This window comes from Zoogloea sp. 1C4, from assembly GCF_009469605.1.
Taxonomy (GTDB): Bacteria; Pseudomonadota; Gammaproteobacteria; order Burkholderiales; family Rhodocyclaceae; genus Zoogloea; species Zoogloea oryzae.
In genome coordinates, this window is record NZ_SSXU01000024.1 from 1 (window position 1) to 54256 (window position 54256).

Sequence of the window (54256 nt, forward strand, 5' to 3'; positions counted from 1 at the left end):
GCAACACCACGCCAGCCCGCTTGGCGATCAGCACCAGCTTGCGCCGGGCCACATCGAGCAGCCGGCTGTCGGTGGGAAAGGCGATGGCCTTCTCCTGCACCGTGGAATCGACGATGACCCGCTCCAGGTCCTTCGGGGCGATGGCCTTCATCGACACCGCCGCCTCGATGGTCTTGGCCAGAAGCTCTTCCACCCCCGCATCCCCCAGCGCACGACGGAAGCGCGTCAATCCGCTCGGGTCGCAGGGCAGCCGGGTCTCGAAATACTCACCGCCGCAAAAGAACTGCCAGTACGGGTTCTCGGCCCATCTCTGAACGACGGTTTCATCGCTCTCGCCGAACGCGTGCTTCAAATACAGCAGCCCGACCATCAAGCGGATCGGCAGGCGCGGGCGACCTGCCGCGCTGGTGCCTGCGCCCGCCACCTGCAAGGTCGGGCCGAACAGGTCCAGGCCTTCGATCGGACGCCCTTGGCGATCCTTGCGGGCAAAGCACGGCGCCAGCGCCGATTCGATCTCGGCCCACGGCATGCGGGTTGCCAATACCGCGAGCGGGTGACGCAGGTCGATCATCGCGTCCAGCCGGGCGCGGAAAAAATCCGGGGTGGTCATCGCAAACCTGCGCTCCAAATCTTCCAGAAAGTGAATGCGATTGCACTGGAAACTGGAGGATTCGGCAAGCGCTCAACCACGCGCAGGCCGCGTGAGGAAAGGCTCCGAGGAGTTCTTCAGGACCGACTATCGAGCTGGACGGCGCCAACATTCACCTTGAAGAAGACGCCGACGGCAAAGGCAACTGGCTGCTCGGCAAGGATTCCGGCGGCAGCGCACCGGCGCTACGCCTGGGCACGATCCGCATCCGCGACAGCGTGCTCTCCGCCCGCCTGCCCTCGCGCCGCACCGACGTGCAGTTGCGCGTTGCCAGCGACGACACCGGCGGCGCGCTGCGCTTCACCGCCACCGGGCGCTGGCAGGGTGAGCCCCTCGACATCCGGGGCAAGGCAGGGAGCGTCGAGGGCTATCTCGATGGCGCCCAGCCCTATCCGGTGGATGCCCGTGGCAGCATCGGCGCCACCCGTTTCAGCGTGGCCGGCAGCGCCGCGAACCTGCCGGATCTCAACGGGCTGGACATCCGTTTCAACCTCGCCGGCCCGAGCCTCGCGCCGCTCTACGCCCTGACCGGCGTGCCGCTACCCGCCACCCCGCCCTATCGGCTCGCCGGGCATCTCGTGCACAGCGGCCAGCGCTGGCAGTTCGACGATCTGGACGGCCTGGTCGGGTCGAGCGACCTGCGCGGCACCTTCCAGGTCGATCGCAGCACCCAACCCCAGCGGCTGGAAGGACGCCTGCGCTCGCGCCGCCTGGATCTGTCGGACCTGTCGGGCTTCATCGGCGCCCGCGCCACGTCGGGGCAGGAGATCGCGCCACGGCCGGGCAAGGTGCTGCCATCCCGCGCCCTCGGCTTCGAGAAGATCGCCGCTGCCGACGTGGACATTGATTTCGCCATCGACGACATCCGCAACACCGGCCTGCCCCTGGAGGCGGCGGAAGGCCATCTGCGCATCGACGACCGTCGCGTCACCCTGGCGCCCCTGCGGCTGGGGCTGGCCAAGGGCAAGGTGGATGGGCGGCTGGAGCTCGACGCCCGCAGTCAGCCTGCCAAGGCCATGCTGGATGTGCGCGCCACCCGGCTGCAACTGCGCGAACTGATGCCCGGCACCGAATCGCGCAACTTCACGTCGGGGCTCCTGGGCGGCCAAGCGAAACTCGCCATGCGGGGCCAGTCGGTGGCCGAGCTGCTGGGCAGCGCCGACGGCGAGGTGGCGGTGGCGATGACCGGCGGCAGCACCAACCGCCTGCTGGTGCGGCTGGCCAACCTGGACGTGGCCAATGCCTTGCTCACCTGGCTGTCGGGAGGCCAGAAGGAGGACATCCGCTGCCTGGTGGGCGACATGACGGCCAGCGGCGGCGTGCTCAAGCCGCGCACCCTCGTGCTCGACACGACCCGCAGCCGGGTGATCGGCCAGGGCACGATCAGCCTGCGCGACGAGCAGTTCGACCTGCACCTGCGGACGGAACCGAAGGACGGCAGCCTGCTCGCCCTGCGCGGGCCGCTGTATCTCGGCGGCAGCTTTGCCGCGCCGGTGGTCCGGCCGGAACCGATCCCCCTGGGGTCGCGGATCGCGGGGGCGGTGGCGCTGGGGCTGATCTCCCCGCCGCTGGCCCTGCTTGCCCTCATCGAGACCGGCGGCGCGGAAGACACGCCGTGCGCCGCCCTCCTCGCCCAACGCCGGGAGACGCCGGCCAAGCCCTGAGCTTTGCCCTGGCGGCCCGCGCGAAAGCCCGCCGTGCACGCAAAAAGTCGGGGGCAGACCTTTCGATCTGCCCCCGACTGTCCTTGGCTGGCGGCGGGCTTATCCCTTACCGCGTACACCGTTGAAGATGAAACTCACGATGGCGAGGATCAGGAAGATGAAGAAGAGGGTCTTCGCGATTCCCACCGCACCCGCGGCGATCCCGCCAAAACCGAAAACGGCGGCGATCAGCGCGATCACGAAGAAGACGACGGCGTAGTGCAGCATGGCGGTTCTCCTGGGTTCAGGTTGAGGTCAGGGCGCGACGATCAGGCGTCGAACTTCTTTTCCCATTCCTTGACGTGCTTTTCGGCCTCGTCCTTGGTGATGCCGTAGCGTTCCTGGATCTTGCCGGCGAGCGCTTCGCGCTTGCCTTCGATCACGTCGATGTCGTCGTCGGTGAGCTTGCCCCACTGTTCCTTGAGCTTGCCCTTGAGTTGCTTCCAGTTGCCTTCGATGATGTCGCGGTTCATGGTGCTTCTCCTTTTCGGGTTGATCTACGATCCGGGCTGAGGCCCTGTTTCGCGGTGATGCAGTGGTTTCTGCATGGTTCTACTTTAGCGGTGCGCGTTTTCCCGGGCAGTCGGCCCCATCCGAATGGAATGTGAGAATGCGCTTACGGCCGTGTGGGAATCCTGAAAGAGGAAATGGCCTGCCCGATGCAGCACATCGGGCAGGCCATCAGAGGGATCGCCGGGTGGGTCGGCTTCGTTTGCGCCGCGACGGGTCAGACCACCGCCACCGCCGGCGCCGAGGTATCGACGTCGTTCCGCCGCCTGAATTCTTCCGGCGTCAGCAGACGCCAGCCGCCTCCGCCCGTGAGTTCGAGCACATGGGTGTGGTAGGTGAGCAGGGATTCCCGGTGGGCGATGCTGACGATGGTGGTGTTGCGCTCGCGCAGGCGGCGGTAGAGCACGGCTTCGTTGGCGCTGTCGAGGGCGCTGGTGGCCTCGTCGAGAATGGCCACCCGGGGGTTGATGAGGAGGAGCCGGGCAAAGGCCAGCCTCTGCTGCTCGCCGATGGAGAGCACCCGCGACCAGTCGAGTTCCTGGTCGAGTCCGCCACAGCGTTCGATCAGCCCGCCAAGTTGCACGGCGTCCAGTGCATCGGCGAGGTGGGCGTCGTCCACATCGCGGTTTGGGCGTGGGTAGAGCAGCTGGCTGCGCAGGCTGCCGATCTGCATGTAGGGCCGCTGGGGCAGGAACAGGGTGTCGATGTCGGGCGGGCGCTGGATCTCGCCTTCGCCGCTGTTCCACAGGCCCGAGATCGCCCTCAGCAGCGAACTCTTGCCGCAGCCGCTGGGGCCGACGATGAGCAGCCCGCCGCCAGTGGGCAGCTCGAAGTTGAGGTCGGTGACCAGGGTCTGCTCGCCCTGGGGCGTCTCGACGGTGACGTGGCGGGCAGCGAGGGTGCTGCCGTCGCTGCTGCGGATGCGGCGCTCGGACGGGCCGGCGCCCGGCTCCGATTCGAGCGCCCGGGCGAGGGTGTCGAGCCGGTCGATGCCGGCGGTAAACCGGCTGAGGCTCTCGAAGTTTTCGACGATCAACGACACCGCACTGAGCACCACGGCAAACGCGCCGGCCGCCTGGATCGCGCGCCCGACCTCGACCTCGCCCGACAACACGGCGTCGGCAATGATGATGCTCGGCAGGACGAGGGTGAGCTGGCTGTAGGCCTGCTGGAAGAAGTTGAGACCGAACTGCTTGCGGATCAGCCGGCGGTAGTTGGCATACGCCGCGGCGAACGTCCCCTTGATCTGCTGGAGCTCGGGCGCCTCGCCACCATAGAACGCGATGGATTCGGCGTTCTCGCGTACCCGCACGAGGCCGTAGCGCAGGTTGGCTTCGCGCCGCAGCTGCAGGAAATTGAGCCGCATCAGCGGCATGCCGAACACACCCACCGCGAGGGCGGTGCCGACGGTGGCGTAGGCCGCGAGGAAATACACCAGCTTCGGCGATATCGACCACAGCACATTGCTGAAGGCCACCAGCTGCATCAACGAGCCGATGAAGATCAGCAGGAAGTAGAGCGAGCGCTGGGTAAAGACATTCACATCCTCGGCGATGCGCTGGTCGGGGTTGTCGATCTCGTCGCTGATGCCCAGCCGGTAATACCGACGCCGCGCGAAATAACGCCCAAGGAGGCTGTAGGTGAGCCAGCGCCGCCAGTGGATGCCCATGTAGTCGCGGGCGTAGTAGTACAAGGCGTGCACCGGCACGAAGACCGCCAGCACCAGCAGGCAGGTGCGGATCGCCGTCCAGAAGCGATCCCGGTCGCCACCCGCGAGGGCCGAGGTGAACTCGCCGGTCTGGGCGTTGAGCATCACCGCGAGGCGGGTTTCGGCCAGCATCAGCAGCACCAGCACGAGGAGCAGGCCCCACGCCCGCAGGCGCTGCTCGCCCCGCCAGTAGGGTGAGGCGATGGCCCAGAAGCGGCGCCACAGATGCTGGGAAAACAGGGAGACGGGTTTCATCACTTCCTCACGATCGGGCGCCGCCGGGCAATCAGGGCTTGAGTGGGAGCATCATTCCCGTGGCACGGGGGGCCAGTCGCGCCAGGCCAGACCGTTCGCGCTGCGCACCACCTCATCCACAAAGGCCAGCTTGTCGAGAACGGGGTCAGGCAGGACGAAGGGGTAGACGTCGCCATGACCCAGACTGCGGCTCATGCTGTTGAGAAAGCGCGAGAGCGGCAGCCACGCAAACGTCAGGCGCTCCCGGAAAGGCTTGCCGAAGGACTCGCCCGGGTCGGCGGCGGCCGGGCCCTCGGCTGAGCCGTCCAGGTGAAGCCCCCAGTGGTCGGCGGTATCCAGGGCGTCGACCACGTGCAGGTAATGGGCCCAGGTTTCGGCCCAGTCTTCCCAGGGGTGCGACGCGGCATAGGCGCTGATGAAATGCGCCGGCCAGTCGGGGCGGGAGCCGTCCCTGTAGTGCGTCTCGAGCGCCTGGGCGTAGTCGGCGCGCTCATCGCCGAAGAGGGCGCGGTACGGCTCGAGCCAACCGCCCTGAGCCACCAGCGCATCCCAGTAGTAGTGGCCGATCTCGTGGCGGAAGTGCCCCAGCAGACTGCGGTAGGGCTCGCCCATCGCCGTCCGGCGTGCCTCGCGTTCGGCGTCGTCGGCCTCGGCAATGTTTACGGTGATGCAGCCGCTGTCGTGGCCGGTGAGCACCGGGTCGCCGCCTTCGACGGCCTCGAGAAACTGGAAGCGCAGGCCGCGCTCCGGGTCCTCGGCGAGGCCCGGCCGATCCAGGCCCAGGGTATCGAGGGCGTAGTAGAGGCGCCGTTTGGCCGCCTCCAGGCGCGCCCAGTAAAGGCGGTTGTCGGGCTTCTCCAGGGTGGGGATCACCTCGGTCTGCCGGCAGCAGGAACACAGGTCCGCCGGGTCGTCGGCAGGCACCATCCAGTTGCAGACCTGCGGGCCGGTGTAGTTGGCGCAGGGCTTCCACTTGCCTGTGACGCGTTTCCCAAGCGCCTTCCAGGGGCCTTCCGGCGCGGCTTCGAAGGCGGCCATGGCCGCCTCGGAGGGCAGGTAGCCCAGCGCCACCCCGCAGGCGGCGCAGGCGGTGTTCTCGAAATAGACCGGCTGGTCACATTGGCTGCATCGGAATGTCTTCATGGGGAGTGAGCATCTCGGTGATCAGATGAGGGGACGCGCCCGCAACGGCAAGGCGTAATAGTCTGCGAGCCGCTGCAGTGCTTCGACCTTGAGGATGCGCAGACGATTGGCAGAAAGTTCGTGCAGCCCGTAGGCGCGCAGACGCCGCAGCGACTTGTTGGTATGCACCAGGGACAGGCCCAGGGCATCCGCGATGTGTTGCTGGTTCAGGGGAAAATTGACGCCGGATTCATCCCCCTCACCCACGCTGCGGGCGCGCTTGTAGAGATGGACCAGCAGCATGGCGATGCGCTCCATGGCGCTGCGCTGGCCAACGCCGAGCAGGTTCTCGTCGACGATCAGCTCCTCATGGGCGCTGAGCCAGGTGAGGTCGTAGGCGAGCCCCGGAAAGCCGCGGTAGAGATCCCACAGCTCGTCACGGGGGAAGACACACAGGCGCACGGGGGTGAGCGCTTCGACACCGTGGGGCACCTGGCCGGAGAGCTCCGCCTGGAGCCCGATGAAGTCACCGGGGAGCAGGAAATTGAGGATCTGCCGCCGGCCGTCGGGCAGGCTGCGGAACCGGAACGCCCAGCCCGACCTCAGGGTGAACAGCAGATTGGAGGACTCGCCCTCCCGCAGGATCGCCTCGCCCGGCCCCAGGGTGGATTCCCGCCGGCGGAATTTCTCGATGAAGGCCAGCTCCGCATCGCTGACCCGCGTGAAGCCCCCCTGCGCCCGCAGCGGGCACGCCGCACAAGACGTATCGCTCATGACTCCCCCCCTGCCAATCACACCCTCGTCCATTTCCTGGACAAGGTTCTGTACAGATCAGAAACACCGCTCAACCACAATGTCTTATGACGTACCCAGGATTCGCCAGACGCGCTAGATTTCCTCCGGACTCACTGCGCCGACCGGAAATTCCATGGAAAACCTCTACCAGTACGCCTATCTCAGCTGCATCCGCCCTGAGGTCAGCCTCACCCGGGTTTACGAAATCGTTCAGGTTTCACGCAAGAACAACCGGAACGCGAACATCACCGGCATCCTGGTCTTCGACGGCTGGCGCTTTTTCCAGTACATCGAAGGGGCCGACGACACCGTGCTCGATCTGGTACGGAAACTTCGCCAGGATGAGCGCCATCATCAGTTCACCGAGCTGCTCTCCACGCCGTTTGCCGGCCCCCGGCTGTTCCGCAACTGGTCGATGGGTTACTCGGTCACGGCGGATGAGGCGCTGCTCACTGCATTCACGCGGCTCACGCCGGGTGAGGTGGTTTTGCGGATTCCCGATCTCGTCGACAGCGTCGACCTCGAACCCTGACCAGTTTCCTCCTTGGGCGCCGCCGTGTCCTGCCCTCTTTACGAGTCTGCCTGTCGTCATTTCAACCGGAGCGCGCGCCCGAGGCTGTCGGACTGACGCGAGAACACGCGTAGGACGGCGCCCACAGCCAGCGCGCCGCGCCAGACGAGTCCTACGTGGATGTCGGCGAGGCCCGATGGCGTGGCCGGCCAATCCGCCCATAATGGCTGCGTGATGCCAACGCCTCCGCGTTGACCACTTCAGCAGGGTCGAGCGCCATGCCCCCTACCCGCCCGCCAACCGCCTCAGAGACTGCGCCCGCGCGGCAGGCGTCGCGCCTCGCCACGCTACCCGCCGCCCTGTGGCCCGCCGCCAAGGTGTTCGTCGAGCGCGATGCGCCCCGGCACGGCGCGGCGCTGGCCTTCTATACGGTGTTCTCCCTCGCCCCGCTGCTGGTCGTCATCACCGCGGGGATTGCGGTACTGCTGGGCACCGCCACCGCCCAGAACGCCATCGGGGAGTACATCCAGCGCATGCTCGGCCCGGAGGAGGCCCTGGTGATCGCCGCGATGACCCGCAATGCGCTCGAACGGCTCCAGGCCAGCGGCGCCGCCGCGTGGCTGGCGATGGGCAGCACCTTGCTGGGGGCGAGCGTCACCTTCCTCGAACTCAAGGCGGCGCTGGCGTCGATCTGGGACGTGCGGCCCGTCGCCCGCTCCGCCACGTCGACCTTGATCGTCGGGCGCCTGAGCGGGCTCGCGCTGGCCCTCGGCGTGGGCTTCCTGCTGGGCGTGACACTGCTCGCCGAGGCCGCGATGCACGCGGCGGTGGCGTGGCTGGGGAAAGACATGCCGGGGCTCGACATCGCCGCCGGGCTGGTGGACCTGACCCTCATGAATGCCTTCAGCGCCGCGTTGTTCGCGCTGCTCCTGGCGCGCCTCACACCGGGGCGGACGCGCTGGCTAGACGCGCTGCCGGCGGCGCTGGTGGTCACGGTGCTGTTTGCCATCGGGCGCTACCTGATCGCCGCCTATCTCACCCACGCGGGTGTCGCCTCGGCCTATGGCGCCGCGGGCTCGCTGGCGGCCGTGCTGGTGTGGTGCTACGCGTCGGCGCAGATCTTCCTCTACGGCGCGTGCGTGTTGTACGTGCAGACCCGGCGGGACACCCCCGCCGCCCCACAGGAGCCCTCTCCATGAATTCTCTCAAGGTGGATGTCGCGATCATCGGCGCCGGTTCGGCCGGCATGAGCGCATACAAGGCAGCCCGCAAGCACACCGACCGGGTGGTGGTGATCGAGCAAGGCCCGTACGGCACGACCTGCGCCCGCGTCGGCTGCATGCCCAGCAAGCTGCTGATCGCGGCCGCCGATCACGCCCACGCCGTGGCTACCGGCGAGCCCTTCGGCGTCACCGTCGCCGGCCTGAAGATCGACGGCGCGGCAGTGATGGCGCGGGTGCGCCGCGAGCGGGATCGCTTTGTCGGCTTCGTGCTCGACACGGTGGATGGCTGGCCCGACGCCCACAAGCTATCCGGGGCAGCCCGCTTCGAGGCGCCCGGCCGGCTGAGGGTGGCCGACACGTGCGTCGAAGCGGCGCGCGTCATCATCGCCACGGGTGCCACGCCCGCGGTGCCGGCCGGCTGGCGGGAGCGCCTGGGCGACCGGCTGGTGGTGAACGACGATGTGTTCGAGTGGGACGCCCTGCCCGAGTCGGTGGCTGTGGTCGGCACCGGCGTGGTCGGGCTGGAGCTGGCCCAGGCGCTGCACAGGCTCGGGGTGCGGGTGCGGCTGTTCGGGCGCAGCCAACGGGTCGGCCCGCTGACCGACCCGGCCCTGCAGGCTGCGGTTGCGGCGTGGATCAACGCGACCCTGCCCTACAGCGGCAATGTCGGCGAACCCGAGGTGGACCGCGACGGGGATGGCGTGGTCGTCACCTGGAAGGATGAGCGGGGCCACGAGCGCCGCGAACGCTTTGCCTTCGTGCTCGCCGCCGCCGGCCGGCGGCCTGCGCTGGCCGGGCTCGATCTCGACAAGGCGGGCATACCGCTCGACGCGCGGGGCAGGCCGGTTTTTGATCCGGCCACCGGGCGGATCGGCGACACGCCGGTGTTCATCGCCGGCGACGCGGACGACGATCGTCCAGTCCTCCACGAGGCGGCCGACGAAGGGCGCATCGCCGGCGACAACGCGGGCCGCTATCCCGACGTGCGCCCGGCGGAACGCCGCACGCCCCTGACGATCGTGTTCACCGATCCCCAGATGGCCATCGCGGGCGCCAGCCACGCCGACCTCACCCGCCGCGGCGTGGCCTTCGCCCAGGGCGCGGCGTCCTTCGCCGACCAGGGTCGGGCCCGGACGATGGGCCGCAACCTGGGGGAGATGCGGGTGTATGCCGGCAAGGCGGACGGCCGTCTGCTGGGGGCGGAACTGTTCGGGCCCGACGCCGAGCACCTCGCCCATCTGCTCGCCTGGGCCATCCAGCGCGGCGATACCGTGACGGACGCCCTCGCCGCGCCCTTCTACCATCCGGTGGTCGAAGAGGGGCTGCGCACCGCGCTGCAGAACCTCGCCAGGGCGCTGCGCGACGCGAGCTGATTCAATCCATCGCCAGCACCGCCGCGCCCTGCAGCGCGCCACGGCGGAGCGTCTCGAGCGCGAGGTTGGCATCAGCCAGCGCAAAGCGGGTCACCGCGGTGTGCACCGGCACGCGGGGGGCGAGGTCGAGGAAGTCGATGCCGTCCTGGCGGGTGAGGTTGGCCACCGAGCGGATCATCCGTTCGCCCCACAGGTCGGCGTAGGGAAAGGCCGGGATGTCGCTCATGTGGATGCCGGCGCACACCACCACGCCACCCTTTTCCAGGTGCGCGAGCGCGGCCGGCACCAGCGAGCCGGCGGGGGCGAAGATCAGCGCCGAATCAAGGCGCTCCGGCGGCCGCTGGCTGGCGTCGCCCACCCACGCGGCGCCCAGCTGACGCGCGAAATCCTGGCTTTCCCCATCGCCCGGGCGGGTGAAGGCGTAGAAGGGCCGCTGCTGGTGGCGCAGCACCTGGGCCACGATGTGGGCCGCCGCGCCAAAGCCGTAGATGCCGACCCGCTGCGCGTCCCCCACGAGGCGCAGCGCCCGGTAGCCGATCAGCCCGGCGCACAGCAGCGGGGCAAGCTCCAGCGCCGAGGGCAGCGCCGCGCTCTCCATCAGCGGAAAGCAGTAGCGGGCGTCGGCCACCGTGAATTCGGCGTAGCCGCCGTCGATCTGGTAGCCGGTGAAGCGCGCGTGGTCGCACAGGTTCTCGCGGCCACTGGCGCAGAAGTGGCAGGTGCCGCAGGTCCAGCCCAGCCAGGGCACGCCGATGCGCTGGCCGGGGGCGAAGCCGCTCACCCCGTCGCCCAGCCCGGCCACCCGGCCGACGATCTCGTGGCCGGGGATGATGGGCAGCACCGGGTCGGGCAGCTCGCCATCCACCAGATGCAGGTCGGTGCGGCACACGCCGCAGGCTTCCACCTTCAGCAGCACCTGACCGGGGCCAGGCCGCGGGACGGGGCGGGTCTCCGGCACCAGCGGTTCGCCCGGGCGGTGGAGGACCATCGCGCGCATGGTGGCGGGGAGGGTTTCAAAGGTGTCGGCGGTCATGGCAGCGCTCCGGATTCGTTTCGGGCCCGCCAGCGGCGAGCCGCGCCAGCCCCCGCGCCGAACCGCGCACGCTGGCGAGGACTTGGGGAATGGCGAGCGGGTGGATCTTCATCGGACCGATCGCGAACGGGCCACTACCTACTTTACGGCCGGAAGCACCCCGCCAACCGGATCTGGATCAAGTTTGTGGCGGGCGATCGGCGATAATCCGCCCATGCCCACCCACGACATCCTCCCCGTTCCCGGCGGCGCGCCGATCCGGCTGTGGACCCACGGCGTCCCCGTCGAGGACGACGCCCGCACGCAGCTGATGAACACCGCCCGGATGCCCTTCATCTTCCGGCATCTGGCGGTGATGCCGGACGTGCACCTGGGCAAGGGCTCGACCATCGGCAGCGTCATCCCCACCGTCGGGGCGATCATCCCGGCGGCGGTGGGCGTGGACATCGGCTGCGGCATGATGGCGGCGCGCACCTCGCTCACCGCGGCGGATCTGCCCGACAGCCTCCACGCCCTGCGCAGCGCCATCGAGGCCGCCGTGCCCCACGGCAAGACCTTCGGCCGCCGCGACACCGGCGCCTGGGACGACGCCCCGCAGGCCGTCGACGCCGAATGGCGCCAGCTTGCCGGGCGTTTCGCGCAGATCACCGGCAAATACCCGAAGCTCGAACGCACCAACAACCGCCTGCACCTGGGCACCCTCGGCACCGGCAACCACTTCATCGAGGTGTGCCTCGACGAGGCCGACCGGGTGTGGTTCATGCTGCATTCGGGCTCCCGCGGGGTGGGCAACGCCATCGGCAACCTGTTCATCGAGCTGGCCCAGGACGACATGCGCCAGCACATCGCCAACCTGCCCGACCGCGATCTGGCCTACTTCAACGAAGGCAGCCGGCATTTCGACGACTACGTCGAGGCCGTCGGCTGGGCCCAGGATTTCGCCCGCCACAACCGCGAGCTGATGATGCGCGCGGTTGTATCCGCCGCCCGGCGGATCATCCCCAAGCCCTTCGCCGCCGACGTGGAGGCGGTGAACTGCCACCACAACTATGTGCAACGCGAGACCCACTTCGGGCATGAGGTGCTCGTCACCCGCAAGGGCGCCGTCGCCGCCCACCGGGGCCAGCTGGGCATCATCCCCGGCTCGATGGGCGCGAAGAGCTTCATCGTCCGCGGCCTCGGCAACGAAGAGGCGTTCTGCTCCTGCAGTCACGGCGCCGGGCGCACCATGAGCCGCACCCAGGCCAAGAAGCGCTTCAGCGTGGCCGATCAGGTGCGCGCCACCGAAGGCGTCGAGTGCCGCAAGGACGCCGGCGTGATCGACGAGATCCCGATGGCCTACAAGGACATCGACGCGGTGATGGCCGCCCAGGCCGATCTGGTGGAGATCGTCCACACCCTGCGGCAGGTGGTCTGCGTGAAGGGCTGAGACCTTCGTCCCACGCCCGCGTCGTAAGACGATTCCCACATCGCATTCGGCCCGCGCCGACGGCCCCCCATAGCACGCCAGCCTAAAGTGGAAGCATGCAGCGAGGGCCATGCATCCCGGCCAGACTGCCCCACCGGATCAGCACAGGAGCAGGCCATGAAGCGCGTCAACATCGAGTTCCCTACCCGTCCCGTCCGTGCCGCCCGCCGCGGTGAAGCCCGCAGCGGCTGGAATGAATGGATCGAGGACGAGATCGACATGCGCAAACTGCGTTCCGGCCGCAAGCTCGACAAGGTTCGCCGGTCGATCGCCAACCAGGCGAACGAAGCCCCGCGCTGATCCGCCAACACCCCGGGAGACCGTCATGCTCCACTACGCCGTCGTGTTCTTCGTGATCGCCCTGATCGCCGCCGTGTTCGGTTTTGGCGGGATCGCCGCGGGTGCGGTCGAGATCGCCAGGATCCTGTTCTTTATCTTCATCGTGCTGGCCATCGCCAGCTTCATCATCAACGCCTTGCGCGGCCGAAGCTGACGCGCCGCCGCCCCGGACCCGGCTGGCGCGGGCGGCCCTGCCCCGCCAACCATGCCAGCGTCTGGCAAGTCTGGCAGACTCCCGCCTAGCCTTCGATGCCGCCCCCGCCCATGCCGCCGTCCGACCGTCTTCCCCTCCGCCAGCAGATCACCCGGCTGCTACCGCACAAGCTGTGGTCCTACCTCCTCGTCACCACCGGCTGTCTGGCGGTGATCAGCCTGCTCGCCTTCGGCCGGCTCCATTCGGAGTTTGGCATCGAGGCCATGCGCAGCACCCAGGATTACAAGGCCCGGCTCGACCGAATCGACGCCCTGCTCGTTGCGGTGCTCAATGCCGAAACGGGGGTGCGAGGCTATCTGGTGTCCGGGCGCAACCCGGTTTACCTCGATTCCTATGAGTTGAGCGAGAAGGAGGTCGGCCCGCTGCTGGAGAAGATGAGCCAGGATTTCCCTGAAGGCGGCCCCGATCGCGCCGAGTTCGAGATGCTCCGCGGCCTGGTGGCGCTCAAGCGCTCGCTGCTCAACGAGTCCATCCGGTTAGGCCAGCCTCCGCCGCTGATCTCCCAGGGCACGGGCGGACCGGGCAAGGCTTACATGGACCAGATCCGGACCTCGATCGACGCCCTCCGCGCACGCCTGGAAGAGCGCAACCACCAGGTCGTCGAAGAATCGGTGCGGCGCCTCAGCAGCATCCAGCGCACGGTCACCGCGCTGGCGGCGGGGGCGCTGGGCCTCATCATCGCGCTGTTTGCCGTGCAGCAGCGGCAGGCCGCGCTGCGGGCGAGGATCGCCGAACTGCTCAAACACGAGAACGACGTCCTCGAATCCACCGTCGTTCAGCGCACGCGAGAGCTGTCTGATCTGGCCAGCTACCTCACCGACAGCCGCGAAGCCGAGAAAGCCCGGCTGGCCCGGGAGATGCACGACGAGCTGGGCGCCCTGCTCACCGCCGCCAAGATGGACGCGAGCTGGCTGCTGCGCAGCCTGGGCGCCAACAGCAGCCCGGACATCCAGGCGCGCTTCCGCCGCCTGATCGACACCATCGGCTCCGGCATCACCATCAAGCGCCGCATCATCGACGACCTGCGCCCGCCGCTGCTGCAGGGGCTGGGTCTGGTGGAGGCGCTGCGCGCCGTGTCGGACGATCTGCGCCACGAGTATGAACTCAAGCTCAACCTGCCCGACAAGGACATCCACTGCCCGGAGCAGCAGGCCCTCGCCCTCTTCCGCATCGTTCAGGAAGCCATCACCAACATCCGCAAGTATGCCAACGCCCACCACCTGGAGCTGGGGCTGGAGGTGAAGGGCCGCGACATCCACCTGTGGATCGCCGACGATGGCGACGGTTTCGACGTCGCCAGCCCCACCCTCAACCGGCACGGGCTGGCCGGGATGAAGCACCGGGTACAGATGTTCGAAGGCAACTTCTCGCTGATCTCTTCCCCCGGCAAGGGCACCCGCATCGACGCCCGGATGCCCCTGCTGGATGGCCCTCCGCCACCCGAATCAGTCCACCATCAGCCCGTGGCGTAGGGCGTAGGCAGCCAGCTCGGCGTTACTGTTCACGTCGATCTTCTCGAGCAGCCGCGAACGATAGGTGCTCACGGTCTTCACGCTGAGGTTGAGCAATTCGGCGATGCTCGACACGGATTCGCCCTTGGCAAGCCGCAGGAATACCTGCAGTTCGCGCTCGGACAGGCTCTCGTGGGGCAGGGAATTACCCGCACCGGCCAGATCGTCGGCCATCAGCTCGGCGGTCCGTGCCGACACGTAGCGGCGGCCCTGGGCCACGGTGCGGATCGCCTTGATGAGCTCATCCCGCTCACAATCCTTGCACAGATAGCCGTTGGCGCCGTTGCGGATCATCGGCAGCGCGTAGCGCTCCTCGGGAAAACCGCTGAGCACCAGCACCTTGAGGGATTCATAGCGCTGGCGCACCGCGCGCAGCACGTCCACCCCGCTCTGGCCGGGCAGCGAGAGGTCGAGCAGCAGGACGTCGCAAGGGGTCTCGCGCAGCTTCTGCATCGCCTCCTCGCCACTGGCGGCCTCGAATTCGACGCGAATCCCGAGCTCGTCAGAGAGCATCTCCCGGAAACCCGCCCGCACGATTTTGTGATCGTCCACGATGGCCAGACGCAGCATGAGAGTTCTCCACGATTCAATGATCAAATTGTATCGGACACCCTCTGGGCCGGCCGTCTTCGCTGTCTGACATTGATGCAGGACTCGTCCTACATCCAACGCCAGAAACGTAGGACAACACCTACATCGCTATCGGCATTGAACGACTGGCTAGCGGGTGGAAACGGGCAGATCATGGAAGCATCGTAGTCCTTCCGCCGACTACGCATGTACTCGGGAGTCATCATGAACACGATCCGCCGCCTTCAGCGTCTCAGCCACAGCCCCGCCCTGCTGGGCCTGTTTGCCGGCGTGCTGGTTGCCGCCTTCGCCGCAGGCGCGATCACGGCCCAGACCTTGTCCTCGGCCAAGCGCCCGTCGATCGAACTCGTCTCGGCCACCACGGGCGACAAGGCGGCATCGGCCATCGACAGCCACGCCATCGGGCGCGACGTCTACTCCATCCGCGGCACGCCCCTCGGACGCCTGACCGCCATCATCCGCGGCACCGACACCGGGAGCAGCTTTGCGCTGATCTCCACCTACGATAGGGACGCCAGCCTTGCCGGCGAAATTGCGATTCCCGTAGCCCAGCTCGACCTGCAGGGCGATCGCATCGTGCTCGGCAGCGGTGGCGGGCGCGACGATCCGGCTCCGCAACGCTGGCTTCTCTGAGCGTTTCAGCCATGCGCGCGGCGCCCAGGCCCCGCGATCGGCCGTCGCTGCTCAAGCAGCGGCGATGGCGCAAGATGGCGTGCTCGGCGCACGCCTACGTGCGTGGCAACACCGCGCGTTTTTATGACTGGCTGGAGGAAAACAGCCAGGACGCGATCCCGGCCGGGCCGCCCGTCTGGATCTGCGGCGACTGCCACGTGGGCAACCTCGGCCCGGTGGTGGGTGCCGACGGACGGATCCAGGTCATGATCCGTGATCTCGATCAGGCGGTGATCGGCAACCCGGCCCATGACCTCATCCGCCTCGGCCTGTCCCTCGCCAGCGCCTGCCGCAGCGCCAACCTGCCGGGCGCCGTCAGCGTCAAGGTGGTCGATGCGCTGCTGGACGGCTATGCCCGCGCCTTCACGCGCCGCCCCCACCACAAGGACGCACCCGGGACCATCAAGGCACTCCTCCGTGAGGCCATCGGGCGCAGCTGGAAGCAGCTGGTCCGCGAACACCTCACCCACACGCAGTCGCACATTCCCCTCGGCAAGCGCTTCTGGCCCCTCTCGAAGGCCGAGCGCCGTGCGATCGCCGCGCTGCTGTCCCCCGATGCCCTCGGCCCGCTCGCCGTGGGCCTGGGCATCGCCCGCCCCGACGACGCGGTACGGATGGCCGACGCTGCCTACTGGGTGAAGGGTTGCAGCAGTCTGGGGCGGCCCCGCTACGCGGTGTTGCTTGAAATCGACGAGGCGGGTGGCCAGAACCGCCTGGCCATGCTCGACATCAAGGATGCACCGCCGGCCGCCGCGCCACGCACCACCTCCTCCGCCATGCCCCGGGATAACGCCGAGCGTGTCGTGGCGGCGGCGATGGCGCTCTCGCCCGCCCTCGGCGAGCGCATGGTCGCAGTGCGCCTGCTCGACCGCCCGATGGTGCTGCGCGAACTCGCGCCTCATGAGCTCAAGATCGAGCCCGACCACATGCCGCCGGCCGTCATCGACGAGATGGGGGCCTACTTTGGCCGCATCGTCGGCGATGCCCACGCCCGGCAGATGTCGGCTGCGCAGCGCAAGGCCTGGCACGGCATCCTGCGCGCCTCCCGCAGCACGCAGGTGGATGCGCCGTCGTGGCTGTGGCAGGCCATCGTCGATGCCCTCGCCAGCCACGAGCGGGGCTATCTGCAGCACTGCCGCAGGCACATCGCCCTCATCGGGTGATGACCGTCAGCACCCGATCGGAGAGATCGCGGGTGGCCGCCACCCGGAAGGCCTGCCGTTCGCTGTCGTAATCCCGCTGTTCCAGCACGCGCCGGACCTCCCCGGCAAAGTGGTCGACCCGGATCACATTGACCGAATTCGGATGCCCGCCCCGGATGCGGTGCGACGTGGCGGTGCCCGCCACCGCCGTCCAGCAGGCGCCGGCCTCCGGGCCGTAGCGCACGGCCAGTGGTCGGCACAGGGGCACATGCACATGGCCCGACAACACCAGATCAGCCCCTGCGCGCGCCCACGCTCGCACGGCCTCGGATGCGCCGTGGACGATGTCACCCAGATCACCGGCGTCATGCACGTCGAGCGGATGGTGCACCACCACGATCCGCATGGGCGTCGGCCCCGCGCGGCGCAGCCGCTCCGCCACAGCCTCGATCTGCTCGGGCGACAGGCTGCCGTGCTTGTGGCGCCAGGCCCGCACGCTGTTCACCCCGGTCATGAACACATCGGGCAGGCGGCGCGAATCCTCCAGCGCCGAACCAAGACACTGCCGATAGCCCTGAAAGGGGTCGACCACCCGTTGAAGCACATTGAACAGCGGAATGTCGTGGTTACCCGGCACGACCAGCCGGGGCCCGGGTGGCAGCCGCGCCACGAATGCTGCGGCGGCAGCGAACTCGGCCGGACGGGCGCGCTGGGTGACATCGCCCGACAGCACGATCAGATCGGGCTGGAGCTGCCACGCCAGGGCCAGCAGCGCCTCGACCACCGGCGGCTGCTCGGTGCCGAAATGGGTGTCGGATATCTGGAGGATGACGCTCATCCGCTCGCCTCGTCCTGCGGCGGATCGGGCGCCACCAGCCACAGGGGCTGCGATGCCACCTCGAACACCAGCGGAGTCCGCATCAGGCATTGCTCGCCGTCCATCGCAACCTTGACCTGACGCCCGCGCCACCACCCGCCCTGGGCCACCCGCAAGCGGCGAAAGACCAGCCGCTCGATCTCCTCGGCGTCGGCGAGGCGGCCGAGCGCCCCTTGCAGTGCCAGGCGGACCAGCCCAAGGCGGCCAACCGGACGCAGCACCAGACCGACCAACTGCCCCTCATCCACCTCGCCGGCTTCCGGCAGGCCGATGTCGCTCAGCTGGAGACGATTGTTGCCGACGAAGAGCGTCGAGGCGAGCAAGTGCTCATCCACGTCGCCGGACTGGAGATGGAGGTGATGCAGACGATGCCTGCCCAGCAAGGTCAGCAGCGCGGCGCCCCAAGCGGCCGGGCGGCTACGGCCCCATTGCTGCTTGAAGGCCTCGCGGTCCTCCAGCAGCTGGGGATACAGCCCGAGACTGGCATTGACCAGGAAGATCCGCTCATTCACCCGCCCCACCTGGATCGGCCTCAGGCGGCCGCCCAGCACGGCGTGGATGGCCGCCTCGGGTTCGGTCGGAAAGCCGTTGCTGCGGCCAAAGTAATTGAATGTCCCGCCGGGGATGACCGAGTAGGCGGCCCCCACCTCGAGGGCCACCGCGGCCACCGTGTTGAGCGTACCGTCGCCCCCCACCGCCACCAGCAGGCCATTGCGGTCCCGGGCCTGCCCGGCCGCTTGGCGTGCAGTCTGCTCGAGTTCTTCGGCGTGGGTCACGAGCCGCACACTCACCTGATGCCCGCGGGCGCTCACCGTGTCGCGGATTAACGCGGCGATCGCGTCGCCCTCCTGCCGGCCGGAGGCGGCGTTCACCACCACCAGCCACGGCGCGTCGGCATCAAGACGGGGCGCGTCGGCCAGCCCCATGACTCAAGCTCGCCCCGTAGCTGGGCGCCCGGCTGCGGATGGGGTGGGCTGGCAGGGCAAGGCACGCATCGGTCGGTTCCTGGTTGAGCCCCCGCGGAAACCGCAGGGGACACCCAAAGCTTAGCCTCGGCTGCCTTGGCAGGAATGTGGGCAGACCGCCCGAGGCGCTGTAGGACGTAGCCGACAGACACACGGAGCGTGTGGCGCTAACCTGTGCTCCGTAGTTGTCACTGTTTCTGACCGACTTTGTACCGAGTTATCCCCATGTCGTCTGCCCCTACATCGCTGAACACCGTGATTGTCGAAGACAACCCGGCGCTCCTCGAGCTGCTGTCCGGCATGCTGGGCGGCATCGAGCGGGTCGAGGTCGTCGGCACCGCCGCCAGTGAAGCGGAAGCGATCTCGATGATCCGCAGCACCCGCCCCAAGCTCGCCATCGTCGACCTTGAACTGCGCGCGGGAACCGGGCTCAAGGTGCTCGGCGCCATCCAGAGCAACGCCGCCGATTTCGGTGCGCCGCGGACGGTCGTATTTTCCAACCACGCCCACCCGATCGTGAAGTCGCGCTGTCTGGCCCTTGGCGCAGAGGCGTTCTTCGACAAGTCCTTCCAGATGGACGAGCTGCTCGAGTTCGTCCAGGCACTCGCGGAACGCACCAACTGAACGAGTAGCACCGCCGGGCCAGCCCATCTTGCAGTTGGCCCGACACCAAAAGAAAAGAGGGGCGGTCTTCCGCCCCTCTTCCTTGTTGCCCCTCGGCTGGCCGGTTACGGCTTGACCACGATGTCGTTCTTGATATTCACGACGCCCGGGGTGCCGCGCGCCAGATCTTCGGCCTTGCTCCGTTCCGCGCTGCTCTTGGCAAAACCGGAGAGCTGGACGACGCCCTTCAGGGTTTCGACGCTGATGGCCATCGCGCTCACGGTGGAGTCTTCGGCAAACTTGGCCTTGACGCGGGTGGTGATGGTGGCGTCGTCCACATACTGACCGACGGTGGATTGTTCGCGGGTGACGGCGCAGCCGGCAGCGGTGAAGGCGAGCAGGCCGGCAAGGGCCAGGGAGGCGGCGGTGGTTTTCATTTTGAAACTCCTTTCGGTCTTTATTCTGGCCGGGAAAGCGTGCTTCCCGATTCGTGCTGCTGATTCCAGAATAATTCCGGGCCTTGCGCCGGGCTGTCCGACAGGGCGGATTGGCCTGTAGGACAAATCTGGCCGGGCCGACCTCAGCGCCCGTCGTTGTTCAGCACCAGCCGCACCAGTTCGGCCACCGTGCCGATGCCGAGCTTCTCGCGGATGTGGCAGCGGTGCACCTCCACCGTCTTCTTGCTGATGCCCAGCTCCACCCCGATCTCGCGGCTCGAAAGCCCGTCGATCAGCAGATCGAGCACCTCCCGCTCCCGCGGCGACAGCAGGGCCAGCAGCTGGTTGATGGAGCGCGTATGGCGCTGCTGGCGGTGGAGTTCGGCAGCGCGATTGACCGCGTCCTGCACCCGGTCGAGGAGCGCCTGATCCGAGAAGGGCTTTTCGATGAAGTCGAAGGCGCCGTTGCGCATCGCCCGCACCGACATGGGGATCGAGCCGTGGCCGGTGAGGAACAGGATGGGCAGCGCCGGGTTGTCGATGCGCAGCACCTCCTGCAGCTCGAAGCCGCCCATCAGCGGCATGCGCACGTCGAGCAGCAGACAGCCCGGCTGGTCGGCGTCGTAGCCGTCGAGGAACTCCCGCCCGTTGCGGAACACCCGCACCGGGTGGCCCACCGATTCGAGCAGCCAGCGCAGGGATTCGCGCACCCCGTCGTCGTCGTCCACGACGAACACGGTGGGGATGGCGGCGGGCTTAGCGGTCGGGGTCGACATGAGTGGATTCTCCAGTAGCCAGCGGCAGGCTGAAGTGAAATTTGGCACCACCGCCGGTAACGCGGGTAGCCCACAGGTGGCCGCCGTGGGAATCGACGATCGACCGGCACAGGGACAGGCCGATGCCCAGGCCCTCCTTCTTGGTGGTGTAGAAGGCGTCGAACAGGCGGTCGGGGTTGGCCTTGGGCAGCCCGTGGCCGCGGTCTTCGATGGTCACGTTCACCGTGCCGGCGGCGGTGAGGGTGGTGGCGATGACGAGCTGGCGGCGCTCCTGGGGCGTGTCGACCATTGCCTCGATGCCGTTCCGGGCGAGGTTGGAGATCACCTGCTCGATCAGCACCCAGTCGCAATCCACCAGCGCGGGCTCGCGCAGCAGCCGGTAGCGCACGGGGATGCGCCGGGTGCGCGCCTCGATCTCGATGAAGGGCGCGATCTCCTCGACGATGGTGCGGATGTCCACCGTCTCGCGGTGGTAGCCACTCTTGCGGGTGAAGTTGCGCACCGTGCGGATGATGCGCCCGGCCCGCTCGGCCTGGACGCGGGTGTTCTCCAGCACTTCCTTCAGGGTGGCGTCGTCTAGCCGGCCGGCATCGGCGCGGCGGATCGCCCCGCCGACGAAGTTCATGATCGCGAAGAAGGGCTGGTTGAGCTCGTGGGCCAGCGCCGAGGCCATCTCGCCGGTGGTCGATAGCCGCGCCATGTGGGAGAGCTCCATGTCCCGCTGGCGCACCCGGGCTTCGGCTTCGATGCGGCTGGTCACGTCACGGAAGGTGACGAGCAGGCCATTGACGCAGTGGTCCTCCAGCAGATTGACGCAGCTGCCTTCGTGCTGGCGCCAGCTGCCGTCCCGGTGCTGGATGCGGTAGGCCAGCGGAAACACTCCGCCTTCGTCCCGCGCCGCCTTCTCGAGCAGCGCCGCCAGCCGGTTGGCGTCGTCGTGCTCCATCCGGCGGAACACGCTGAAGCCGCGCACTTCCCGCTCGCGAAAGCCCAGCACCTGGCGGATCGACGGCCCCACCCAGCGCACGTGGCCGAGGCGGTCGAGGATGGCGATGCCGTCGCTGATGCTGCCGATCAGCCGCCGGTAGTAGGCCTCGCGGGCCACCAGCCGGGCCTCGGCCTCCTTGCGCTCGCGGATGTCGCGCACCAGCGCGATCACCCGCGGGTGGCCGTCGGAGATGATGCGCTTGAGGTTCACCTCGGCCGCCAGGTCGCTGCCGTCGGGCCGGCGCAGCCACCACTCGAAGATCTGCGGGCCATCGCGGATCACCCGGTGGATCAGCGCCCGCGCGGCCCGGCTGTCGCAGCCGCGGCGGGCCGAGCTGATGTCGCCCACGTCCATGCAGCGCAGCAGATCCACCGGATAACCGGTGAGGCTGGCCGCCATCCGGTTGGCGTCGAGGATCGCGCCGCTGTCCTCGTCGTGGATGAAGATCGCGTCGTTGGCGTGATCGAACACGTCCTGATAGTTGGTCGCCACCTGCATGGCATTTCTCCGCCGGCCGCCGTGATTCAGGCCGATAAGCACTTGTACCTAGTCGCTTAGATGCGACGCCCGATTTACGCCCCGAAACCCCGCCGATAGCCTTGTCAGCACCTGCCGTCGATGACGGAACGACGCTCGTAAATGTGAAATTACAGTGTAAATCGAATTGAAAAATTAGCCATCGGCTTCCGGCCTGCGGGATCTCGCCCACCCCGCGTACCGGTGCCAAGCGTAACCCCAGCCCCCAACGCAAGGAGTGAATTCCATGAGCCAGAAGCCAACCAGCGCACAGCGCGAAGTGGTCGTCTCCACCTACACCCGCGGTATCGTCGGGCCGGGCAACCCGATGCTCGGCCCGGTGGCCGACGGCGGCACCATCCGCGTCGGCACGCCGCCGGGCTGCTGGGGCCCGATGATCACCCCCAAGTTCCAGGGCGGCCATGAAGTCTCCCAGCCGGTGGCCGTCGAAGGCGCCCAGGTGGGCGACGCCGTGGCGATCCACATCCAGCGCATGGAGGTCACCTCGCTGGCGACGTCGTCTGGCGTGATGGCCTTCGTGGATGGCCGCTACCTGGGCGACCCCTTCGTGGCCAAGCTGTGCCCGAGCTGCGGCACGGTCAGCCCGCCCAGCCACATCGAGGGCATCGGCGACGAGGCCGTGCATTGCGACGTGTGCGGCGCTGAAGTGAATGCCTTCCGCTTCACCAACGGCTACGTGATCGTCCTCGACAAGGACAACAACGTCTCCCTCACCGTCGACAAGGCCGCCGCCGAGCGCCTCGCCGCCCACGCCAAGGACAACGCCCGCCTGCCCGAGCACTCCGAGCAGCACTCGATTTTGTCGCTGGCCCGCGCCGACATCGTCGGCCTCGCGGCCCACATGCAGCCCTTCCTCGGCAACATCGGCACCACCCCGTCGAAGGATCTGCCGGATTCCCACAACGCCGGCGACTTCGGCAGCTTCCTGGTGGACGCACCCCACGCCTACGCCATGACCCAGGAAGAGCTGGAGCAGCACAAGACCGACGGCCACATGGACACCAACTCGGTGCGCGCCGGGGCGATCCTGATCTGCCCGGTCAAGGTGACCGGCGCCGGCATCTACATGGGCGACATGCACGCCCAGCAGGGCAACGGCGAAGTGGCCGGCCACGCGACGGACGTCTCGGGCATCACCGAGGTGAAGGTGGAGGTCATCAAGGGCCTCGCCATCGACGGCCCGATCCTGCTCCAGCGCCCCGACGACCTGCCGCCCATGGCCCGCCCCATGAACCGCGAGCAGCGCGCCGCCGTGAAGGCCCTGGCCGAGCGCTTCGGCCAGGCAACGATCGAGGAAAACGGCCCGATCACCTTCATCGGCACCGGTCGCACCCTCAACGACGCCACCCACAACGGCGTCGACCGCGCCGCCAAGGTCACCGGCCTGTCGCCGGAAGAGATCCTCAACCGCGCCACCATCGCCGGCTCCATCGAGATCAGCCGCCTGCCCGGCGTGGTGCGCGTCACCTTCCAGTGCCCGATGAGCATCCTCGACCGCATTGGCGTCGGCCAGCTTGTGCGCAAGCAATACGGCCTCGACGCCGCCTGAACCCACATCCACACCCACCCGAACCAAGGAGCACACCCATGAATGCCCCCAACGACCTGAAATGGGCCGCGAAATACCCCGACCTCGGCACCGGCCCGATCCCGGTCGAACCCTGCATCTCGCCGGAGTTCTTCGAGCAGGAACGCCAGAAGGTCTTCCTCAAGAGCTGGCTGAAGGTCGGCCGCGTCGAGGAGATCGCCAAGACCGGTGACTACAAGGTCAAGAAGCTCGCCTTCGCCAAGACCTCGGTGATCCTCATGCGCGGCAAGGACGGTCAGATCCGCGGCTTCCACAACACCTGTTCGCACCGCGGCAACAAGGTCGTCGTCGAGACCGGCGAGGAGACCTTCGGCCGCAACAAGGCCGCGGTGGTCACCTGCCGCTTCCACGGCTGGGTGTATGACGCGGGCGGCAAGATCGTCCAGGTACCCGAAGCCAACAAGTTCTCCGCCGATTTCGACAAGGACAAGAACGGCCTCACCCCGGTGCACACCGACGTGTGGGAAGGCTTCATCTTCGTCAATCTCGACCCCTCCGAGAACGTCACCCCGCTGGCCGAGTTCCTGGGCGGCATCGGCACCCACCTGTCCGGCTTCCCGTATGGCGAGCTGTCCCAGTGCTTCAGCTACCACACCTACCTGGACTGCAACTGGAAGGTCGCCCACGACGCCTTCGCCGAGGCCTACCACGTGGCCACCATCCACGCCGGCTCCTTCCCCAACGTGTTCTCGTCGGGCCTGCAGAACGTCGAGCTGTTCGGGCCCCACCGCACCACCGCGATCTGCCTGTCCCTCAACGCCGAGCCAACCCCGGTCGCCAAGATCGCCAACGCGCTGGCCACCGGCTCGCTGGTCGCCCAGCGTGGCGCCTCGATGCTGCCGCCGACGGTGAACCCGGATCGCCGCGACGACTTCTCCTTCGAGCTGTCGGTGCTCTTCCCCAACCTGCTGCTGCACGTGTCGGAAGGCATCTGGTTCACCCACCAGTTCTGGCCCATCGCCCACAACAAGACCCTGTGGGAAGGCAAGTACTACGTCCGCCCGGCCAAGACCAACAGCCAGCGCTGGGCCCTGGAGCACGCCCAGTGCCTGCAGCGCAACGCCTGGCTGGAAGACACTGCGACGATGGAAGACACCCAGACCGCCCTCGAATCCGGCGCCAAGCAGGTGATGTACCTGCAGGACGACGAAATCCTGATCCGCCACGGCTACCACGCCCTCGAAGCCTACATGCACGCCAAGTAAGGAACACCGCGATGACCGACCTTTCCCTGCCCAAGTCCTTCGAAGTCCTCGAGCCGCTGGTCGCCACCTGGGCGCTGGCCACCCAGGACGAACGCCAGCAGCGCCGCATCCACAGCAGCCGCGGCGAGCTGCGCGCCTTCTACGAGGCCATGCTGCCGCGCCTGCCGGACATCCTCACCCACGTGGATACCTTCCCCCTCGGCGAGCTGCCGCCGGCTTCGTCGCGCCTGTTCCACCTGGCCCTGTCGCTGGCCGAGGTGGCGCCGCACATCGAGCTCTACGGCGGCGACCCGAAGGTGCCCTACAGCTTCGACGAAGCCCGCTTCGTCGCCGACCACGGCCGCGTCGCCGCGTAAGCGCTCTCGACCATGAAGCCAGCTCCCGATCTCGCCGACCGCCTCACCCGCCTCGAAGACATCGAGGCGATCCGTGCCCTGGTGGCCCGCTATGCCCTCGGCGCCGACCGCAACAACGACCCGGCCATCCTCGGGCCGCTGTTCGCCAAGGACGCCGAATGGGTGTGCGAAGGCTTCGGCCACTACCGGGGCCGCGACGAGATCGCCGCGGAGCTGGCGCGGATCGGCCGCGAGGCCATCCGCTGGTCGCTGCACTACATGGTCTCGCCCCTCGTCGAGCCGTCCCCCGACGGCCGCCGCGCCCGCTGCCACTGGTACCTGTGGGAGCTGGCGCGGGTCGGCGAGGAGGCCGAGGCCCACTGGATCGGCGGCTGGTACGAAAGCCGCCTCAAGAAAGGCAGAAAAGGCTGGCGTTTCACCCACGTCCGCCTGCACCTGAAGCTCCTGAGCCCGCACGCCGACGGCTGGAAGACCCTGCCGGCGGCCGACTGAACCCACACAGATTCCGAGGACCCAATCATGCGCAAGATCTCCATCATCGGTGGCGGCCAGGCCGGCCTGCTGCTCGGTTTCGCCCTCCTCGACAAGGGCTATTCCGTCTCCCTCTACACCGACCGCAGCCCCGAGCAGGTGCTCAACAGCCGCATCCCCAGCACCGCCTTCCTGTTCGAATCCACCCTCGCCACCGAGCGCGAGCTGGGCCTCAACTTCTGGGAAGACCTGGTGCCCTACGGCGAAGGCATGCACGTGGATTTCCGCGGGCCGGACGGCAGCATCGGCCTCACCGTGCAGGGCCGCCTGGGCGACCTGCAGGGCCAGGCCCTCGACCAGCGCACCAAGTTCTCCCGCTGGCTGCAGGAATTCCCCCGCCGCGGCGGCAAGCTGGTCATCCAGGCCGTGTCGGTGGCCGATCTCGAGAAGATCGCCGCCGAATCCGACCTCACGATGGTCGCCGCCGGCAAGGGCCAGATCAACGCCTTCTTCGCCCGCGACGACGAGCGCAGCGTGCACAGCGCCCCGCCGCGCAACCTCGCCGCGATGCTCCTCACCGGCCCCAAGCTCACCGGCGACCATCCGTGGAAGCGCGTGCCCTTCCGCCCGCTGCGCTTCAACTTCATCGCCGGCGTCGGCGAATACTTCTCGCTGCCCTTCTACACCCACACCCGCGGCGAGTGCCGCAGCTTCCTGTTCGAAGCCATCCCCGGCGGCCCGATGGACCGCTTCCAGGACGCCAAGGACGGCCACGAGCTGCTGGAGATCGCCCGCCAGGTGATCGCCGAGTTCGCCCCGGACGACCTGCACCACATGGAAGGCGCCGAGCTCACCGATGAGGACGCCTGGCTGAAGGGCGCCTTCGTGCCCACCGTGCGTAAACCCATCGGCCAGCTGCCCTCCGGCGCCTGTGTGATGGCCATCGGAGACACCGCGGTGCTCAACGACCCGATCGCCGGCCAGGGCTCCAACAACGCCGCGCGGATGGTGCGCCACCTGGTCGCCCGCATCGTCGCCAACGGCAACGCCGCCTTCGACGCCGCCTGGATGAAGGACACCTTCGAGACCTTCTGGGACGAATCCGCCAGCTACACCACCGCCTTCACCAACGCCCTGCTCAACCCGCCGGGCGAGCCGGTGATGACCGTGCTTGGCGCCGCCTCCCAGCACCCGCCGGTGGCCGACGCCTTCATGCGCTGCTTCGACAACCCGCGCAACTACTGGCCGTGGATCGCCGATCTCGACGAAGCCCGCCGTTTTGTGGCCGAACGCACGGAGGAACGCTGTGCAGCCTGACACCCACGCCGCCCGCTGGGCGGGGGATGGCCCGAGCGGCGATCCCCAGGCCCTGCGCAAGGCCCTCGGCAGCTTCGCCACCGGCGTGACGGTCGTCACCACCGTCGCGCCGGACGGCAGCCCCGTCGGCCTCACCGCCAGCTCCTTCAACTCGGTGTCGATGGACCCGCCGCTGATCCTGTGGAGCCTCTCCAACCGCTCGCCCAGCCTGGCCGCCTTCACCGAAGGCAGCCACTTTGCGGTGAATGTGCTGACCGACGAGCAGATCGACCTGTGCCACCGCTTCGGACGCCCGGTGGCCGACAAGTTCGCCGGGCTGACGGTGACGCCCGGCGCCGGCGGCGCCCCGCTACTGCCGGGCGCGGCGGCGCAGTTTGAATGCGCGCTGGAAGCCGTCTATCCCGGCGGCGACCACCAGATCCTGCTCGGCCGGGTGCTGCGCTTCCGCTGGAGCGAGCGCACGCCGCTGCTGTTCTGCCGCGGCAAGCTCGGCGCCGCCCTGCCCGCCGAACCGGCGATGGCCGGCTGATTGCCGGCCGTGAGGAGTAAGGAGTGAGGGGTGAGGAGGTCGGGCTGAGACCTCGTGCGCTGACGCTGGGGCGCACAGGCGACTGAATCGTTCCCTCACACCTCGCCCCAGAGTTGAAACAACAAGACATCAAGGAACCGACATGAGAGGACTCAAGGACAAGGTGGTGATCGTCAGCGGCGGCGCCACCCTCATCGGCGCCGCCATCGCCCGGGCCTTCGTGGCCGAGGGGGCGAAGGTGGTCATCGCCGACATCGACAGCACCGGCGGCATGACGCTCGTGGCCGAGCTGGGCGAGACCACCCGCTTCGTCGCCACCGACGTGAGCCGCGACGCCGACATCGACACCTGCGTGCAGGCCACGATAAAGGCCTTCGGGCGCATCGACTGTCTGGTGAACGTGGCCGCCATTTACGCCGACAACGGCCCCGCCTCGCCACGGGAAGACTGGGAGAAGGCCTTCGCGGTGAATGTGTTCGGCGCGGCGATGTTCCTGCGCGCCTGCCGGCCCCACATGGCCCGCGGCAGCGCGGTGATCAACTTCGGCTCCACCAGCGCCGGCGTGGCCCAGGCCGGGCGGTGGACCTACCCGGCCACCAAGGCCGCGGTGCTGCAACTTACCCGCAGCGCGGCGCTCGATCTCGCCGCCGACGGCATCCGGGTGAACGCCGTGTCGCCGGGCTGGACGTGGTCCGGCATCCTCGACCAGATCTCCGGCGGCGACCGCGACAAGGTGAACACCGTCGCCCGCCCCTTCCACATGCTCGGACGCATTGGCGATCCGGCCGAAGTGGCCGACGCGGTGCTGTTCCTCGCCTCCGACCACGCCCGCTTCATCACCGGCAGCAACCTGCCGGTAGATGGCGGCTACGCGGCGCTCGGCCCCGAGCAGGCCACTTCCCCCATCTCGGAGCTGCTGTCATGACCCGCCTGCCCCTGCGCCTCACCCTTCTCGCTGCCGCGCTCGCCACCAGCCTGCCGGCCCTCGCCGCCAACGGCACCATGCCCCACGGCTACGGCATCAAGGCCCAGGGCATGGGCGGCGCGTCCATCGCCCTGCCCCAGGATGCCCTGGCCGCCGCCAACAACCCGGCGGGCATGGCGCTGGTCGGCAACCGACTCGACCTGGGCCTCGCGGTGGTGATGCCCAAGCCCGCCTCCACCTTCGGCGGCACCGACTTCGACGGCGACGGCGTGAAGGCCATCCCGATCCCCGAGTTCGGCTACAACCGCATGCTCGACAGCCGCCAGTCCGTCGGCGTATCGGTGTACGGCAACGGCGTGACCACCAAGTACGACACCAACATCCTCGGCGGCCCCGGCAGCGGCAAGGACGGCGCCAAGCTGATGCAGGTGATCGTGTCGCCGACCTACGCGGTCAAGCTCTCCGACACCCAGGCCGTCGGCGTGTCGCTCGACCTCGCCTACCAGCGCTTCCGCGTGGATGGCGTGCCCGACGCCACCGGCCAGGAAGGCCAGGGCACCGAGACCTCGATGGGCGCCGGCTTCAAGCTCGGCTGGACCGGCCAGGTAAGCGAGAAGGTGACCCTCGGCGCCATGTACGCGGCGCGGATGCGCATGGGCAAGCTCGACGCCTACCGCAACCTGCTCGCCCACAACGGCGAGTTCGACGTACCCGAGCGCTACGGCGTGGGCATCGCTGTGCGGCCGGTGGAGGGCGTGGTGATCGCCGCCGACCTGATGCGGGTGAACTGGGGCGACATCAAGTCGCTGGGCAACGCGCTCACCGACGCCCAGGCGGGCTTTGGCTGGCACAGCCAGACCATCAGCCGCATCGGCGCCAGCTGGCAGGCCACCCCGGCGCTGCAGGTGCGGGGCGGCTTCAGCCACGGCACCCAGATCGTCGCCGGCAAGGACACCACCCTCAACTATCTGGCGCCCGTCACGCCCCAGAACCACGTGACCGCTGGCGCCACCTGGACGCTCCCCGACCGCAGCGAGCTGTCGGTGGTGTACGCCCGCGTGCTGGGCGAGGAAGTGAAGGGCACCGGCCCCAGCGCCGGCGTCGATGTGCGCATGTCGCAAAACTGGATCGGCGCCGCCTACGCCTGGAAGTGGTAACCCGGCCGGCCGGGCTTCGGCCCGGCCCACGACGACAAGAAAGGACATCCCCATGAAACAGCTCTGCTCCACCCGCGACGTGCCCGCCGGCGGCTGCCACCGCATCGAACTCACCGACCGTCCGCCCCTGGCCGTGTTCAACCTCGACGGCCGCTTCTACGTCACCGACGACACCTGCACCCACGGCGACGCGTCCCTGTGCGACGGCGAGATCGACTGCGACGACGGCGTGGTTGAGTGCCCCTACCACCAGGGCGCCTTCGAGATCGCCACCGGCCGCCCGGCCGGCGCGCCGTGCTCGATCCCGCTGCGCGTGTATCGCGTCGAGGTGAAGGACGAGGCCATCTACGCCGCCATCGACGAGACGGAGGCCGCATGTCCGTGATCACCCTGAATGACGGCGAGGCCGTCTTCGACTGCGCCGAGGGCGACACCCTGCTCCGCGCGGGCCTGCGCGCCGGGCTGGCGCTGCCCTACGAGTGCGGCGTGGGCGCCTGCGGCTGCTGCCGCTGCGAGGTGACCGCCGGCGAGGTGGCCAACCTGTGGCCCGAGGCGCCGGGCCTCTCCGACCGTGACCGCCGCAAGGGTCGCGTGCTGGCCTGCCAGAGCCTGCCGGCCGGCGACGTCCACCTCAAGCTGCGCCTGCCACCCCAGCCGGAGCCGGCGATCCGCCCGGTGCGCCACCGCGCCACCCTCGTCGCCAGCCGGCAGATCACCCACGACATCCGCGAGTTCGTGCTGCGCACCGACGCCCCGGCGGATTTCCGCCCCGGCCAGTACGCCCTGCTGGCCCTGCCCGGCCTCGACCGGGAGCGCGCCTACTCCATGGCCAACCTGCCCAACGGGGCGGGCGAATGGCACTTCCGCATCCGCAAGGTGGCCGGCGGCGGCGCGTCCACCACGCTGTTCGAGCGTCTCGCCGTGGGCGCCAGCGTCGGCCTCGACGGCCCCTACGGCCTCGCCCACCTGCGCACCGACAGCCCGCGGGACATCGTGTGCATCGCCGGTGGATCGGGCCTCGCGCCGATGCTGTCGGTCGCCCGCGGCGTGGCGGCCGATCCGGCGCTCGCCGGCCGGCGGGTGGATTTCTTCTACGGCGGACGCACCCCGTCCGACCTGTGCGGCGAGGCCGATCTGGCGGCCCTACCCGGCTTTGGCGAGACGATCCGCTACCACGCCGCGGTGTCGGACCCGGACGCCGCCGCCCGCGGTGGCTTGCGCGGCCCGGTGGGCCCGGTGCATCAGCTGGCCGAAGCGGTGCTGGGCGAACGGCTCACCGAGGCCGAGTTCTACCTCGCCGGCCCGCCGCCGATGGTCGAGGCCGTCCAGCAGCTGCTGCAGGTCACCCACCGCCTGCCGCCCGAGCGCATCCACTTCGACCGGTTCTTCTGAGCGATGGACATCGACACCCTCATCGGCACCATTGCCGGCTGCCTCAGCACCGCCGCGTTCGTGCCCCAGGCCTGGCAGATCTGGAAGACCAAAAGCGCGCGGGACGTGTCGTGGGCGATGTACGCGGTGCTGATCGCCGGCGTGGCCCTGTGGATCGTCTATGGCCTGCGCCGCGGCGCGCTGCCGCTGGTGCTCACCAACGGGGTGATCCTGGCGGTGGCGCTGGTGATCCTGGCGATGAAGCGCAGGTTCGGCGACGGCGCCAGCTAGGAGCGGGTGGTCAGCACCCGCGCGGCCTGGTCGTACAGGCCGATGAAGTGGCTCATCACCTTGGTGGCGCCGCGGAGCTGCTCGCGCAGCTGCTCCATCTCCTCGGCCGGGGCCAGCACCAGATCACGCCGGCGGGCCACGAAGGCGGCCACCACCTCGCGACCGTCCTCGGTGGTGCGGTAGGTGGTGCCGCGGGCCGAGCGGTCGCTGGCCTTCTCGATGAGCCCGGCCTTCAGCAGCTTGCGCACGCTGTACTGGATGTTGGCCAGGTCGTCCCGGTTCATGAAGCGGCTGATGTCCGACAGGCTCTTGGGCCGGTCGAGGGTCTGGATGATGTGCAGCACCATGTTGTCCTGCCCGGAGAAGCTCGCCTCGTCCGACACCCCGGCCAGCCCCTGCATGTTGTAACGCCCGAAGGCTTCGCACAGGCAGATCAGGGCATGCTCGAACTCGGCCACCACCCGCTCGGCGTCGGAGGCGGCCAGATGCCAGGGCTGCGCCGCCACCGCGTCTTGGGCGGGCGCATCATCGACGGCATCGGGGGTGGCAGTGCGTCTTGCGGTCACGGCGGGGCACTCAATCGGTTGGAACAGGCCAGAATCTAACCCAGATCCGGCCCGCCCGCAGGCCACCCCATCGGCCTACGACGAAAGGCGTAGATCGCAGGGCGGCCTCACCGGCCCCGGGGGCCCTGCCAGAATGGCAAAAATATGCCTGTATCCGTTTGATCTTCAGGCGATGGCGCTATAACATTCCGGCCTCATATTGTTAAAAAACGTTGCCGGACGAATCGCATACTCAGGGCAGATCGTGGAAGGATCCATGAAGCCGCAGCATCTCACCCCAGTCATCGCTCTTTCCTGCGCGCTCGCCCACGCCGACGCGCCGCCATCGGCTTCCGGCGACATCACGAACCTTCCCCTCAGCGGTTTTGTCGAGGCCACCAGCCTCGAACAGCTCGCCGATCTGGTGGTCACCGATACCAAGCTCGGCCAGACTCCGGATTCCGTCACCCAGCGCATCGTCGTCCTCAAGAGCGACGAGATCGCGCGCCTGCCCACGCCCAACGGCAACCTGGCCGAGCTGATGCGCCACACCTCCGGCCAGTTCGTCAATGTGCTGTCCCGCAACGATTCCAACTGGGGCTCGTACGCCGGCCTCGGGCCCAAGTACAACAGCTACCTCCTCGACGGCCTGCCGATCGACGCCTTCGCCGACGCCATGAGCCTCGACAGCTCGGCCATCGAGCGCATCGAGATCCACAAGGGCCCGGCCTCGGTGCTGTACTCCAACTACCTGACGATGGATTTCGTCGGCAACGAGGCGCCGCTGGCCGGCACCACCAACTTCGTGCTGAAGAACCGCGTGGACACCCCGCTCACCCGCTTCGCCGCCGGCTTCGGCTCGTGGGGCACCCGCGCCGCACGGGCCTACACCCAGGGCGCCAGCGGCCAGCTCAGCTACATCGTGAGCGCCAGCCACGAGCTCGCCGACTACCGCCAGTACGGCAACCCGGGCTCGTGGCTGCAGACCACCAGCCGGCCCCACTACGAGAAGGACCGGGTCTTCACCAACCTGTCCTACGCCCTGGGCCGGCCCGACCACACGATCAGCCTGTATTACCAGTACACCGCCCACCAGGGCACCATGGGCCGCCCGAACCGGGATTTCGACCACACCCACAACACCTTCAACTTCGCCTACAACAACGCCATCAACGACGACTGGCACCTCCAGTTCAAGTACGGCGAACGCCACTACGATCGACGCTTTTCCCACGACGACTACCCGTCCAGCCTCGCTCTGGTCAATCGCGACCTCAACCGCCAGACCATCCGCCCGGCCGACCTGACCGCCAGCTACCGCCTCGCCCGGGATTCGCTGCTCACCCTGGGCGTCGATGGCCAGTGGGTCGACTACGCAACCGAAACCCGCAGCCCCGCCGGCGCCACCACACCCGCCAACCGGGCCGAGGCCCGCTCCACCGGCTACTTCATCCAGGAAAAGCTGCGCTGGAACGACTGGGTGCTGCGCGCCGGCCTGCGCCGCAACACCATCCACCACGACTACGCGCTGCTGGGCGGCAACGCGCCCACCACCACCAGCGCCGCCTGGAGCAAGAACCTCTGGAGCGTCGGGGCGCGCTACAACCTGTCGCCCGGGCTCGCCTTCTACGGCAACGCCGGCTCCAGCTTCATGGTGCCCACCGCCAAGCAGATCGGCGGCACGGTGCCCACGCCCGGCGCCAGCGGCGAGCTGCCCAACCCGGCCCTGCGCCCCGAAAGCGGCATCGGCCGCGACCTGGGCGTCGACTGGCAGGCCACGTCCGCCCTGCACCTGAACCTGCGCGGTTTCGTGAACACCATCAGCGACGCCATCGTCACCAACATCGTCAGCGCCGTGCCCTCCCAGGTGCGCTCTGAAAACGCCGGCGGCGCCCGCTCGGCCGGCTTCGAGCTGGATTCCCGCTACGCCCTCGGCGCCGGCCTCACCGCCTTCGCCAACCTCACCCACACCCGCACCCGGATCAGTGACAACCTCAACCCCGGCAACGACGGCAGCCAGATCCCCTTCGCGCCGGATCGCCTCGCCAACGCCGGGCTGGTCGTCCCGCTCCCCGGCGAACTCGTCGTGGCGGCCTATTACCACTGGGTCGGCCGGTACTACGACAGCACCGACCGAGCCAGCCGGCAGTCCTTCGGCAACTACGGGGTGATCAACCTGCGCGCCCAGAAGGTGCTCTCCCGCACGGCCGGCTACACCGCGCTCGCCACCGCCGACCTGAACAACCTCACCGATCGCCAGTACCGCATGCCTTTCGACTTCCGCGATCCGGGCATCAGCGGGTTTGCCGGCGTCGAAGTGCGCTACTGATCACCGCGGCCGCCACGCGATGCGCGCATCTGCCTCCCGATCACGCCGCAGCCCGTTCGTCCTGGGCTGGCTGCTGAGCCTGCTGCTGGCCTTCGCCCACGCCCCGGCCTGGGCCGCCGGTGAGCTCGAAGCCAAGATCAAGGCCGCCTACGTGTTTCACGTGCTCAAGTTCGTCGACTGGCCCCAGGCCGGCAGCGAACCCCTGCGCCTGTGCGTCGCCGGCACCGACGCCGTGGGCCAGCTCCTCGCCGAGCTCTCCGGCAAGCAGATCAAGGATCGCAGCCTGCGGGTCGACATGGACCCGGGCGCCGATCTCGCGGGCTGCAACGCCCTCTACATCGGCCGCTCCGAACGCCGCTGGCACGACATCCTCGGCCGGCTGCGGGGCAGCGTTCTCACCATCAGCGACGTGGACGGCTTCGCCTCGGCGGGCGGCATCGTCGGCTTCTTCTCCGACAACGGGCGGATCAAGCTCGACATCAACCCCGACGCGGCCCGCCAGGCCAACCTCAAGATCAGCGCCAAGCTGCTCGAACTGGCAAGAACGGTGCAATGATGCGGCCCTCAACCGACAGGCGCGGCTTCCTCGACCGCATGCAGATCAAGACCAAGCTGGTCCTGCTCATCGTGCTGACCAGCGTGGTCGCACTGATCGTCCAGGCCGCCGGCTTCGTGGCCTACGAACGGATGCGCGTCACCGACCAGCTGATCGGCGACCTCTCCTCCCTCGCCCGGATCGTCGCCAACCGCAGCACCGCTGCCCTCATCTTCAACGACGACAAGGTCGTGGGCGAAACCCTCACCGCCCTGAAGGTCAAGCGGGCCATCGTCGCCGCCTGCGTCTACGACGCCGACGGACGCGTCTTCGCCCGCTACGACAGCGGCGAGGAGCGCCCCTTCCGCTTCCCGCCCCCCGCCACCGCTGGCGGCACGGTCATTGAAGACGGCTACCTGCATCTCACCGAGCCGGTCATCGAGGACGGCGTACAGCTGGGCACCGTATTCATCCGCGCCAGCTTTGCCGAGCTCAACCAGCTGTGGCGCGACTACCTGCTGTTCGCCGGGCTGATCGCCCTGGCGGTGTCCTTCATCGCCCTGCTGGCCGCCACCCGCTGGCAGCGCGTCGTCGCCGGGCCGATCGAGCGCCTCACCCGCACCGTCAAGACGATCTCCACCAACAAGGACTACCGCCTGCGGGCCAGCGCCGAGAGCGAGGACGAGGTGGGCACCCTGGTGGATGTCTTCAACGGCATGCTCGACGCCATCGAGGAGCGCAACCAGGCCCTCATCGACAGCAACCACCGGCTGTCCGACAACGAAGCCCAGCTCAAGCTCGCCAACGAAGAACTCGAAGAACGGGTGCGGGCCCGCACCGCCGAGCTCCAGGCCCTGTTCGACTCGGCCAGCGTCGGCATCGTGCTGGTGCGCGACGGCGCCATCACCCACCAGAACCGGCGCATGGACGAGATGTTCGGCCTCGGCGACGTCACCGCCAGCGAACTCGCCAGCCTGTGGCGCAGCGGCCCGGAAGGCGCCGAGGTCGAGGCAGCCCTGGCCCGGGGCGAGACGATCCGCCGCGAGCTGGAAATCCCCCAGCCCGAGGCCGGCCGGATGTGGGTGCGCATGTCGGCCCGGGTGATCGACGCCGCCGACCCGTCCCGCGGCATGGTGGGCGTCGTCGAGGACATCACCGCCGAGCGCGCCGCGATGGACGAAATGATCCGCGCCAGGACCCTCGCCGAGGACGCCTCGCGGATGAAGTCCGAGTTCCTCGCCACCATGAGCCACGAGATCCGCACCCCGATGAACGCCATCATCGGCATGCTCTACCTGGCCCTCAAGAGCGAGCTGCCGCCCGGCCTCTCCAACTACCTCTCCAAGGCCCAGGGCGCCGCCCATTCGCTGCTGGGCATCATCAACGACATCCTCGACTTCTCGAAGATCGAGGCCGGCAAGCTCGAGATCGAATCCATCGAGTTCGGCCTCGACGCGGTGCTCGAACAGCTCAAGGACACCATCGTCCTGCAGGCCGAACAGAAGGGCATCGAGTTCCTGATCCGCTACGACGTGACCATCCCGCCGGTGCTGGTGGGCGACCCGCTGCGCCTCGGCCAGATCATGCTCAACCTGTGCAGCAACGCGGTCAAATTCACCGAGAAGGGCGAAGTCGAACTCGCCTTCCGCTGCATCGAGGCCACCGACACCGACCTCACCCTGCACTTCTCGATCCGCGACACCGGCATCGGCATGACGCCCGAGCTCGTCAGCCGGCTGTTCCAGAAATTCACCCAGGCCGACCAGACCACCACCCGCCGCTTCGGCGGCACCGGCCTCGGCCTCGCCATCAGCAAGCACCTGGTCGAGCTGATGGACGGGCGGATCTGGATCGAGGAATCCGTCCCCGGCAAGGGCACCACGGTGTGCTGCACCGTGCATCTCAAGGTCTCGCCCGAAGCCCGCACCCACCGCCAGCGCCTCGTCGAGAAGGCCGGCCCGCTGCTCGCCGGCATCCACGTGCTGGTGGTGGACGACAACGAGGTCTCGCGGGAGATCGTTGCCGAGATGCTGCGTTTCTTCCACCTGGAAGTCAGCGTCGCCTCCAACGGCCCCACCGCGATGGCCATGCTCCAGGCCGCCGACCCACCCTTCGACATCGTGCTGATGGACTGGCGCATGCCGATGATGAACGGCGATGAAGTCACCCGGCGCATCCAGGCCAACCCGGCCATCCAGCACAAGCCGAAGATCGTGATGATCACCGCCTACGGCCGCGAGGACGTCATCCGCGCCTCCGAGCAGGCCGGCGCCGACGCCTTCCTGGTCAAGCCGGTGTCGCCGTCGATGCTCCTCGACACCATCCTCACCAGCCTCGGCCGCGGGCGCATTCTCGAAGAGCGGCGCGCCAGCGCCCTGCGCCCGGGCAGCTGCGATCTGCGCGGCGCGCGCCTGCTGCTGGTCGAAGACAACGACATCAACCGCGAATTCGCCACCGAGCTGCTGCGCAGCATGAACACCGTGGTCGATTCCGCCGTGAATGGCGCCGAGGCCGTCGCAATGGTCCGCGAAAACGCCTACGCGGCAGTACTGATGGACATCCACATGCCAGTGATGGACGGCCTCGAAGCCGCCCGGCAGATCCGCGCCCTGGGCAATCAGCCCGGCGGCGAACGCTTCCGCGATCTGCCGATCATCGCCATGACCGCCCTGGCGATGGCCCACGACGAGCAGCGCAGCCTCGCCGCCGGCATGAACGACCACATCACCAAGCCCGTGGCGCCGGATCGCCTGCAGGCCGCCCTCGCCCGCTGGCTCCAGATTCCCCAGACCGCCCAGCTGCTGCCCGCCAGCACCAGCAACCTCGATGACGACCTGCACCGCCTGACCACCATCGACTGCGAGCAGGGCGTGCGCCGCATCGGTGGCGACCAGGGCGCCTACCGCAAGCAGCTCCTGCGCTTCCGGGCCCGCTACGCCGGCGCCGCCGACACCCTCGCCACGATGATCGACGAGCGCCCCCTGCGGGAAGCCGAGGAGTTCTGCCACGCCCTCAAGGGCGTCTGCGGCAACATCGGCGCCGACGCCCTGTTCGCCTGCGTGACCGACATCGACAACCAGCTCAAGCAGGAGACCCGCCCCGAGCCCGCCGACCTGACCCGGATGGCCCGGCTGCTGGGCGAGGTGATGGCCGACATCGAGCGCCTCGAAACCCCGCCGGAAGCCGCACCATCCGCCGCCAGCATGGAGCCTGCAGAGGCAGGCCAACAGGTGGCACAATTGATCGAATTACTGGAATCCGATCTGGGCGCTGCCCAGGCGGTCATGACGACGCTGCGCGCAGGCGTCGCCGGCACGGCCGTGGAGGCCGTCATCCGCGAGATCGCCGAGAAGCTCGATCTCTTCGAGATCGACGAAGCCATCGCCCTGCTCAAGAGCCTGCACGCTGAACTGGCCGGCCCGCCATGAACGAGACCCCCGCCGCACCCGCCGACAAGAACCACAAGCCGCGCATCCTCATCGTCGATGACGTGCACGAGAACCTGCACGTGCTGGTCGGCATCCTGCGCAATGATTTTGCCGTCGTCGTCGCCACCTCCGGCCCCAAGGCCCTCGAGCTGGCCACCCGCCAGCCGGCCCCCGAGCTGATCCTCCTCGACATCCGGATGCCCGGGATGGACGGCTACGAGGTGCTCCACCGCCTCAAGTCCGATCCCGCCACCGCCGACATCCCGGTGATCTTCGTCACCGCCCTGGCCGAAACCGCCGACGAAGCCGTCGGCCTGCGCCTGGGCGCCGCCGACTACGTCACCAAGCCGGTCAATCCCGAGCTCCTGCTGCTGCGCGTGCGCAACCAGCTCGAACTGCGCTGCCACCGCCGCAAGACCGCCGCCGGCAACGGTGCCGAAGCCGTGCTGCGCGCCGAGAAGTCCACCCTGCTGCTGGTGGACGACATCCCCGAGAACCTCCACGGCCTGTCCACCGCGCTCCACGAAGACTACCGAATCATGGTGGCCGCCAACGGCCAGCGCGCGGTCGAACTGGCCACCGGCCCCAACCCGCCCGATCTGGTGCTCCTTGACATCATCATGCCGGGCATGGACGGCTACGAGGTGTGCCGGCGGATCAAGTCCAGCCCCAGCGGCGGCCGCATCCCGGTGATCTTCGTCACCGTCGCCGACAGCGTGGTGGACAAGCTCCACGGCTTCTCCATCGGCGCCGCCGACTACATCACCAAGCCCTTCGACATCGACGAAGTGCGCGCCCGGGTGCGCACCCACCTGGATCTCAGCCGCCTCCAGCGCTCCCTCGAACAGCTCATCGAAGAGCGCATGGCCTCGCTGCAGGAAGCCAACGAGGCCCTCGCCGAGAGCAAGGAGAAGTACCGCATCCTGGCCGAGTACTCCCCCAACTGGGAATACTGGATCGACCCCCAGGGCCGCTACCTGTACGTCTCGCCAGCCTGCCAGGACGTCTCCGGCTACAGCGCGGTGGATTTCGTCGGCGACCCCGGCCTGATGCGCAAGATCATCCACCCCGACGACCTCCCCATCTGGGACGCCCACGACGAGCAGCAGCCCTCGCCCAGCGGCCACCACCTGCTCAACTTCCGCATCCGCGCCCGGGACGGCTCCGAGCGCTGGATCGAGCACATCTGCCAGCCCGTGGTGGACGCCCGCGGGCGCTTCCTCGGCAGCCGCGGCAGCAACCGCGACATCACCAGCCGGGTCCGCGCCGAAGAAGAACTCCACCTGGCCGCCACGGTGTTCGCCACCACCTCCGAGGCGGTGATGGTGATCGACGCCACCAACCGGGTGCTCACCGTCAACCCGGCCTTCACCGAGATCACCGGCTTCAGCCAGGAAGAAACCGCCGGCCACGAACCCGTGATGCTGCCCGCCGACCCCTCCGACCCGGAGCCCTACCGGCACCTGTGGGCGGCGGTCAACACCACCGGCCGCTGGCAGGGCGAGATCACCAGCCGGCGCAAGGACGGCCGCGAGTTCATCGCCTGGGCCACCGTCAGCACCGTGTATCGCGAGGACGCCTCGGTGCATCGGCGGGTCGTGCTGTTCTCCGACATCACCGAAAAGAAGAAGGTCGACAACCTCATCTGGACCCAGGCCAACTACGACCACCTCACCCGCCTGCCCAACCGCCGCCTGTTCAACGACCGCATGGAGCGCGAGGTGCGCAAGGCCCAGCGCAACGGCACCACGGTCGGCCTGCTGTTCATCGACCTCGACCGCTTCAAGGAGGTCAACGACACCCAGGGCCACGAGATCGGCGACCTGCTCCTCATCGAAGCCGCCAGCCGCATCCGCCAGTGCGTGCGCGACTACGACACCGTGGCCCGGCTGGGCGGCGACGAATTCACCGTGATCCTGTCCGAGCTCCACGGCGGCAGCGAGATCGGCCGGATCGCCCAGGACATCATCGATCGCCTGTCCGAACCCTTCCTCCTCGCCCACCAGGAACACTTCGTCTCGGCCAGCATCGGCATCGCCGTGTTCCCCGAGGACGGCCTCACCATCAGCGAGCTCATCAAGCACGCCGACCAGGCCATGTACCTCGCCAAGGACGCCGGCCGGGGCTGCTTCCGCTTCTTCACCCGGGCGCTCCAGCAAAGCGCCGAGCAGCGCGTGCGCCTCGCCGGCGAGCTGCGCCGGGCGGTCGAGGCCGAACAGCTCGAGGTCTACTACCAGCCCATCGTCGAGCTCGACACCAACCGCGTCACCAAGGCCGAAGCCCTGCTGCGCTGGAAGCACCCCACCCAGGGCACGATCAGCCCGGCGGTGTTCATCCCCGTCGCCGAAGACACCGGGATCATCCACGACCTGGGCGAATGGGTCTTCCGCGAAGTCATCCGCCAGGCCCGCCGCTGGCGCGACACCCTCGGCGAAGACTTCCAGGTGAGCATGAACATGTCGCCGGTGCAGTTCAACGTCAGCGGCCCCAGCTGCCGCCAGTGGGCCGACCTGCTCGCCAGCGGCGACCTGCCCGGCGCCAACCTGGTCATCGAGATCACCGAAGGCCTGCTGATGAACACCGAGCCGGGCATCCTCGACATCCTGCTGCGCTTCCGCGACGCCGGCATCGGCGTGGCCATCGACGACTTCGGCACCGGCTACTCGTCGCTCGCCTACCTCAAGAAGTTCGACATTGACGTGCTCAAGATCGACCAGTCCTTCACCCGCAACCTGAGCCCCGACGCCCCCGACTTCGCCCTCTGCGAAGCCATCGTCGTGATGGCCCACAAGCTGGGCCTGAAGGTCATCGCCGAAGGCGTCGAGACCGAACTCCAGCGCGACCTGCTGCGCCAGATCGGCTGCGACTACGCCCAGGGCTACCTGTATTCCCGCGCGGTGCCGGCCGACCAGTTCGAAGCCTTCTGCTGCGCCTGAGCAGCCCGCCCGCTGCCCCGGCGTGCCACAATCCGCGCCGCCTCCCCGTTTTCGATTGCCGCCCGTGATCACCCTCCTGCACACCGCCGACTGGCAGATCGGCAAGCTCTTCGGCCAGTTCGACCCGGACGACGCGGCCCTCCTCGCCGAAGCCCGCTTCGCCGCCATCGAGCGCCTCGCCCGCCTCGCCACCGACCACCGCGCCGACGCCGTGCTGGTGGCCGGCGACGTGTTCGACGCCCAGGGCGTGACCGACCGCACCGTTTTCCGCCTGTTCAACGCCATGGCCGGCTATGCCGGGCCGTGGGTGATGATCCCCGGCAACCACGACGCCGGCCTCGCCGAATCGGTATGGACGCGCGCCGCCCGCCTCGGCGCCATCCCCGCCAACGTGCACGTGTGCCTGCAGCCCGCGCCGCTCGTCGTCGCCGGGCTGGCGATCCTCCCGGCGCCGCTCACCCAGCGCATCACCCACGCCGACCTCACCGAATGGTTCGCCAGCGCCGAAACGCCCGTGGGCCTGCCGCGCATCGGCCTTGCCCACGGCAGCGTGCAGGGCCTGCTGGCCGACGGCATCGACTCCTCCAACCCCATCGCCGCCGGCCGCGCGGCCCAGGCCCGCCTCGACTACCTGGCCCTGGGCGACTGGCACGGCACCCGCCGGGTCGATGAACGCTGCTGGTACGCCGGCACCCCCGAGACCGACCGCCACCGCGCCAACGACTCCGGCCAGGCCCTACTCGTCCGCCTTGCCGGCCCCGGCGCGCTGCCCGAAGTCACCCCCGTCGCCACCGGCCAGTACCGCTGGCTGAGCGAAACCATCGACCTGCAGGTGCCCACCGATCTCGACGCCGCCCTCGAACGCATCGACGCCTTCGGCCCGGCCGACGTGGTGCAGATCAGCGTCACCGGCCAGACCGACCTCGCCGGCCACCGCTGCCTGCAGGACGCCCTCGCCCGGGCTGGCGGCAAGGCCCGCAGCCTCAGCGCCGATCTCGACGCCCTGCGCCTCGAACCCACCGACGCCGACATCGCCGCCCTCGACGCCGACGGCTACCTGGGCGACGTGATCGCCGAACTGGGCGCCGACCTCAAGGCCCGCCCCGACGGCCCCGCCCGGGACGCCCTGGCCCTGCTGGCCGGTTTTCTTGCCGACGACCGGAGCGCCGCCCGATGAAACTCACCCGCCTGCGCGTCGAGCAGCTCCGCCAGTTCCGCCAGCCCCTCGAGATCAGCGGCTTCGAACCCGGCCTCAACGTGTTCACCGGCCCCAACGAGGCCGGCAAGAGCACCCTCGTCGCCGCCATCCGCGCCGCCTTCTTCGAGCGCCACCGCTCGAAAAGCGTCGATGACCTGCAGCCCTGGGGCGACAGCAGCGCCGCCCCCACCATCGAGCTGGATTTCGACCTCGGCGGCGAACCGTGCCGGCTCACCAAGCGCTTCCTCGGCCGCGCCCGCTGCGACCTGCAGCTGGGCGCCCGCCAGTTCGACGGCGCCGACGCCGAGGACCAGCTGGCCGAACTCCTCGGCTTCCAGTTCGCCCAGAAAGGCAGCAGCAAGAGCGAGCACTGGGGCATCCCCGGCCTGCTGTGGATCACCCAGGGCACCGCCCACTCCATCGCCGAGCCGGTCAGCCACGCCGCCGGCCACCTCAACCGGGTACTCGGCCAATCGCTCGACCACTCCCTCGGCGAAGTCGCCAGCAGCCGCGGCGACGCCATCCTCGCCCGGGTCGAGGCCGCCCGCAACGAGCTCCTCACGCCGGCCGGCGGCCGTCCCCGCGGCCCCTTCGCCGACGCCGAAAGCCAGGTCGCCGCCCTCGAAACCCGCCTCGCCGAACTCGACAGCGCCATCGCCAGCTACTGTCGGCAGGTGGACAACCTCGCCGCCCTGCGCCGCGAGCACCGCGCCGAAGAAGCCGAGCAGCCCTGGCTCGGCTTCCGCGCCCAGGCCCGGGACGCCGCCGAACGCCTCGCCGCCATCCAGGACGTGGAGCGCGATCTCACCGCCGCCCGCCAGCAGGCCGGCCAGTTCGACGAGCGCATCCGCCTGCTGCGCCAGCAGCTCGACACCCTCGCCCGCCAGGAAGACGACGCCCGCCGCCGCCACGCCGACGCCATCGAGGCCGCGCGCCGGGCCGACGACGCCCGCCGCCAGTCCGCCCAGTGGCAGGCCCGCCACGCCGACGCCGCCCGCGCCGCCGACATCGCCCGCCAGGCCCTGCGCCTCGCCCGCCAGGAAGACACCCGGCAGCAGCTGGCCGCCCAGCTCGCCACCCTGCGCCAGCAGGCCGCCGACGGCGCCGCCCGCCTCACCGAGGCCGAAGCCGCCCAGGCCGCCCTGCGCGCCCTGCAGGCCCAGGCTGCCGCCAGCCGCCTCGACGACGCCGACCTCACCGCCCTGCGCGAGCGCCAGCGCAAGCTCGACGAGAACCGCATCCGCCAGTCCGCCGCCGCCACCCGGCTGCAGTTCGCCCTCGACGACGGCCGCACGATCCGCATCGGCGACGACCCGGTGAGCGGCAACGGCGAGCGCCAGCTCCTCGAGGCCACCCGCGTCGCGCTGCCCGGCATCGGCCAGCTCACCATCACCCCCGGCGGCGCCGATCTGGCCCGGCTCGCCCAGGCCGGCATCGACCTCGCCGACGCCCACGCCGCCCACCTGGCGCGCCTGGGCCTCGACTCCCTCGAAGCCGCCGAGGCCCGCCAGCGCGCCGGCCAGCAGCTCGACTTCGAGGTGAAGGCCGCCGCCGCCCGGCTGAAGGATCTCGCCCCCCGTGGCCTCGACGCCCTGCGGAACGAGCGCGACGCCCAGCTCGCCCGCGCCGCCGACGCCCAGCAGGCCCTCGACCGCCTGCCCGCCGCGCCCGACACCCCGCCGCCCACCATCGCCGAAGCCGAGGCCGCCGAGGACGCCGCCCGCCACGCGGCGGACACCCTCGCCGCGCAGCTCGCCCGAACCCAGGCCGACGCCGCCACCGCCGAAGCCGCCCACGCCGCCGCCAGCCGCGAAGCCGCCGCCGCCCAGGCCGTGCTCGACGCACCCGGGCGGGCCGACAGCGTGGCCCGCGCGCGCGCCGACCTCATCGACACCCAGGCCGCCCAAGGCGCCCTCACCAGCCGCATCGAGGCCCTCGCCCGCCAGATCGACGCAGCCCGCCCCGACCTGCTCCGGCAGGACGTGGAGCGCTTCACCCGCAGCGCGGAACTCCACGAAAAGCGCTTCGCCGAACGCCGCGACGCCCTGCTGCGCCTCGACGTAGAGCTTCAGACCGCCGGCGCCCTGGGCCTCGACGAACAGCGCGCCGAAGTCGCCCGCGACCTCGCCCAGGCCCAGCGCCGCAGGGCCGAGCTCGCCCGCCGGGCCGGCGCGCTCGATCACCTGCTGGGGCTGCTGCAGGCCCGCCGCAAGGCCCTCACCCGGCGCCTGCAGGCGCCCCTCAAGCGCCATCTCGATCACTACCTGCACCTGCTGTTCCCCGACGCCAGCCTGGAGATCGACGAGCGCCTGCAGCCCGGCGCCCTCACCCGCCGCGGGCCCGACGGCAGCGCCGGGGCCGAAACCGGCCCCTTCGACGCCCTCAGCTTCGGCGCCCGGGAGCAGATGGGCGTCATCAGCCGCCTCGCCTACGCCGACCTGCTGAAGGAAGCCGGCCGGCCGACGCTGATCATCCTCGACGACGCCCTGGTCCACAGCGACGCCGAACGCCTCGCCCAGATGAAGCGCGTCCTCTTCGATGCCGCCACCCGCCACCAGATCCTGCTGTTCAGCTGCCACCCGGAATGCTGGCGCGACCTGGGTGTGGCGCCGCGGGCCATTGCGAACCTGCGCAGCTAGGCCAGCGTCCAACCCCGCACCGAACCCGGAGCCCCCCGATGACCGACAAGCCCAACCTCGCCGACCTGCGCAAGAGCTACGAGCACGGCAGCCTGGACGAAGACCAGGTGGCCGCCGAACCCACCGCCCAGTTCAGCGCCTGGCTCGACGAAGCCCTCGCCCGCGGCCTGCCCGAACCCAACGCGATGACCCTCGCCACCGTCGGCCCCGACGGCCGGCCGTCCACCCGCGTGGTGCTCATCAAGGGCTGCGACGCCCGGGGCATCGTGTGGTTTTCCAACTACGCCAGCCGCAAGGGCCGCGAGCTGGAACACCAGCCCTTCGCAGCGCTGCAGTTTCACTGGGTCGAGCTGGAGCGCGTGGTGCGCATCGAGGGGCGCGTCGAGAAGGTGTCGGCCGAGGAATCCGACGCCTACTTCGCCAGCCGGCCGCTGACCCACCGCATCGGCGCCTGGGCCTCGCCCCAGAGCGAGACCATCCCGGGCCGCGGCACCATCGTCGCCCGGGCGGCGGAGTACGGGCTCAAGTTCGGCCTCAACCCGCCCCGCCCGCCCCACTGGGGCGGCTACCGGCTGGTGCCGGATTACTGGGAGTTCTGGCAGGGCCGCGCCTCGCGCCTGCACGACCGCATCGCCTACCGGCTGCAGGACGGCGCGTGGCACAAGGCACGGCTGGCGCCCTGAGGGCCTGAGCCCGGCGGGCTTACAGGCGGCGCTTCACCGCGTCGGCCAGCGCCGCGTCGTGGTGCGGGTCGGCAGCATCCGCCAGGCCCGCCGCCACACCGGCCCGGTCTTCGGCGGCGCGGTTCTGGCTCATCTTCCACTTGCCCTCGATCCGCGTGATCGGAATCTCGATGCCGACGATGGCCTTCATCTGGGCGGCGATGAAATCTGCCGGCGCATCATCCACCGCCCACGGTTCGGGGCGGCGATCTTCCTGCAGTCGGGTGAGATCGCCGATCTGGCGGCGCAGCCAGCCGGCATCCTCCACCACCGCCGGGCGGCCCCAGGCATGCACGGTGGCGTAGTTCCAGGTGGGCACCACCTTGCCGGTGGCCGCCTTGGTGGCGTACCACGAGGGCGTCACGTAACCCTCCTCACCCTGGAACACCACCAGGCATTCGTCCAGCCCAGCCAGCTCGCGCCAGTGGGGATTGGCCCGGGCCACGTGGGCGCGCAGCACGCCGTGCTCGCCTTCATCCGGGTAGATCAGAAAGGGCACCGGCGAGGCCATCAGCCCGCCCGGCCCGTGGGTGACGAGCAAGGCCAGCGGGTGCGCACGCATCAGCGCGTGCAGGGCGTCGGGGTCGGATTCGCGGAAGGCGGGCGGGATGTACATGGCGGCAGCGGGGCGAGGGATCGGATGGGCGCCATCGTCCCATGTTGCCGCGGGGCCGGGAATCCCCCGGCGGGCTCAGTCGCCGGCGCCGTCCTTGGTGGCGCGGATCAGGCCGATGAGATTGTGGGGCTGGCCGCGGACGACCTTCAGCAGCTCGGTGCGCGCCACCTGAAAATCGACGCCGTCGGCAAGCAGCTTGTCGAGGAGCTCGCCAAAGCGCTGGCGCCGCTTGAGCCCGTTCGCGGTCTGGTCGCGGCGATCGTAGAAGACTTCGAGCAGGGTCGACCCGCACACGCAGTTGCGGAAGACCTCGACGACGGCGCTACCGTCATCGTCGATGCTCGCCTTGAGCCCGGAATGATCGGCCCGCACCTGGCGGGTGGCGGCCAGAAACTCCTCGGCGTCGGCATACGCCTGACCACAGTTGCGGCACACCTTCGGAAACGTGGCCTCTTCGAGCGCCTGCAGGCTGCGGAACAGTTCTTCGTGGGAATAACGCAGGCTCATGCTCGGTCCCCCGTTCAAAGTCCGGTTTAACGGCAGCACGGGCAGCGGATTGAAGCCGGATCACGCACGGGCAACGATGGCCGGCTAGACCGGCTTCGGGGTGAGGAAATACACCTTCTGGACCACCCGGCCCAGCTCGCCCGGGGCGCCGTCGGGCAGGGCTTCGAGAAAGCACTGGGCGCTCTTCAGCTCCACATTGAAGAGCCGCCCGTAAAGCCCGGCGATCTCCGCCGAGATGGCGAGGAGCTCCTCGTCGGTCTCGTGGTCCTCGGCGTCCTCGGTGGTGAGCAGCAGGATCCGGCAGTCGGCGGGCACGATGGCGCGCAGGTGGGCGAGATAGGCGGCCCGCAGCTCCTCGGGCAGCGCGGTGAGGGAGGCCCGGTCGTAGATCGCCTTCACGTCCCCCAGATCGGCGGCAGTGAGCGCGAAGAAATCGCCGCAGTGGATCGCCAGCCGGCCGTTGCTCCAGCGGGTGAAGGCGCCCAGCTTGTGGCGCACCGGCTGCAGGCGGCTTTCCTTGAAGAAGGCGCGGGCGGCGATGGGGCTCAGCTCCACCCCGATCACCTCGTGGCCCTGCTGGTGCAGCCACAGCAGATCGCGGCTCTTGCCGCACAGGGGCACGAAGACCTTGTCCGACGCCGCCAGCCCGAGCGCCGGCCAATAGCGGATCAGCAGCGGATTGACCGCCGCCTGATGGAAGCCGATCTCGTGATCCCGCCAGCACTGCTGCCAGCGCTCGTTGTCGCGGTTAGGCATGACGCGTCCGTCCTTTCGGGGAGGATTGAATGGACGGCGCGGTGCGTCCATGAGGTTCCCCGCTGCCTGACCGGCGGAGCGACTCCTGGCACCGGCGCCCGCCTTCCGGGCGCCGATCGGTGGTTGATGCCCCGCGGGGCGAGGCGGCTTGAACGGATGCCCGGGCGCCATTTGGTGCACTGCATCGACGATGCAGTATGGCGCGGGCCGGGCAAAAGGGAAACGAAATTCTCCCTCCGCACAGGCCGCGATCCGGCACTGCCGCCGGCAATTGCCGGCGTCATGGTCCGGTGCTCTAATGCGGCCTCTATCTCCACCCGGAAAGCCCCGCCCCATGACCCGAAAGCGCCGCACCCTGTTCGCCCTGTGGATGCTCGCGGGGATGAGCCTCCTCGCGCCCGGCCTGGCGTCCGCCGCCGAAACCGGCTTCACGCTGCCCTTCTACACCTTCAACGGGCACATCCTGATCGACGGGGCGGTGGATGGGCGGCGGGGCAAGTTCATGTTCGATACGGGCACCGAGTTCCCGTTCTTCCTGAACAACCACTACCTGCCGCTGGCGAAGGACAGCCGGATCGGCGAGGGTCACGCGGCATCCGGGCAGCCGATGGTGCTGTACCGGCAGCGCGCGCCGATCGCCATCGAGATCGGCCGCGACGTGCGCCTCGACGCGGTGCCCGGCCTCATCCACACCGACTGGCAGTTTCTCGAAGCCGCCTACACCCCGGCCTTCCTGGGCAGCATCGGCCACGGCTTCAACCGCGATTACGTGTTCGTGATCGACTACGACGCCCAGACCATTGCCTTCCACCCCTACGGCCAGGATGCCACGGCCCTCTCCCGGGTGATCGACCCGGCGCGGGTGGTCGCCACCCTGCCCTTCACCCCCACCGGGGTGGATGGAAAGATGCCCGAGGTGGATATCCGGATCGGCGAGGAGACGATCACCGCCTTCTTCGACACCGGCAACCTCGGCACCCTGGAGCTCACCGCGGCCATGCAGGCCCGGCTGGAGAGCCAGGGCCGGCTGCACATCAGCGCCAGCCCCTACACCTATGGCGCCTACGAGGCCCGCCGGGTGGCCAGCCTCAACGGCCTCAGCCACCACGGGCAGGCGCTCCACGACGTGGGGGCGCTCAGCTTCACCAGCGGCCCCCACAACCGGGTGGGGCTGGGCTATCAGTTTCTCCGCCAGTACGTGACGGTGTGGGACTACCGGGCGCGCACGCTCACGCTGCTCGCCCGGTAAGGGGCGCCCCGATCACCAGATGCTCACCCGCGCTTCCGGCGGCAGGTACAGCGCGTTGCCGGGCTTCACGTTGAAGGTGTCGTACCACGGCCCGAAGTTGCGCAGCACGCCATTGACCCGGAACTCGCCCGGGCTGTGGGCATCGGTGAGGGTGATGCGGCGCAGGAAGCCTTCGGTGTACTGCGAGCGCCACAGCTGGGCGTAACCCAGGAAGAAACGCTGCTCGCCGGTATAGCCGTCGATCACCGGCGCCTTGCCGGCGTATTCGGTGGCCACCAGCTTCTGGTAGGCGGTCCAGGCGATGGTGAGGCCGCCCAGGTCGCCGATGTTCTCGCCGAGAGTGAGCTTGCCGCTCACGTTGAGGCCGGGCAGCGGCGAATAGCGGTCGTACTGGGCCACCAGCTGCCGGGCACGCTGCTCGAAGCCGGCGCGGGCTTTCTCGGTCCACCAGTTGCGCATCACGCCCTTGCCGTCGAAGCGGTTGCCCTGGTCGTCGAAGCCGTGGCCCATCTCGTGGCCGATCACCATGCCGATGGCGCCGTAGTTGATCGCCGGGTCGGCCTTCGGATCAAAGAACGGCGCCTGCAGGATGCCCGCCGGAAAGGCGATGGCGTTGGCGTTGGGGTTGTAGTCGGCGTTGATGACCTGGGGCGTGATGTACTCGGGCCATTCCCACTTGCGCACCGGGCCGGCGAGCCTGGCGCGGGCGTCCTGACGGGCCCAGGCCTCGTAGCGCATCACGTTGCCCAGCAGGTCGTCGCGGGCCACCTTCACGCTGCTCATGTCGTGCCATTGGTCCGGGTAGCCGATCTTGAAGGTGATGGCGTCGAGCTTGGCGATGGCGGCCTTGCGGGTGGGGGCGTCCATCCAGGCGGTCTGGGCCAGGCGCTCCCGGAAGGCGGCGCGCAGGAAGCCCACCAGCTTTTCCATGGCGGCCTTGTATTCGGGCGGGAAGTAGCGTGCGGCGTAAAGCTGGCCCACCTGCTCGGCCATCGGCGGCGTGCCGAGGAAATCCAGCGCCTGCTTGTCGAGGGGCCGGGGCTCGGCGATGCCGCCGAGGCGGCGCTGGTGGAAGTCGAAGCTGGCATCCACCCACGCCTGGGAGAGCAGCGGGGCCCGGTTGTCCAGGTAGTGGAAGGCGAGGTAGGCCCGCAGGGTGTCGACGGGCGTCTTGCTGAAGAGCTCGGCCGCGCCCTTCACCGCGGTGTCGTTCATCAGATTGACGCGCTTCACGCCGTCGAAGCCCCGCTCGGCCAGCAGGCCTTGCCAGTCGATGCCGGGGGCGTAGCGGGCAAGGGCCTTCACCGACACGGGGTGGTAGGTCCGGATCGGGTCGCGCTGGGCTTCCGGCGTCCACTGGGTGGCGGCCAGCGCTGTCTCGAAGGCGACGATCGCTTCGGCGCGGGCCTTGCCGTCGCCGACACCGGCGCGCTGGAACACGCCCTCGATGTAGTCGCGGTAGGCGCTGCGCAGGCCGATGTAGGGTTCTTCGTTGGTGAGGTAGTAATCCCGCCCCGGCATCCCCAGGCCGCCCTGGGAGATCTGCAGCAGGTAGCGGGAGGGGGCCACCGCGTCGCGGTCCACCACGAAGTCGACCACCGGCCGCTGGCCCAGCTTGCCCATGTAGCGGGACAGGGCGCGCCGGTCATCGAGGGCCAGGATCTCGTCCAGCCCGGCCTGGAGCGGGCGGCTGCCCAGGGCGTTGCGGCGCGCGACGTCCAGGTAGCTGGCCTGCAGGTCGGCCACCTGCTGGGCCAGCGTGCCGGGGGCCGGGCGCTGGGCCTGGAGCTCGTCGATCAAGACCTGCAGCTGCTGCTCGGTGCTGACGGCCAGGGCCACGAAGGCGCCGTTCATGGGCAGGCCGGCGGGGATCTGGGCGGTATCGAGCCAGCCCTTGTTCACGTGGCGGTAGAAGTCGTCGCCCGGCGCGATCTCCGGGGCGATGTAGCGGGTCTCGACGCCCCACTGCCCGAAGGTCGGCCCCTTGGCGGTGGTGTCCGCGTGGGCGACGGCGCCCATCAGCATCAACGCCGGCACGGCCAGCAGGATGCGTTTGACTGAAGAGATACAACCCGATTGAACCCTGCTCATGACGATTCCTTGATTCCGGTTGGTGGGGGAGCCCTTCCGCAGGCACCTCACAAGGCCGGGCGGCAGCCCACACATTTTAAGGTTTCGCCATGACGTGCGCACAACCTCATGCACATGTCTCCACTCAGGCGGGTTTTCCATCAAACCCCACGGCCGGCCGCGGGCTGGCGCGCCGGGTCATCATCAGCACGCCGCCCAGCACCAGCGCGGCCCCCGCCATCTGCTGCAGCGAGATGGACTCGTCCAGCAGCAGCCAGCCGAAGAAGATGGTGAGCACCGGCCCGAGGGTGCCGATCAGCACCGCCCGCGCGGCACCGATGCGGCGGATCGCCACCGATTGCCAGAACACCGGCAGCACCGTCGAGAAGAGCGCCATCCCGGCGCCGTACAGATACACCGGCAGCGGCTGGACCAGCGCGGTGAGCGGCTGGCTCGCCACGAAGTGGAGCTGGGTGGCCACGGTGGACACCGCAATCCCCAGCGCCGCAAAGCGGATCGCCCCGAGCCGGCGCACCGCCACCTCGGTGCCGGCGCTGTACAGCGCGTAGGTGAGCGCCGAGCCGAACACGAAGGCCGCGCCCAGCCACACCGCGCGGGTGTCGCCGGCGATCTTCAGGTCGTGGGCGAAGGCCAGCCCGATGCCGGCGTAAGAGAGCACCAGCGCCGCCACCTGCCGCCGCTCCAGCCGCTTGCCCATGAAGAGCACGCCGATCAGCACGGTGAGGGTGGGATAGACGAACAGGATCAGCCGCTCCAGCGCCGCCGAGATGTACTGCAGCCCGACGAAATCCAGGATGCTGCTGCCGTAATAGCCGAGCAGCCCCAGCATCACCAGGATGCCCCAGTCCGAGCGGGCCAGCGGCGGCGCGTCGCGCCCGATCCACAGGCCCACGCCCAGCACGATGGGCAGCGAGAAGCTCATCCGCAGGGTGAGCAGGGTGATCGCCTCCACCGGCGCGGCGGCGTAGGCCAGCTTGACGAAGATCGCCTTGAACGAGAACCCGAAGGCGGCCAGCACCGCGAGGGCAACGCCCATCCGTTCGGTGGACCAATGTTTCCAGGGCATTTGGGGCGCTCCTGCCAGTGTTGTGATAAAACGAATGATGAAGGCCAGCCCCACCCCTGAAAATTGGCTTTTTCCCAAGCCAGCATTCGTTACTCACCAACACTGATGCACTACGACCTCACCGACCTGCGCCTCTTCGTGGCCATCGCCGAGCTGCGCAACCTCACTCGCGGCGCCGAGCGGGTGCATCTCGCCCCGTCGTCGGCCAGCCATCGCATCCGCCTGCTGGAAGAATCCATCGGCACCCCGCTGCTGATCCGCGAGGCCCGCGGGGTCAAGCTCACCCGCGCCGGCGAGGCCCTGCTGCGCCACGCCCGCCAGGTGTTTGCCCAGTTGGAGCAGATGCACGCCGACCTCTCGCCCTTCGCCAAGGGCGTGAAGGGCCACGTCAATCTGTGGGCCAACACCCACGCCACCCACACCTTCCTGCCCGAGAGCCTGTCGGCCTTTCTACGCAGCCACCCGCAGGTGAGCATCACGCTGGAAGAACACACCAGCCCCGAGATCGTGATGGCGGTGGCGCGGGGCGAGGTGGAAGTGGGCGTGGTGGCCGATTCGGTCGAGGGCGCCGAGGTGGTCTGCATCCCCTACCGGGCCGACCGGCTGGTGCTGATCGCCCCGGTGGATCACCCCATCGCCGCGCAGCCCAGCATGGCCTTCGTGGAAGTGCTCGACCACCCCTTCGTGATGCTCCACGCCGGCTCGGCGATCCACACCTTCACCATGAACGCCGCCGCCGCGCTGGGCAGGCATCTGGAAGTGCGCATCCAGGTACGCAGCTTCGAGGCCGTTTGCCGGATGGTGGGCGCCGGCGTCGGCCTCGGCATGGTGCCCCGCAGCGCGATCCCCGATGGCCCGGGCCGCGCCGCGCTGGCCATCCTCGAGCTGGAGGAGCCCTGGGCCCAGCGCGATCTCAAGGTATGCGTGAAGAAGCGCGAGCAGCTCTCGGGCTTTGCGGCGGCGCTGGTGGACAGCCTCACCGGCAGCGCGCCGGAATAAGCCATACGCAAGCCAGCGGCGAGCCACCCGACATCGCTGGTGTATGCTGATGCCGTTTCCACACACAGCATCCGGATGCCATGGGTCGGCTTGTTCAGCTCATCTACGTCAGCAGCGCCTCGCACCTTCTGGACGAACAGGCGCTGCGCGCCATCCTCGAATCCTCCGTCCGCCACAACACGCCCCAGGCCGTCACCGGGATGCTGCTGTATGCCAACGGCGCGTTCATGCAGGTGCTCGAAGGCGACGAAGCCGCCGTCGCCGAAACCATGTCGCGCATCCGCGCCGACCCCCGCCACCACAACATCTACGAGCTGTGCGCCAGCCCGGTGGCCGCCCGCGAGTTTGGCACCTGGAGCATGGGCTTCCGCGCCCTCACCCCCGCCGACGCCGCCACCTGGCCGGGCTACGCCCAGTTCTTCGAACGCGGCTTTACCGCCAGCGCCCTCACCGGCGCACCCGGGCTGGCGGTGGAAATGCTGAAGACCTTCGGGGACAAGAACGGGAAATAGCGGAAGGACTCGCCCTTTCTGGCAGCGCGAGTTCCGTTCGAGCGGCAACAAACCCGCGGCGGCTCCAGCAGATCAAGTTTTACTTGAACCGGTTCAAATAAACCTTGAATCAATTCAAGTCCGACTTGAACCTGTTCAAATCCGGGATGAAGCCATTCACCTTCGGGTTAAACCACTTCAAGTAAACCTTGAACAAGATCAAGTCAGACTTGAACTTGTTCAACCCGGACATGAACCCGTTCAACTCAAACCTGAACCCGTTTAAATAGAACCTGAAAAACATCAGGTGGAACCTGAACTACATCAAGTTCCACCTGAACCCTTCAATGTCCCCACCGGGACCACCCCCATCCACCCGCCATTCATTACGACTGGGTGCCGCCGCTCCCCCCTTTGCGCTTGCGAGCCTGTCCGAATTTTTGTGTTTGAGGCATAACGTAGTCCCAGAAAGGAAGGGTTATGCCAAGGAAGAAACAGAAGTTACCGCTGCCGCCTGTAGCCGTGTTGCCGGAAGGCGCGCAGCAGTGGCTCGATCAGGTGGTGAAGGGCCCGATGACGGCGGGGGCGGTCGAGGACGTGATGCGCGGGATCAAGAAAGCCTTGATCGAGCGGGCGCTTCAGGCCGAGCTGAGCCATCACCTGGGCTACGCCGAAGGCGAGGACAAGCCCGAATCGACCGCCAACCAGCGTAACGGCACGAGCGGCAAGACGGTGCTCACCGACGACGGGCCGCTGCGGATCGACATCCCGCGGGACCGGGCCGGGCAGTTCGAGCCCCAGCTGATCGGCAAGCACGAACGGCGCTTCACCGGCTTCGACGACAAGATCATCGCCATGTACGCCCGCGGGATGAGCGTGCGCGAGATCCAGGCGTTTCTGCTGCAGATGTACAACACGGAGGTGTCGCCGGACTTCA

52 protein-coding genes are annotated in these 54256 nt (G+C 68.8%); 33 read left to right on the forward strand and 19 right to left on the reverse strand.

Translation table 11 applies throughout. The features are described 5' to 3' along the window. On the reverse strand, nucleotides 1–610 hold a 610-nt coding region (locus GH681_RS19635; protein WP_194271288.1), incomplete at its 3' end, for a transposase. Between the two features lie 257 nt (nucleotides 611–867). Between GH681_RS19635 and GH681_RS19640 the strand changes: the two genes are divergently transcribed. Continuing rightward, the gene (locus tag GH681_RS19640) at nucleotides 868–2313 is read left to right on the forward strand and encodes an AsmA family protein (RefSeq protein WP_194271289.1); all 1446 of its coding nucleotides are present in this window, start codon (nucleotides 868–870) and stop codon (nucleotides 2311–2313) included. A gap of 99 nt (nucleotides 2314–2412) precedes the next feature. Here the strand turns inward: GH681_RS19640 and GH681_RS19645 are convergent, their stop codons facing one another. The 5 genes from GH681_RS19645 to GH681_RS19665 all read right to left on the reverse strand — a co-directional run bounded on the left by GH681_RS19645 (nucleotide 2413) and on the right by GH681_RS19665 (nucleotide 6721). Continuing rightward, entirely contained in the window at nucleotides 2413–2580 is a 168-nt protein-coding gene (locus GH681_RS19645) for a DUF1328 domain-containing protein (RefSeq protein WP_153163244.1), read from the reverse strand. A 41-nt stretch (nucleotides 2581–2621) separates the two neighbouring features. Then, on the reverse strand, nucleotides 2622–2825 hold the full coding sequence (locus tag GH681_RS19650) for a CsbD family protein (protein WP_153163245.1): 204 nt from the start codon (nucleotides 2823–2825) through the stop codon (nucleotides 2622–2624). A 254-nt stretch (nucleotides 2826–3079) separates the two neighbouring features. Then, nucleotides 3080–4825, reverse strand: a complete 1746-nt coding sequence (locus GH681_RS19655; protein ID WP_153163246.1) for an ABC transporter ATP-binding protein/permease — start codon at nucleotides 4823–4825, stop codon at nucleotides 3080–3082. Nucleotides 4826–4876: 51 nt separating this feature from the next. Further along, nucleotides 4877–5968, reverse strand: coding sequence for a putative zinc-binding metallopeptidase (locus GH681_RS19660; protein ID WP_153163247.1), 1092 nt, complete (start codon nucleotides 5966–5968; stop codon nucleotides 4877–4879). A 21-nt stretch (nucleotides 5969–5989) separates the two neighbouring features. Then, a complete protein-coding gene (locus GH681_RS19665) occupies nucleotides 5990–6721 on the reverse strand; it encodes a Crp/Fnr family transcriptional regulator (RefSeq protein ID WP_153163248.1) in 732 nt (243 codons plus the stop codon). Nucleotides 6722–6875: 154 nt separating this feature from the next. Between GH681_RS19665 and GH681_RS19670 the strand changes: the two genes are divergently transcribed. The 3 genes from GH681_RS19670 (at nucleotide 6876) to GH681_RS19680 (ending at nucleotide 9849) form a co-directional block, all read left to right on the forward strand. After that, a complete protein-coding gene (locus GH681_RS19670) occupies nucleotides 6876–7274 on the forward strand; it encodes a BLUF domain-containing protein (protein ID WP_153163249.1) in 399 nt (132 codons plus the stop codon). 257 nt (nucleotides 7275–7531) lie between these two features. Next, nucleotides 7532–8452, forward strand: coding sequence for a YihY/virulence factor BrkB family protein (locus tag GH681_RS19675; protein ID WP_153163250.1), 921 nt, complete (start codon nucleotides 7532–7534; stop codon nucleotides 8450–8452). Further along, nucleotides 8449–9849: a dihydrolipoyl dehydrogenase gene (locus GH681_RS19680; RefSeq protein ID WP_153163251.1), complete on the forward strand. Its 1401-nt coding sequence runs from the start codon at nucleotides 8449–8451 to the stop codon at nucleotides 9847–9849. Before GH681_RS19675 ends, GH681_RS19680 begins: the two co-directional genes overlap by 4 nt. 1 nt (nucleotide 9850) lies before the next feature. Here the strand turns inward: GH681_RS19680 and GH681_RS19685 are convergent, their stop codons facing one another. After that, on the reverse strand, nucleotides 9851–10882 hold the full coding sequence (locus tag GH681_RS19685; RefSeq protein ID WP_228112001.1) for a zinc-dependent alcohol dehydrogenase family protein: 1032 nt from the start codon (nucleotides 10880–10882) through the stop codon (nucleotides 9851–9853). A 214-nt stretch (nucleotides 10883–11096) separates the two neighbouring features. On the opposite strand from GH681_RS19685, the gene GH681_RS19690 reads away from it, so the two are divergent. The 4 genes from GH681_RS19690 (at nucleotide 11097) to GH681_RS19705 (ending at nucleotide 14375) form a co-directional block, all read left to right on the forward strand. Next, complete coding sequence (locus tag GH681_RS19690) at nucleotides 11097–12311, forward strand: RtcB family protein (protein WP_153163252.1); 1215 nt, start codon at nucleotides 11097–11099, stop codon at nucleotides 12309–12311. Between the two features lie 156 nt (nucleotides 12312–12467). Then, on the forward strand, nucleotides 12468–12650 hold the full coding sequence (locus tag GH681_RS19695; protein ID WP_153163253.1) for a hypothetical protein: 183 nt from the start codon (nucleotides 12468–12470) through the stop codon (nucleotides 12648–12650). A gap of 25 nt (nucleotides 12651–12675) precedes the next feature. Next, nucleotides 12676–12843 (forward strand): DUF1328 domain-containing protein, encoded by a 168-nt coding sequence (locus tag GH681_RS19700; protein WP_153163254.1) that lies wholly within the window; start codon nucleotides 12676–12678, stop codon nucleotides 12841–12843. 95 nt (nucleotides 12844–12938) lie between these two features. Beyond that, a complete protein-coding gene (locus GH681_RS19705; protein WP_153163255.1) occupies nucleotides 12939–14375 on the forward strand; it encodes a CHASE3 domain-containing protein in 1437 nt (478 codons plus the stop codon). Here GH681_RS19705 and GH681_RS19710 read toward each other — a convergent pair. Continuing rightward, nucleotides 14349–14984, reverse strand: coding sequence for a response regulator transcription factor (locus GH681_RS19710; RefSeq protein ID WP_153163256.1), 636 nt, complete (start codon nucleotides 14982–14984; stop codon nucleotides 14349–14351). The two genes, GH681_RS19705 and GH681_RS19710, sit on opposite strands and share 27 nt — an antisense overlap. A 225-nt stretch (nucleotides 14985–15209) precedes the next feature. Here GH681_RS19710 and GH681_RS19715 point away from each other — a divergent pair, with 225 nt between their 5' ends. Both GH681_RS19715 and GH681_RS19720 read left to right on the forward strand, forming a co-directional pair. Beyond that, a complete protein-coding gene (locus GH681_RS19715; RefSeq protein WP_153163257.1) occupies nucleotides 15210–15638 on the forward strand; it encodes a hypothetical protein in 429 nt (142 codons plus the stop codon). Next, nucleotides 15635–16840, forward strand: a complete 1206-nt coding sequence (locus GH681_RS19720; RefSeq protein ID WP_368666709.1) for a DUF2252 family protein — start codon at nucleotides 15635–15637, stop codon at nucleotides 16838–16840. The genes GH681_RS19715 and GH681_RS19720 overlap by 4 nt, the downstream gene beginning before the upstream one ends. Here GH681_RS19720 and GH681_RS19725 read toward each other — a convergent pair. Beyond that, nucleotides 16830–17657, reverse strand: coding sequence for a metallophosphoesterase (locus GH681_RS19725; protein WP_153163259.1), 828 nt, complete (start codon nucleotides 17655–17657; stop codon nucleotides 16830–16832). The genes GH681_RS19720 and GH681_RS19725 overlap by 11 nt on opposite strands. After that, complete coding sequence (locus GH681_RS19730) at nucleotides 17654–18622, reverse strand: diacylglycerol kinase family protein (RefSeq protein WP_153163260.1); 969 nt, start codon at nucleotides 18620–18622, stop codon at nucleotides 17654–17656. The genes GH681_RS19725 and GH681_RS19730 overlap by 4 nt, the downstream gene beginning before the upstream one ends. A gap of 264 nt (nucleotides 18623–18886) precedes the next feature. Between GH681_RS19730 and GH681_RS19735 the strand changes: the two genes are divergently transcribed. Beyond that, nucleotides 18887–19285, forward strand: coding sequence for a response regulator transcription factor (locus GH681_RS19735; protein ID WP_153163261.1), 399 nt, complete (start codon nucleotides 18887–18889; stop codon nucleotides 19283–19285). A gap of 104 nt (nucleotides 19286–19389) precedes the next feature. Here GH681_RS19735 and GH681_RS19740 read toward each other — a convergent pair whose 3' ends face one another. The 3 genes from GH681_RS19740 to GH681_RS19750 all read right to left on the reverse strand — a co-directional run bounded on the left by GH681_RS19740 (nucleotide 19390) and on the right by GH681_RS19750 (nucleotide 21963). Continuing rightward, nucleotides 19390–19701, reverse strand: coding sequence for a BON domain-containing protein (locus GH681_RS19740; RefSeq protein WP_153163262.1), 312 nt, complete (start codon nucleotides 19699–19701; stop codon nucleotides 19390–19392). Nucleotides 19702–19844: 143 nt separating this feature from the next. Next, a complete protein-coding gene (locus GH681_RS19745) occupies nucleotides 19845–20477 on the reverse strand; it encodes a response regulator transcription factor (protein ID WP_153163263.1) in 633 nt (210 codons plus the stop codon). Further along, nucleotides 20458–21963: a PAS domain S-box protein gene (locus GH681_RS19750; protein ID WP_153163264.1), complete on the reverse strand. Its 1506-nt coding sequence runs from the start codon at nucleotides 21961–21963 to the stop codon at nucleotides 20458–20460. Before GH681_RS19750 ends, GH681_RS19745 begins: the two co-directional genes overlap by 20 nt. Before the next feature lie 265 nt (nucleotides 21964–22228). On the opposite strand from GH681_RS19750, the gene GH681_RS19755 reads away from it, so the two are divergent. The 11 genes from GH681_RS19755 (at nucleotide 22229) to GH681_RS19805 (ending at nucleotide 31212) form a co-directional block, all read left to right on the forward strand. Next, nucleotides 22229–23551 (forward strand): acetamidase/formamidase family protein, encoded by a 1323-nt coding sequence (locus GH681_RS19755; RefSeq protein WP_153163265.1) that lies wholly within the window; start codon nucleotides 22229–22231, stop codon nucleotides 23549–23551. Nucleotides 23552–23589: 38 nt separating this feature from the next. Continuing rightward, entirely contained in the window at nucleotides 23590–24795 is a 1206-nt protein-coding gene (locus tag GH681_RS19760; RefSeq protein WP_153163266.1) for an SRPBCC family protein, read from the forward strand. Nucleotides 24796–24806: 11 nt separating this feature from the next. Further along, complete coding sequence (locus GH681_RS19765) at nucleotides 24807–25151, forward strand: hypothetical protein (protein ID WP_153163267.1); 345 nt, start codon at nucleotides 24807–24809, stop codon at nucleotides 25149–25151. Nucleotides 25152–25163: 12 nt separating this feature from the next. Continuing rightward, a complete protein-coding gene (locus tag GH681_RS19770) occupies nucleotides 25164–25643 on the forward strand; it encodes a nuclear transport factor 2 family protein (RefSeq protein ID WP_153163268.1) in 480 nt (159 codons plus the stop codon). Between the two features lie 27 nt (nucleotides 25644–25670). Then, complete coding sequence (locus GH681_RS19775; RefSeq protein WP_153163269.1) at nucleotides 25671–26939, forward strand: styrene monooxygenase/indole monooxygenase family protein; 1269 nt, start codon at nucleotides 25671–25673, stop codon at nucleotides 26937–26939. Next, entirely contained in the window at nucleotides 26929–27468 is a 540-nt protein-coding gene (locus tag GH681_RS19780; protein WP_153163270.1) for a flavin reductase family protein, read from the forward strand. The genes GH681_RS19775 and GH681_RS19780 overlap by 11 nt, the downstream gene beginning before the upstream one ends. 142 nt (nucleotides 27469–27610) lie before the next feature. Further along, on the forward strand, nucleotides 27611–28393 hold the full coding sequence (locus tag GH681_RS19785; RefSeq protein WP_153163271.1) for an SDR family oxidoreductase: 783 nt from the start codon (nucleotides 27611–27613) through the stop codon (nucleotides 28391–28393). After that, a complete protein-coding gene (locus GH681_RS19790) occupies nucleotides 28390–29550 on the forward strand; it encodes an OmpP1/FadL family transporter (RefSeq protein ID WP_153163272.1) in 1161 nt (386 codons plus the stop codon). The genes GH681_RS19785 and GH681_RS19790 overlap by 4 nt, the downstream gene beginning before the upstream one ends. A gap of 52 nt (nucleotides 29551–29602) precedes the next feature. Beyond that, nucleotides 29603–29935 carry a non-heme iron oxygenase ferredoxin subunit gene (locus GH681_RS19795; RefSeq protein ID WP_153163273.1) on the forward strand — a complete coding sequence of 111 codons (333 nt, stop codon included), beginning with the start codon at nucleotides 29603–29605 and terminating at the stop codon, nucleotides 29933–29935. Further along, nucleotides 29926–30942 (forward strand): 2Fe-2S iron-sulfur cluster-binding protein, encoded by a 1017-nt coding sequence (locus tag GH681_RS19800; RefSeq protein WP_153163274.1) that lies wholly within the window; start codon nucleotides 29926–29928, stop codon nucleotides 30940–30942. The genes GH681_RS19795 and GH681_RS19800 overlap by 10 nt, the downstream gene beginning before the upstream one ends. A gap of 3 nt (nucleotides 30943–30945) precedes the next feature. Then, the gene (locus tag GH681_RS19805; RefSeq protein WP_153163275.1) at nucleotides 30946–31212 is read left to right on the forward strand and encodes a SemiSWEET family sugar transporter; all 267 of its coding nucleotides are present in this window, start codon (nucleotides 30946–30948) and stop codon (nucleotides 31210–31212) included. Here GH681_RS19805 and GH681_RS19810 read toward each other — a convergent pair. Beyond that, entirely contained in the window at nucleotides 31209–31778 is a 570-nt protein-coding gene (locus GH681_RS19810; RefSeq protein ID WP_153163276.1) for a winged helix DNA-binding protein, read from the reverse strand. The genes GH681_RS19805 and GH681_RS19810 overlap by 4 nt on opposite strands. 256 nt (nucleotides 31779–32034) lie before the next feature. On the opposite strand from GH681_RS19810, the gene GH681_RS19815 reads away from it, so the two are divergent. From GH681_RS19815 to pdxH, 7 genes are all read left to right on the forward strand, one after another. Beyond that, entirely contained in the window at nucleotides 32035–34086 is a 2052-nt protein-coding gene (locus tag GH681_RS19815; protein ID WP_153163277.1) for a TonB-dependent siderophore receptor, read from the forward strand. A gap of 19 nt (nucleotides 34087–34105) precedes the next feature. Beyond that, nucleotides 34106–34642, forward strand: coding sequence for a YfiR family protein (locus GH681_RS19820; protein ID WP_153163278.1), 537 nt, complete (start codon nucleotides 34106–34108; stop codon nucleotides 34640–34642). Beyond that, on the forward strand, nucleotides 34639–38049 hold the full coding sequence (locus GH681_RS19825; protein ID WP_153163279.1) for a response regulator: 3411 nt from the start codon (nucleotides 34639–34641) through the stop codon (nucleotides 38047–38049). The genes GH681_RS19820 and GH681_RS19825 overlap by 4 nt, the downstream gene beginning before the upstream one ends. Next, entirely contained in the window at nucleotides 38046–40985 is a 2940-nt protein-coding gene (locus GH681_RS19830; protein WP_153163280.1) for an EAL domain-containing protein, read from the forward strand. The genes GH681_RS19825 and GH681_RS19830 overlap by 4 nt, the downstream gene beginning before the upstream one ends. A 64-nt stretch (nucleotides 40986–41049) precedes the next feature. Beyond that, nucleotides 41050–42162 (forward strand): DNA repair exonuclease, encoded by a 1113-nt coding sequence (locus tag GH681_RS24070; protein WP_153163281.1) that lies wholly within the window; start codon nucleotides 41050–41052, stop codon nucleotides 42160–42162. Continuing rightward, complete coding sequence (locus GH681_RS19840) at nucleotides 42159–44822, forward strand: AAA family ATPase (protein WP_153163282.1); 2664 nt, start codon at nucleotides 42159–42161, stop codon at nucleotides 44820–44822. The genes GH681_RS24070 and GH681_RS19840 overlap by 4 nt, the downstream gene beginning before the upstream one ends. Before the next feature lie 38 nt (nucleotides 44823–44860). After that, nucleotides 44861–45505, forward strand: a complete 645-nt coding sequence (pdxH, locus tag GH681_RS19845) for a pyridoxamine 5'-phosphate oxidase (protein WP_153163283.1) — start codon at nucleotides 44861–44863, stop codon at nucleotides 45503–45505. Nucleotides 45506–45524: 19 nt separating this feature from the next. Here pdxH and GH681_RS19850 read toward each other — a convergent pair whose 3' ends face one another. From GH681_RS19850 to GH681_RS19860, 3 genes are all read right to left on the reverse strand, one after another. Beyond that, nucleotides 45525–46160: an FMN-binding negative transcriptional regulator gene (locus tag GH681_RS19850; protein WP_153163284.1), complete on the reverse strand. Its 636-nt coding sequence runs from the start codon at nucleotides 46158–46160 to the stop codon at nucleotides 45525–45527. A gap of 75 nt (nucleotides 46161–46235) precedes the next feature. Further along, nucleotides 46236–46667: an oxidoreductase gene (locus GH681_RS19855; RefSeq protein ID WP_153163285.1), complete on the reverse strand. Its 432-nt coding sequence runs from the start codon at nucleotides 46665–46667 to the stop codon at nucleotides 46236–46238. Between the two features lie 84 nt (nucleotides 46668–46751). After that, nucleotides 46752–47423, reverse strand: a complete 672-nt coding sequence (locus tag GH681_RS19860) for a thiopurine S-methyltransferase (protein WP_153163286.1) — start codon at nucleotides 47421–47423, stop codon at nucleotides 46752–46754. Between the two features lie 334 nt (nucleotides 47424–47757). On the opposite strand from GH681_RS19860, the gene GH681_RS19865 reads away from it, so the two are divergent. Then, nucleotides 47758–48672 carry a hypothetical protein gene (locus GH681_RS19865; protein WP_153163287.1) on the forward strand — a complete coding sequence of 305 codons (915 nt, stop codon included), beginning with the start codon at nucleotides 47758–47760 and terminating at the stop codon, nucleotides 48670–48672. A gap of 12 nt (nucleotides 48673–48684) precedes the next feature. On the opposite strand, the gene GH681_RS19870 is transcribed toward GH681_RS19865, so the two are convergent. Continuing rightward, nucleotides 48685–50763 (reverse strand): M13 family metallopeptidase, encoded by a 2079-nt coding sequence (locus GH681_RS19870; RefSeq protein WP_194271291.1) that lies wholly within the window; start codon nucleotides 50761–50763, stop codon nucleotides 48685–48687. A gap of 124 nt (nucleotides 50764–50887) precedes the next feature. Then, a complete protein-coding gene (locus GH681_RS19875; protein ID WP_153163289.1) occupies nucleotides 50888–51829 on the reverse strand; it encodes a DMT family transporter in 942 nt (313 codons plus the stop codon). 105 nt (nucleotides 51830–51934) lie between these two features. On the opposite strand from GH681_RS19875, the gene GH681_RS19880 reads away from it, so the two are divergent. The 3 genes from GH681_RS19880 to GH681_RS19890 form a co-directional block, all read left to right on the forward strand. Further along, nucleotides 51935–52828, forward strand: a complete 894-nt coding sequence (locus GH681_RS19880; RefSeq protein WP_153163290.1) for a LysR substrate-binding domain-containing protein — start codon at nucleotides 51935–51937, stop codon at nucleotides 52826–52828. Between the two features lie 80 nt (nucleotides 52829–52908). Next, nucleotides 52909–53340, forward strand: coding sequence for a BLUF domain-containing protein (locus tag GH681_RS19885; RefSeq protein WP_153163291.1), 432 nt, complete (start codon nucleotides 52909–52911; stop codon nucleotides 53338–53340). A gap of 459 nt (nucleotides 53341–53799) precedes the next feature. Further along, a partial coding sequence (locus GH681_RS19890) for a transposase (RefSeq protein WP_194271292.1) occupies nucleotides 53800–54256 on the forward strand: 457 nt, incomplete at its 3' end.

Excerpts from the sequence above, each read along its gene's own strand:
- GH681_RS19645 (WP_153163244.1), bottom strand. The coding sequence starts at position 2,580 with ATGCTGCACTACGCCGTCGTCTTCTTCGTGATCGCGCTGATCGCCGCC.
- GH681_RS19650 (WP_153163245.1), bottom strand. The coding sequence starts at position 2,825 with ATGAACCGCGACATCATCGAAGGCAACTGGAAGCAACTCAAGGGCAAG.
- GH681_RS19655 (WP_153163246.1), bottom strand. The coding sequence starts at position 4,825 with ATGAAACCCGTCTCCCTGTTTTCCCAGCATCTGTGGCGCCGCTTCTGG.
- GH681_RS19660 (WP_153163247.1), bottom strand. The coding sequence starts at position 5,968 with ATGAAGACATTCCGATGCAGCCAATGTGACCAGCCGGTCTATTTCGAG.
- GH681_RS19665 (WP_153163248.1), bottom strand. The coding sequence starts at position 6,721 with ATGAGCGATACGTCTTGTGCGGCGTGCCCGCTGCGGGCGCAGGGGGGC.
- GH681_RS19670 (WP_153163249.1), top strand. The coding sequence starts at position 6,876 with ATGGAAAACCTCTACCAGTACGCCTATCTCAGCTGCATCCGCCCTGAG.
- GH681_RS19675 (WP_153163250.1), top strand. The coding sequence starts at position 7,532 with ATGCCCCCTACCCGCCCGCCAACCGCCTCAGAGACTGCGCCCGCGCGG.
- GH681_RS19680 (WP_153163251.1), top strand. The coding sequence starts at position 8,449 with ATGAATTCTCTCAAGGTGGATGTCGCGATCATCGGCGCCGGTTCGGCC.
- GH681_RS19685 (WP_228112001.1), bottom strand. The coding sequence starts at position 10,882 with ATGACCGCCGACACCTTTGAAACCCTCCCCGCCACCATGCGCGCGATG.
- GH681_RS19690 (WP_153163252.1), top strand. The coding sequence starts at position 11,097 with ATGCCCACCCACGACATCCTCCCCGTTCCCGGCGGCGCGCCGATCCGG.
- GH681_RS19695 (WP_153163253.1), top strand. The coding sequence starts at position 12,468 with ATGAAGCGCGTCAACATCGAGTTCCCTACCCGTCCCGTCCGTGCCGCC.
- GH681_RS19700 (WP_153163254.1), top strand. The coding sequence starts at position 12,676 with ATGCTCCACTACGCCGTCGTGTTCTTCGTGATCGCCCTGATCGCCGCC.
- GH681_RS19705 (WP_153163255.1), top strand. The coding sequence starts at position 12,939 with ATGCCGCCCCCGCCCATGCCGCCGTCCGACCGTCTTCCCCTCCGCCAG.
- GH681_RS19710 (WP_153163256.1), bottom strand. The coding sequence starts at position 14,984 with ATGCTGCGTCTGGCCATCGTGGACGATCACAAAATCGTGCGGGCGGGT.
- GH681_RS19715 (WP_153163257.1), top strand. The coding sequence starts at position 15,210 with ATGAACACGATCCGCCGCCTTCAGCGTCTCAGCCACAGCCCCGCCCTG.
- GH681_RS19725 (WP_153163259.1), bottom strand. The coding sequence starts at position 17,657 with ATGAGCGTCATCCTCCAGATATCCGACACCCATTTCGGCACCGAGCAG.
- GH681_RS19730 (WP_153163260.1), bottom strand. The coding sequence starts at position 18,622 with ATGGGGCTGGCCGACGCGCCCCGTCTTGATGCCGACGCGCCGTGGCTG.
- GH681_RS19735 (WP_153163261.1), top strand. The coding sequence starts at position 18,887 with ATGTCGTCTGCCCCTACATCGCTGAACACCGTGATTGTCGAAGACAAC.
- GH681_RS19740 (WP_153163262.1), bottom strand. The coding sequence starts at position 19,701 with ATGAAAACCACCGCCGCCTCCCTGGCCCTTGCCGGCCTGCTCGCCTTC.
- GH681_RS19745 (WP_153163263.1), bottom strand. The coding sequence starts at position 20,477 with ATGTCGACCCCGACCGCTAAGCCCGCCGCCATCCCCACCGTGTTCGTC.
- GH681_RS19750 (WP_153163264.1), bottom strand. The coding sequence starts at position 21,963 with ATGCAGGTGGCGACCAACTATCAGGACGTGTTCGATCACGCCAACGAC.
- GH681_RS19755 (WP_153163265.1), top strand. The coding sequence starts at position 22,229 with ATGAGCCAGAAGCCAACCAGCGCACAGCGCGAAGTGGTCGTCTCCACC.
- GH681_RS19760 (WP_153163266.1), top strand. The coding sequence starts at position 23,590 with ATGAATGCCCCCAACGACCTGAAATGGGCCGCGAAATACCCCGACCTC.
- GH681_RS19765 (WP_153163267.1), top strand. The coding sequence starts at position 24,807 with ATGACCGACCTTTCCCTGCCCAAGTCCTTCGAAGTCCTCGAGCCGCTG.
- GH681_RS19770 (WP_153163268.1), top strand. The coding sequence starts at position 25,164 with ATGAAGCCAGCTCCCGATCTCGCCGACCGCCTCACCCGCCTCGAAGAC.
- GH681_RS19775 (WP_153163269.1), top strand. The coding sequence starts at position 25,671 with ATGCGCAAGATCTCCATCATCGGTGGCGGCCAGGCCGGCCTGCTGCTC.
- GH681_RS19785 (WP_153163271.1), top strand. The coding sequence starts at position 27,611 with ATGAGAGGACTCAAGGACAAGGTGGTGATCGTCAGCGGCGGCGCCACC.
- GH681_RS19790 (WP_153163272.1), top strand. The coding sequence starts at position 28,390 with ATGACCCGCCTGCCCCTGCGCCTCACCCTTCTCGCTGCCGCGCTCGCC.
- GH681_RS19795 (WP_153163273.1), top strand. The coding sequence starts at position 29,603 with ATGAAACAGCTCTGCTCCACCCGCGACGTGCCCGCCGGCGGCTGCCAC.
- GH681_RS19800 (WP_153163274.1), top strand. The coding sequence starts at position 29,926 with ATGTCCGTGATCACCCTGAATGACGGCGAGGCCGTCTTCGACTGCGCC.
- GH681_RS19805 (WP_153163275.1), top strand. The coding sequence starts at position 30,946 with ATGGACATCGACACCCTCATCGGCACCATTGCCGGCTGCCTCAGCACC.
- GH681_RS19815 (WP_153163277.1), top strand. The coding sequence starts at position 32,035 with ATGAAGCCGCAGCATCTCACCCCAGTCATCGCTCTTTCCTGCGCGCTC.
- GH681_RS19820 (WP_153163278.1), top strand. The coding sequence starts at position 34,106 with ATGCGCGCATCTGCCTCCCGATCACGCCGCAGCCCGTTCGTCCTGGGC.
- GH681_RS19825 (WP_153163279.1), top strand. The coding sequence starts at position 34,639 with ATGATGCGGCCCTCAACCGACAGGCGCGGCTTCCTCGACCGCATGCAG.
- GH681_RS19830 (WP_153163280.1), top strand. The coding sequence starts at position 38,046 with ATGAACGAGACCCCCGCCGCACCCGCCGACAAGAACCACAAGCCGCGC.
- GH681_RS19840 (WP_153163282.1), top strand. The coding sequence starts at position 42,159 with ATGAAACTCACCCGCCTGCGCGTCGAGCAGCTCCGCCAGTTCCGCCAG.
- pdxH (WP_153163283.1), top strand. The coding sequence starts at position 44,861 with ATGACCGACAAGCCCAACCTCGCCGACCTGCGCAAGAGCTACGAGCAC.
- GH681_RS19850 (WP_153163284.1), bottom strand. The coding sequence starts at position 46,160 with ATGTACATCCCGCCCGCCTTCCGCGAATCCGACCCCGACGCCCTGCAC.
- GH681_RS19855 (WP_153163285.1), bottom strand. The coding sequence starts at position 46,667 with ATGAGCCTGCGTTATTCCCACGAAGAACTGTTCCGCAGCCTGCAGGCG.
- GH681_RS19860 (WP_153163286.1), bottom strand. The coding sequence starts at position 47,423 with ATGCCTAACCGCGACAACGAGCGCTGGCAGCAGTGCTGGCGGGATCAC.
- GH681_RS19865 (WP_153163287.1), top strand. The coding sequence starts at position 47,758 with ATGACCCGAAAGCGCCGCACCCTGTTCGCCCTGTGGATGCTCGCGGGG.
- GH681_RS19870 (WP_194271291.1), bottom strand. The coding sequence starts at position 50,763 with ATGAGCAGGGTTCAATCGGGTTGTATCTCTTCAGTCAAACGCATCCTG.
- GH681_RS19875 (WP_153163289.1), bottom strand. The coding sequence starts at position 51,829 with ATGCCCTGGAAACATTGGTCCACCGAACGGATGGGCGTTGCCCTCGCG.
- GH681_RS19880 (WP_153163290.1), top strand. The coding sequence starts at position 51,935 with ATGCACTACGACCTCACCGACCTGCGCCTCTTCGTGGCCATCGCCGAG.
- GH681_RS19885 (WP_153163291.1), top strand. The coding sequence starts at position 52,909 with ATGGGTCGGCTTGTTCAGCTCATCTACGTCAGCAGCGCCTCGCACCTT.